Origin of the sequence: Luedemannella flava, assembly GCF_039528515.1 — a bacterium.
GTDB lineage: Bacteria > Actinomycetota > Actinomycetes > Mycobacteriales > Micromonosporaceae > Luedemannella > Luedemannella flava.
In genome coordinates, this window is record NZ_BAAALT010000086.1 from 1 (window position 1) to 42,506 (window position 42,506).

Below are 42,506 nucleotides of genomic sequence, written 5' to 3' on the forward strand. Positions count from 1 at the left end.
ACGAGGCGCAGGTTGGCCTCCAGCAGGTGGTTCTTGGCGGCCCGGCCCTCGCGCACGATGGTGCGCAGGTCGGCCGCGAGGCGCGGGTCGAGCTCGGTGCCGTCGTTCAGGCGCTCCTCGGCGAACAGCCCGGCCTCGATGCGCTTGGCGAGGTCCACCTCCTGCTCGGCGGTGAGCAGCTTGGTGCGACCGATGCCGTTGAGGTAGGCCCGCACGAGGTCCGCCGAAACGCCACGGTCGTCGTCGAGGTCGAGCACCGCCTCACCGCCATCCGTGAAGTCGGCGTCCTGCGGCAGGGTCGCCTGCTCGGCAGGCTCGGTGAGCGTGGTGTTCACGGCGGGTCGCCTCCCCGAATCGATGCGCGCGGTGATGGTCACGGATGAGACTCTGCACGATCGGGCGTGAAGTCGCGGTGAGGTAGCGACACCTCCAGGGACCAATGGGGGACAACCCCGAGAAGAAAAGACCGCATTTGTACGGGCTTGTGGCGGCCCTTCCTCAGCACTCCAGCAGAACTGTCCGCGGCCCGACATTCACACTCTCGACGAGCATGTGGGCCCGGAAGCGCCCTGTTGCGACCTGCGCACCACGCGCGCGCAGCTCGTCGACCAGCGCCGAGACCAGCGGCTCGGCGATCTCGGGTGGCGCGGCCGCGCTCCACGACGGCCGCCGGCCCTTGCGCGTGTCCGCGTACAGCGTGAACTGGCTTACGACCAGCACCTCGGCGCCCGTCGTGGCCACCGACTGCTCGTCGTCCAGAATGCGCAGTTCGTGGACCTTGCGCGCGAGCGTCGCGGCCGTCGACGCGGTGTCGGTGTGCGTCACCCCGACGAGGACCAGCAGGCCCTCGCCGATCTTCCCGACGACCTCGTCGTCGACTGTCACCGAAGCCCGGCTCACCGTCTGCACCAGCGCGCGCACGTGTGCCAGCCTACGACCGCCCCGCCAGTCGTCCCCTCACATGACCACGAGCCCCGCCATCAAGGTGGCCGGCGTCCGCCCGGCGGAGCGCGTCGCGATCTTCGGCGTGGCGGGCCTGGGCCCACCTCGCCCTGCGGTACGTGGCCCTGGCCGCCTGGTCATAGTTCTGTCGGCGTGTGGGTGGTTCCGCGTCCGGACCGGACGCGGAACCACCCACTACCGGGTTACCGGTACTGGATCCACGTGCTGATGGAGACGGTGCCCAAGGGGCAGTCACTCCAGCTGTAGTGGTTCGGGTACTCCCACGTGCCGTAGGCGAAGTACGAGGCGATCGGGAATACCCGCTGGCAGTAGGTCACTGCGCGGAACTGTCCCGTGCCACCCGTGCAGTGCGCCCAGCCGCCCCAGGCGTCGGTGTTCCAGTTGCAGCCTGTGGGGGTCGCCGAGGCGGGCGAGGCCGCGACTCCGATGGCGGCGACCGCGAGAACAACAGGTGTGACGATGCGCATGGTTACGCGCCCGAGCCTGCTCCGCATGCGTGTTCCCTCCCGTGAGATATGCCATCGACTGACGTCTATGTAAATCCGGCGGACTCCCTCGATGTCGAGGGCCGGCAACACGCTATAGCGGAATGAGGGCGGCGTTGTTGATGATGCGTGCCAGGTAAGCGGCATTCCGCGCCAGGTATGGCGTGAGTGCCTCGGGCCTGCGCGCGCTGGCGAAGGATTAGCCGTGAGAAGAACTCACGCTGAACATACGGTGTAAACGTCGGTCGTAGGTCCATCCGGGCATGCGGGGATGGCCGGGCCTCAGTCACCATCGGTGCGTGACTCGTGGTCCACTTGCGACGGTCGAGGTTCCCGCCGACGAGAGGGACGGACGGCCCGAACCGACAGCCGTTGACGACACGGCGCGGTCCCCGGCCGCGCCGCGTCGTACCTCGCGGCGCTGGTGGGATGTGCGGCCCGCTCTGTGGTCGCCCTGGAGAACCCGTTGTTCAGCCATGCCGTCAACGCGCCCGACGGCGTCAACATGATGGCCAACACGACGGTGCTCGGACTGGGCATTCCGCTCACGCCGGTCACCCTCCTTCTCGGGCCGCTCGTCACGTACCGGGTGCTGGCCGTGCTCGCGCTGGCCGGCACCGCCTGGGCGTGGTACTTCGGGTTGTTGGCCCGCACCTTCCTGGCGGGATCCGCCATCGCCGTGGGCGTTTCGGTGGCTTTGCTCGCCTATCCCCTGTGGTTCCATTTCCTCGGCCCGCAGCACTACCGGGGACTGCCCTTCAGTCCCGATCCGTACTACACGGACCTCGCCGCCGTTGCGGCGTACGCACGGGAGTCGTGGTTCGGCAACCCGGTGGACGCCGCCGCGCTCGCCCACAACGCCGCCGAGGAGAACACCTTCTACGGCTGGCCGGTCCAGGACGTACTGGTCTGGTTGCCGACCGGCGGTATCTCCTAGCCGGTTCCGTTCTCTGTTCCCTGTCCGGTCCCGTTCATGGACAAGGAAACGAGAGGAATCATGACTGAACCCAACAACCCGGTCGTGGAGAGGGCCCTCACGGCCTTCAACCTCCTCCGGGAAAGCCAGAGCAAGCCGGCTCTCACCGCGCCACAGATGTTGGCCCGGCTAGGCGGAGACAGCGGTGTGGTCATCGAGGAGTTCGAAGAACTCTATGGACAGGAGGCGGAAGACATCAACGAGGGGTACGGCCCGTTCACCTGGCGGTTCCTGAACGTAGAAACCAGCCGGTATGGCTGGATCTATGTCATCAGCCTCACCGGCAAGCTCAGGCTCGCGCTCGACTACCACCCGCAGAACCGCCCGGCTGGCGCCGGTCACAAGGACCTCGCGGGGAACGGGAAGGTGCTGGCGGCCGGTGAAATCCTTCTCAATGACCAGGGCGACATCGTCTGGATAGACAACCAGTCGGGTCACTTCGAGCCCAGGGGTGAGTCCCCGATGCAGGTGGTGCGGGCGACCTTCGAGCGTAAGGGCTGGCTCGGCATCCAGGCGGTCTATCACGAGATCACTCCCGGAGCGATGTGCCCGACCTGCAACGAGATCCATGCGGCTGGCAGAGACAGTCTTCCGGACCGCGCAGCGAAGAGCCGACTCGCGAGGCAGCTCGGCCGCTCCGTGCCCAAACCGGCAGGAGCCACGTCCTATCCGGCAGCTGACAACGAAGACAGCGAATAACCGGCGTGGGGGCGAGAGAAGGCAACCCTTCTCTCGCCCCCACCGGACCGGGAAGGGACGGGATGTCGCCATCCGCGGGCGACTAACGCCCCGCGGGGACCAACAGGCCGCGCTCGACGAGGTGGGCGACGATGGGCACGGCCATCGCCGCGAGCACCGGCTCCGGCGTCTCGTACGCGGCTGCGAGGACGGCGAGCTGGTCGCGCAGCGGCACCCGCCCGTCGGCGCCGGAGACCAGCGCGAGCACCAGCGGGTCCACCTCCTCCGCCCAGCGCAGGCCGGTCGACATCGTCAGCACCTGCCGTTCGACGTCCCAGTCGGCGCCGTCGAACCCGGCCTCCTGGGTCAGCCGCAGGCCGTCGGCCCGGCGCAGGGGGGCGTCCAGGAGCGCCGGGCCGGGGTGCGCGGCGAGCCAGTCCTGCCGGTCGAACCATTCCGCGACGTGCGGGCCGAACGGCGGCGGGACGCTATGCCGCAGGTCCTCCAGGCGTACCACCGGGGTGGGATGAGGCGAGCGGCGGAGGGTGACCAGGCCGAAGCCGACCGCCTCCACCTTCTCGGCCGCGAACCAGTCCAGCCACGCCTCGGCCCGGCGCGGGTCGAATGCCTCGGCCGCGTCGCGCAGCCACAGGTTCACGTACTCCACGGGGTCGGAGACCTCGCGCTGGATCACCCACGCGTCGCAGCCGGTGCCCGCGAACCAGCCCGCGACCCGGTCGTGCCAGTCCTCGCCGGTGACGTGCAGCCAGTTCGCCAGGAACTGCAGCGTGCCGCCCTCGGTGAGCAGGTCGCCGGCGGCGCCGGCCAGCTCGGCGCAGACACGGTCGCCGGCGCGTCCCGAGTCCCGGTACGTGTACCGGGTGGAGCCCGGGCCGACCACGAACGGCGGGTTGCTCACCACCAGGTCGAACCGGCGCCCCGCGACCGGCGCCAGCATGTCCCCGGCGAGCAGCTCCCACTCGACGCCGTTGAGCGCGGCCGTCGTGGCGGCGAAGCGCAGCGCCCGGTCGGACAGGTCGGTCGCGGTGACGCGGGCCGCGTGCCGGGACAGGTGCAGCGCCTGTACGCCGCAGCCGGTGCCGAGGTCGAGCGCGGTGCCCACGGGCCGGCGGACCGTGGCGCCCGCGAGGGTGGTGGCGGCGTTGCCGATGCCGAGCACGTGGTCGGTGCGCAGCGGGCCGGGTCGCGCGTCCGCGTCGAGGTCGGACAGCACCCACCACTCGGCGTCGCCGCTGCCCGTCGCGGCCTCGCCGTAGATGTCGAGATCGACGCCCGCGTGGATGCCGTCGCCGTAGCGCTCGACGAGACCGGCCTCCAGGGCGGCGTCCAGCGGCAGCGGGCCCAGCGCGGCGGCCACGGCCGCCTCCGGCTCGGTCTGTCCGGCGATGAACACGCGCACGAGCGTGGCCAGGGGGTCGCCGTCGGTGGTGGCGCGCAGCAGCGCCCGGAAGTCGTTGCGCCGCACCGCCTCCACGGCCGGCGCGCCGATCCGCTCGGCGATGCCGGTGCTGGTGTAGCGGGCCCGGACGAGCGCCTCGCGCAGTCGCGCCAGGTCGTCGGGCGCGAGCAGCGGCGCCGGATGCGTGTCGGTCACACCCCTCATCCTGCCTGCCCACCGGTGGAAAGCTCCGGCGGACCCGCCATCAGGCGGTCAGTCGCCGCCAGAGGAAGGCGAAGACCAGGGCGTTCAGGAAGGCGTGCTGGCTGTTGTCGGCCGCGCCGCCGTGCCCGCCCTCGATGTTCTCGTAGTACGTGACGTCCGCGCCGACCTCGCGCAGCCGGGCGACCAGCTTGCGGGCGTGCGCGGGGTGCACCCGGTCGTCGCGCGTCGAGGTCGTGACGAGCACGGGCGGATAGTCCACCCCGGACCGTACCTGGTGGTACGGCGAGTACTCGCGCAGGTAGGCCCAGTCGGCGGGGTCGTCAGGGTCGCCGTACTCGGCCATCCAGGACGCCCCGGCGAGCAGGAGGTGGTAGCGGCGCATGTCGGTGAGCGGCACCTGGATGACGACCGCGCCGAACAGGTCCGGGTGGCGGGTCAGCATCACCGACGTGAGCAGGCCGCCGTTGCTGCCGCCCTCGATGCCGAGCGTGGCCGGCGTCGCCAGGTCGCGCGCGACCAGGTCGCGCGCGACGGCCGCGAAGTCCTCGAACGCGCGCGGGCGGTTGGCCTTCAGCGCGGCCTGGTGCCACGCCGGGCCGTACTCGCCGCCGCCCCTGATGTTGGCGACCACGTAGCGGCCGCCGTCGGCCAGCCAGCCACGGCCCGTCACACCGCTGTAGTGGGGCGTCAGTGAGATCTCGAAGCCGCCGTACGCGGTGAGCAGCGTCGGCGCCGGCCCGGGACCGGAGTCCACCACGAAGTACGGCACACGGGTGCCGTCGGCGGAGGTCGCGAAGTGCTGCGCGACGGTCATCCCGGACGCGTCGAAGAACGCCGGCTCCTGCTTGAGCCGCTCGGCCGGTCCGGCACCGACGACGCCGTGCCACAGCGTCGTGGGTTGCGTGAAGCCGGTGGTGACCAGCAGGTACCCGTTGTCGACGTCGGGGTCGGTGGCGAACACCTCGACGTGGTTGACCCCCTCGGTCGCGACCGGCTCGGCGCGCCAGCCGGCCTCGGTTGCGGTGTGCGCCTCGAGGCGCGTGCGCACGTCCGTCATCAGCGTGAGCAGCACGTTGTCGCGGGTGCGCGCCATGCCGTGCAGGAACGTGCGCCCGTCCGGGACGACCAGCGCGGTGACCTCCGGCCGGCCGGCGAGCACGCCGGCGAACGGCGCGGCCAGCAGGCTGCCCGCCGGCCAGGTCGCGTCGCCGACCGTCCACGGGGTGCGCGGCCGGATCAGCAGCCACGCGCCGTGCACCTCGAGCCACGCGTCGTCGGGCACGTCGACGTGCCGCGTCGTCCCGTCGTCGCTGAGCACGTACAACCGGCCGTTGTGGATGTCCGTGCGGCGGAGCACGAAGTCCCGCTCGTGGCCGGGCGTGTGGTCGCGCCACGCGCAGACGAGGACGTCCCCGGGGTCGCCCGCGAAGACCTCCGGCGCCCCGGCCAGCGGTGTGCCCCGCCGCCACAACCGGACCGTGCGCGGGTAGCCGGACGTGGTCATCGAGCCGGGGCCGGTGTCCGTCGCGACGTACACCGTGTCGGGGTCGCGCCACGACACGATGCTCTTCGCCTCGGGCAGGACGAAGCCGTCGGTCACGAACGCGCGCTCGACCAGGTCGTACTCCCGGACGACCGCGGCGTCGGCACCGCCGCGGGACAGCGACAGCAGCGCCCGCCGGCAGCCCGGCCGCAGCACCCGGGCGCTCTGCCAGACCCAGTTCTCGTCCTCGTCGGCCGCCAGCCGGTCGAGGTCGAGCAGGACGTCCCAGGCGGGCTCGGCGGTGCGGTAGCTCTCGAGCGTCGTGCGCCGCCACAGCCCGCGCGGGTGCGCCCCGTCCCGCCACAGGTTGTAGAGGTGGCCCTCATACAGCCTGGGCCACGGTATGCGGTCGTCGGCGTCGAGCACGTCGAGCAGGTCGGCCCGCCGCCGGGCAGAGTCCTGCCCGGCGGCGAACGAGGTGAGCGTCTCGGCGTTGCGGTCCCGCACCCACGTCAGGGCGCGGTCGCTGTCGATCTCTTCCAGCCAGTTGTGCGGATCGCCCGTCACTTACTGGGCCCGCAGGGCGATGGCCTGCAGGAAGATGTCGCCGATCTGAGCCGGGTCCTTGGCGATGAAGACGCCGCCACCCGTAACCTTCGTGATCTTTTCCAGTTCCGCCTTGCTCGCGTCCTCGCTGATGCCGATCGCGATGACCTGGATCGGCTTGTTCGGGTCGGCCTCCTTGCGCAGCGTGGTCAGCAGCGTGTCGAGGGAGATGCCGTCCGAGTCCTGGTTCTCGCCGTCGGTCAGGATCACCATGGAGTTGATCCGGCCGGGCGCCCAGCCCTTCTTCACCTCGCGGTAGCCCGCCAGCACCGTGTCGTAGAGGCCGGTGGCGCCGCCCTCCTTCGGCCGGATGCCGCTGAGCGCGGCCAGCAGCTTGTTGCGCTGCGAGGCGATCGGCGCGATGGGCGCGAGCTGCTTGTAGTCCTTGTTGCCGTCGAGGAACGTGGAGAACGTCCACAGGCCCACGGACCAGTCGTCGTCGAACAGCGCCAGGCCGCCCTTGGCCGCCTCGACGGTGACCTGCTCGCGGGTCGCGCCGCCCGCCGTGGGGACCAGCTGGCCCATCGAGCCGGAGACGTCGATGATGGCCAGCATCCGCGACGGTGCGGTCACGGCCGACCAGGTGGTCAGCGACTTGATGATCGAGACCACGTCGGCGGGCTTGTCGGCGGCGATGGAGGCCGGCGCGCCCGTGGGGGCCGAGAAGCCGGCGCCGGTCTTGCCGTCGGAGGCCCGGAGGCCGGCCTTGGCGAGCGCGTTGGCGTACTCGTCGCCGTGCAGGGCGGCGAGCAGGCCGTTCGCGGTGCTCGACTTCTCCGGCGCCATGGTCGGCAGGATCGTGTACGGGTAGTCCAGGCCCAGCGGCGACGGCTCCATGTAGATCGCGGCCAGTCGCACGGGCGGCTCGTTGGCGTTGTAGGACACCACGGCGAACTCGGGCAGCGGGGCGGCGCCGAGCTTGGTGGCCAGCGTGGCCGGGTCGGTGTCCTTCGGGTACTCGGCGAGGAGGTCGGCGGTCAGCGCCGACTTGCCCTTCACCAGCGCCCGCAGCGCCGCCACGGTGTTCTCCTGCGCCTTGGCGCCGGACGCCTGGGCGGCGCCGGCCATGGCGAGCAGGCCGGACAGGCCGGCGGCGTTGCGCGTCGGCTCCACGATGCCCACCCGCATCGGGGTGCCCTGGTTCATCGTCTGGAGCAGCTTCGGCCAGGTGACCTGCTTCTTCGGCCAGCCGAGCGTCGCCGCGAGCGGCTCCGGGACGGCGAGCACGACCGGGCTGCGCCCGACCGAGGTGCCCTTCTCGGGCACGAGCGGCTTGTTGGCCAGCGCGGCGGCCTGGGGGTTGGCCGACGCCGTGGCCTGGCCCGGGGCCGGCGTGACCGTCTCGCCCTTGCCGGCCTTGGCCTTGGCGGCGGCCGCCTGCAGGCGCTGGATCCAGGTCGAGGAGTCGGGGATCCACACGTCGGGAAGCTTCGTCTTGCCGTCGGCCTGGCCGATCTCGCGCATCGGCACACCGTGTGCGGTGGCGATGGCGGCGGCGACGTCCACGGGTTCCGCCGAGACGACGTCGACGGAGACGCACTGGTTGTTCGGGCCGGTGGCGGTCTTCGCCCAGGCCTGCGCGGCCGGCTCGACCGCGGCGGCGATCTCGGGGGCGGCGGCCACGTTCAGTCGCAGCTCGCCCTCGCAGGAGGAGCCTCGGCGCTGAAGGACCACGAGCGTGAGGAAGCCTCCTACGACCGCGATGGTGGTCACGATGCCGAGAACTACCCGGCTGGCGGTGCCGGTGGAATGGGGCCTGCGATGGCGTGCTGTCACGGGAGACATCTTGGGGTAGCCATCCGGCTTACCACCACGGGCCGTTCGGCCGATGTTACGGACATGACACATCCATCCGAATCAAGATAACGCCTGGTCACGGTGTTTGATCGACTAAGTGCTTCCGGATGATCGCGGAGGGTGACGGCCTCTGCCCTCAAGTTTTCCTCAGTTTTCCCCGAGCCCCTTGTGACCTCGCGACGAGGCTGCTCGGGAGGAATCCGTGTTTATTGCCCAGTTGGTCGTGAGCTGCGCAAACGGCGTCGTCAAGCCTTGGTCGTGACCTTCGGGGTTGGGTTGGAGGGTCGCCCTACTATTTTGGAATACCATCCTTTTTGTGGCGCAAAAGGTGGTATAAGGCGACGTACTCGCCTTGCTCTATGCGCTACTCCGTGCCTCATCCGGAACGGCCTGCCAAGATCACCATCGGTGGGCCGGCGGCCCCGGCCCGTGGCCGCCAGCGCCCGCCAGATGCGCCCATGTGGCGGGGCGGAACGACGGGACCTCTCGGGTTGTGCACATCTGGCGGGCGGCGGGCGCTCCGGCCTCGCCACAGGTGGACGGTTGGTGAGGGCGTGCCGGCGGGGTTGCGGCAGTTGGCGCGGGAGGTCGGCGGATTCGCGCCTTCGCGGGCGAGCGGCGGCCGGTGGGGTGAATGCGTCAGGGGGCGGGGGTGACCGTGACCAGGGCGGTCAGGCGGCCGGCCGTCAGGTCGACCTCGATGTCGGTGACCTCGTCGCCGAGGTCGCGGTTGAGCGCCTCGCGCGTGTAGATCACTCGCGCACCTTCGGGGACGTCGGCGGCCGGGAGGATCTCGACCGCGTCGTCGATCAGGGCCAGCACCGGGTGGTCGAGGCCGGACACGGCGAGGGCGCGGACGTCGTTTGAGGTCACGGTGGTCATCGGTGCCTCCTCGGGCGTGCTGCGGTGCGCGGGCGGGACCGCCCGATTTCAGTGTGCGGCGCCGCGAGCGGCCATGACGCCGATATCGGACTCCGATAACAGTGTCGAGAACCGCGCGCCGGCTCCGACCAAGGTGTGTAATCGCTGCGGAGCGAGGAGGGCCCGATGAAGTACATGATCATGATGTTCGGCGATGCCGGGACCATGATGGAGGAGAAGTCGAAGGAGTGGATCACCGAGATGATCCAGTTCATGACCGACCTCGACAAGGAACTCGCCGCCAACGGCGAGTTCGTCTTCGGCGAAGGTCTCGCCGACTCCGTCCAGGCGAAGACCATGACGATGGTCGACGGGACGCCGGTCGTGACGGACGGCCCGTTCGCCGAGTCGAAGGAGTCACTGATCGGCTTCTGGGTTGTCGACGTCGCCGACGAGCAGCGCGTTCTGGAGATCGCGGGACGCATCGTGGCGTACTCCGGAAAGCTTGAGATACGGCCGATCCCCGGCGGACCGCCGGAGCTGTGAGACGTGGAGACCCTCCTGCGCGACCTCGCACCGCAGGTGCTCGGCGCGCTGGTGCGCCGGTACGGCGTCTTCGACGCGTGCGAGGACGCCGTGCAGGAGGCCCTGCTGGCGGCCGCGACGCAGTGGCCCACCGAGGGCGTGCCGGACAACCCGCGCGGCTGGCTGGTGACGGTGGCGGGCCGGCGGCTCGTCGACACGGTGCGCGCGGAGACCGCGCGGGCGCGTCGCGAGGAGACCGCGGCCGCGCTCGACGTGCGCCCACCCGACCCGGTCGCCGACCACGACGACACGCTCACGCTGCTGTTCCTGTGCTGCCACCCGGCGCTCAACCGGCCCGCCCAACTGGCCCTGACCCTGCGTGCCGTCGGCGGCCTGCGCACCGGCGAGATCGCCAGCGCGTTCCTCGTGCCCGAGGCGACGATGGCGCAGCGCATCAGCCGCGCCAAGCAGCGCATCCGGGAGGCGGGCGCGCGCTTCGAGACGCCGCCGCCCGCGGAGCGGGCGGACCGGCTCGCGGTGGTGCGGCAGGTGCTCTACCTCATCTTCAATGAGGGGTACGCCACGACGTCCGGCCCTGAGATCAGCCGCGCCGACCTGACGGCGGAGGCGATCCGGCTCGCCCGGCGCCTGCACCGGATCCTGCCCGACGACGGCGAGGTGACCGGCCTGCTGGCACTCATGCTGCTCACCGACGCGCGCCGGGCCGCCCGCGTCGACGCCGACGGCTGGCTGGTGCCGCTCGCCGAGCAGGACCGCTCGCGATGGGACACCGACCAGATAGCCGAGGGGGTGCGCCTGCTCACCGGCGTACTCGGAAGGGTTTCCGGAGGTCCCTATCAGATCCAGGCGGCCATCGCGGCCGTGCACGACGAGGCGCCCACGGCCGGGGCGACCGACTGGCCGCAGATCCTCGCCCTGTATGAGGTGCTGGAGCGCCTGGCGCCCGGCCCGGTCGTGACGTTGAACCGGGCCGTGGCGCTGGCGATGGTGCGCGGGCCGCGCGTCGGCCTGGCCCTACTCGGCACATTGGACGATGACGAGCGGATGGCGCACACCCACCGGCTGTCGGCGGTACGCGGGCACCTGTTGGAGATGGCTGGGGATCCGGCGGCTGCGCGGCAGTGCTACCGACAGGCGGCGGCGATGACTCAGAACCTGCAGGAGAGCCGCTATCTCGCGGTCAAGGCGGCCGCACTGTCGTCGATGCCCGCCCCGGGCGGCGAGGCGGCGTGACGGCCGGCTGACATACTCGGCGCTGTGTGGACGCGCTATGGGCCGGCCCGGGTGGGGACGCTGGTCGCAACGGTGATGCTGACTCTGCTCGCGGTCGGGTGTGACGGGGATAACCCGCCGTCGTCGACGGCCCGGCAGCCGGGCGGCCCCGGGTACCCCGTCCACATCACGCACGCGCTCGGCACAACCGTCATCCCCGCGCCGCCGCAGCGGATCGTCGCCCTCTCCGACGGCGACCTGGACGCGCTGCTCCTGCTGGGCCTGCAACCCATCGCGGTGGCCGAGTCCTCCGGCCTGACCGGCATCAGCGCCTGGGCGACGCCGCTGCTGACGAGCAACCCCGTGGTGCTGCGCGCCGGCGACAACGGCGTCAGCGCCGAGGACGTCCTGGAACTGCGGCCGGACCTCATCCTGGCCGGCGCGGACGGCACGATCCGCAACCTGTACCCGCGACTCGCCGGCGTCGTGCCCACCACCGCGTACGAGACGGACGAGGCCGAGGACCCGTGGCAGGCGACCGTACGCCAGGTCGCCAAGGCGGTGAACCTCGTCGACAAGGGCGAGGCCGTCATCCGCGACACGCAGGCCAAGATCGACGCCGCGAAGGCCGCGCACCCCGCGTTGGCGCGCAAGCGGTTCGTCCTCGGCCAGATGTGGGACGCCGGCTCCCTCGGCGTGCTCCGCACGCCCGCCGACCAGGGCGTACGACTGCTCACCGAGCTGGGTATGACCCTGGCGCCGGCCGTCGTGAGCCCGAGCGGCGCCAAGACCCCGAGGATCGTCCCGCTGTCGAACCTGAGCCCGCTGACCGAGATCGACGTACTGGCCGTGTACTTCCCGGACGAGACGCTGCGCGCCGTCCTGCAGGGCCGGCGGACGTTCACCAGCCTGGCTGTCGTACAGCGGGGCGGCTACCTGGCGCTGAGCCGCGACCAGTTCCTGACGCTGCGCAGCGTCACCCCGCTGAGCATCGGGTACGCGATCGAGCACCTCGTGCCCGACCTGGCCCGCGCCGCGGCCGGCCGCAATGGCTGACGGCGTCGCCGGCCCGCTGATCCGCTGCCTGGTGGCGGGCGTTGTGGTGGTGGGCGTCGCCGCGTGCACGCCCGGGTCGCGATCGGCTGCCCCGGCCCCGAGCGTCGGCGCGTCGCCCGTACCCGAGGATTGTGCGCGGGTGATCGACGCGGTGGCCGCGCCGCCGGACGATTATCTGGTTATCGGTGGGGACGTCGCCCTGCCGGAGGAGCAGCTGCGGGAGGCGTCCGACCAGGGCGGAGACGACCCGTCGGCGCGGTGGTTCACCAAGTTCGGGCTGTTGGTGCGGGCCGGCGCGGCCGTCGAGGTCGCCGTCGCGCCCCAGTGGGCGGGACGCGCGGCGGTCGACTGGGGACCGGCCGACGGGCCGGTCGCGCGGATCCGGGTGCCGGCCTGCCCGGCGCGCGACCCGGGCCGGCCGTGGCTGGTGTACGCGGGCGGCGTGTGGAGCGGCCGGCCCGCCTGCGTGCCCGTGGTTGTCACGACCGCGAGCACGGAGGCGACCGTGCGGTACGGGCTCAGTCAGCCGTGCTGACCCACGGCGGCGGCCCGGACGGGATCAGCTCGTGCACGTCGAAGAGCACCGCCTGCTCGACGCCCAGGGCGTAGCCGCTGCCCTCGGCGATCCAGGTCAGGAACGGCGCCGGGTCGAACCCGCCGCCGCCCAGGCCGGCCGTGTACTCGGCGTGGGCCGCCAGCGACGCGATGCCCCGCTGCAGCGGCTCGCCGGTCACGTCGACGCCGTGCGTGGGCGTCTCCGCCCCGGCGACGGCGACCAGCCGCACGCCGCCCCACGGCTCGAGCCCTTCCTCCTCCAGCAGCTCCGGGAAGATCCAGCGGTTGCCGGCGTCGCGGGCCGCGTCCAGGGCGGCGAGCCCGACCACCCGGTGGTCGGCCTGGTTGGTCAGGCCGCCGACCATCCGGACCGAGAACGCGCCCGTCACCATGATCTCCGGCCGGTGCCGACGGATCACGCGGGCGATGTCGCGGCGCAACGCCAGCCCGCCCTCGACCATCCCGTCCCGGTGGTCGAGGAACTCGACCACGTCGACGCCGACCTCGGCGGCGCCCGCGCGCTCCTCCGCCTCGCGCACGACGGCGGCCTGCTCGGGGTGCATCCCGTCGATGCCCGCCTCGCCGCGCGTGGCCAGCAGGTACGTGACGGTCCTGCCCTGCGCCGTCCAGCGCGCGACGGCCGAGGCCGCGCCATACTCGATGTCGTCGGGGTGGGCGGCGACCACCAGGCACCGCTCCCAGTTCTCCGGCAGCGCCGGCAGCAGCTCCCTCACCGTTGCGACGCTAGCTCATCGGGGGAGTACGGGTAGGGTCTGATGATGGTCAGTAACTCTGCTGCTCCGTCGGTTGTCACGCGTGCCGCCCAGCCCTATGTGGGGATCCGGTGCGAGGTCACGATGGACACCATCGCCGCGGCCGGCGACCGCCTGCCTGAGGTCTTCGGGTGGCTGGGGGAGCGCGGCATCGCGCCGGCCGACGCGCCCTTCTTCAAGTACGACGTCATCGACATGGCCGCCACGCTGGTCATCGAGGTCGGCGTGCCCGTCGCCGAGCCGGTCGAGGGGGAGGGCGACATCGTCGCGGGGATCCTGCCGGCGGGCCGCTACGCCACCGTCACGCACGTGGGCCACCCCGACGAACTGGCGGGCGTGACCGGCGAGCTGCTCAGCTGGGCGGAGGGTCAGGGCCTGCAGTTCGACTACCGACTCGCGGAGGAGGGCGAGGTGTGGGCCTGCCGGCTCGAGGTCTATCACACCGACCCGACCGTCGAACCCGACATGAACAAGTGGGAGACGACCCTTCTGTTCCGCCTCGCCGACTGACCGGCCCCACGCGCGCGATCTTCGCTCCCGTGCGAGTGCGGACCCCTCCGCGTCACCGGAGCAGGCCGACGTCTGGACCGTAAGGCACTAATTCCGCGCTGGGTTCCAGGCGTAACGGTCCAAACGCCGGCGGGCACGCCGCGCATCGACAGTGGTGGCTGGCCGCCGGCGAACATGACACAGTGGACCGGTGCCGCTAGCTCATGCCCAGTACGGGCAGGCACTCCTCGACGCCGGTCAGCTCGATGTCGTCGCGGCGGATCCGTTCCCACGCGTCGCGGGTGAGCCGCCACTGCTGGATCCGCGCCGGCTCGCCGCGGCGGGTGTCCCAGTCCGTGCCGTTCGGCTCGTAGCCCAGGCCACGGGAGATGCCGTTGGACGCCGCGTTGTCGGCGAAGGCGTCGCTGCCGGCCTCGCGCGCGCCCAGCCCGGCGAAGGCCAGGTGCAGGATCGCCGCCCGCATCTCCTTGCCGAGCCCTTGTCCGCGGCTGCCGGGAGCCAGCCACGAGAAGCTGGACACGGTGCCGAACCGGGTGAAGTTCCGGCCGATGAGGTCCTGCATGCCGACCGGTTCGGCGTCGACGAGCACGGCGAAGTACAGCCGCCACGCGTCCGGGCTCATCCGGCCCCGGCCGGCCCAGATTCCGCGCAGCCACTGCCATTCGCGGTCAGGGCTGTCGGCGTAGAACGAGATCGGGTCGTCGAACGGCCACGGCTCGGCGTCGGCGACCCCGGCCCGCACGAGCGGCACAAGGCGTTCCAGCAGTTCGTCGGACGCACCGGCCAGGGTCAGGCGCGGCGTGCGGACCTCGACGTTCAGCGGGGGATAGGTGTGGGCCACGCCCGGACGGTAGCCAGCCCGCCCGGCCGCCGCATCCGGTTTCCCGGGTGGCCGCCTGTTAGCGTGCGCGGATGGAGGAACTGGGATCCGTGGCGTGGCCGCCCGAGCCGATCAGGACCGAAAGGCTCGTACTGCGTGCGTCCGAGACCCGGGACCGTGCGGCGTTCATCGAACTGCTCGCCTCGCCGCAGGTGCACACGTACCTCGGCGGCCCCCGGCCGCGTGACGAGCTTGAGCGCGAGTTGCCCGAGGCACCGGAGCGGTGGCCCGGCAGCTTCGTCGTCGAACTCGACGGGTCGATGATCGGCCAGGTCCTGCTCCGGAGAGCGACGGGGCACCGTCGCCCGGCTGCCACGGGCAAGGCCGATCTCGGTTACCTGTTCCTGCCGCGGGCGTGGGGATCCGGGTACGCCGCTGAGGCGTGCGCGGCGGCACTCGACTGGCTCGCCGGCGCGCTTCCCGGCGAGCCGGTGGTGCTCACCACCCAGAGCGCCAACGTCGCCTCGATGCGCCTGGCCGCGAAGCTGGGGTTCACGGAGGTGGAGCGGTTCGAGGCCTGGGGCGCCGAACAGTGGCTCGGCATGCGGGCTTCGTCCTGATCGTCGCTTGGTTCGCGGGTTCTGCGGCCACGGTCCGTGCCGGAAGCCGCAGGACCTGCGGGCTACGCGCCGTCAACGGCGGGGGTTTGTCCGGCGGGTCGGGGTCGCCGTTGTCGGGTCCTCCGGCCAGGGGTGGCGTGGGTAGCGGCCGCGCAGCTCCGCGCGCACCCGCGGGTATCCGGTGCGCCAGAAGGACGCCAGGTCGCGGGTGATCGCGACGGGTCGGCCGGCGGGGGACAGCAGGTGCAGCAGGACCGCCACCCGGCCGTCACCGATGCGGGGCGTCTCGAGCCAGCCGAACGCCTCCTGGACCTTTACCGCCAGGACGGGCGCCTGCGGGTCGCTGTAGTCCAACCGGGCCAGCGAGCCGGTCGGCACCGGCAGGCGCTCGGGCGCCAGGTGCTCCAGCCGTTCGGCCGCCGGCCACGGCAGCATGCTCCGCAGCGTCCGCTCCGGGTCCACGTTGGACAGACGGGAGGTGGCGGCCAGGTCGACGTGGGCGATGACGTTCGCGTCGCTCACGTCCGGCCAGGGCGGGCCGAGCGTCCGGTGGCAGAAGTCCATCCGTTGCCGCAGCCGCGTGGCCTCTGCCGTCCAGCGCAGCCCCTGCTTCTCCAGCGCCGACCGCAGCGCCTGCTCGACGAGCTCACGGGGCGGGTCCTTGAGCTCCCGCCGCTTCAGGATGATCGCGCCGAGCTGGTCCCGCCGCTCCGCGCCCTCCGCCGTCACCTCGTCGACGGTGGCCAGCAACGCGGTGCCGGCCTCACGCGCCGTGTCCTCGTCGATCGCGGCGGCGAGCCGGATCCGGGCCGAGACCTCGCCGGGCTGCCGGTCGGCGACCGCGATCGCGAGCCACGGATGCCCGGTCAGCGGCGAACCCTGCGCGAGGGCCGCTTCCGTGCCGCCGGCCATGAGGTAACGGTCGCCGCGGAGCCTGGCCAGCCGCTCCGGGTACGCCAGGCCGACGAGGAGCCCGGCCGCCAGGTCGTCGGGCAGGTTCGTCGGCGCGGTCGCCGAACCCTGCTGGAGCCGCTCGGCCTCCGCGCGCCAGCGGGCGTCGCGGGTGTCGCGCAGGCGCCGCCACGCCGCGGCCAGGTCGTCGCCTGCGGCGAGCGAGTCGTCGGCGAGGATCGCCACTACCTCGGCGGCCGGCCGTCCGCCGACCGACGGCGCGCCGTCGAGCAGCGCCCGGGCGAGCCTGGGGTGCGCGCCCACCCGCGACATGCGGTGCCCGTGGGGTGTCGCCCGGCCCTCGCCGTCGACGGCACCGAGCGCGTGCAGCGTCGTGCGCGCCACCCGCATCGCCGCGTCCGGCGGCTGGTCGGGCAGGGCCAGCCCGGCCCCGTCCGGATGCCCCCAGCAGGCCAGGGCCAGGGCGAAGCCGGTCAGTTCGGCGACGGCGACCGCCGGCTCGGGCTGTGCGGGCAGTCGCTCGTCGTCGTACGCCGACCAGCACCGGTACACCACCCCGGGTGCCTCCCGCCCGGCCCGGCCGGCCCGCTGGACGGTGCTGGCCCTGGCAGCCCGTACGGTGGCCAGCGAGCCCAGGCCGCGGGCGTGGTCGACGCGCGGCACCCGGGCCAGCCCCGAGTCCACCACGACCCGCACCCCCGGCACGGTGAGGCTGCTCTCGGCGACGGCGGAGGCGAGCACGACCCGACGCCCGGGTCGCGGGCGCAGTGCCGCGTCCTGCTCCGCCGCCGGCAGCCGGCCGTGCAGGACGTCGATCGGTTGGTCGGCCAGGCGCCGCTGGACGGACGCGATCTCACCCGCGCCGGGCAGGAACACCAGCACGTCCCCCTCGGTCTCCCGCCACGCCCGGCGCACCACCGCCGCGACGTGGTCGAGGAACGCGGGGTCGACCTTCAGCCCGTGCGGCGGCCGGACCGGTCGCTCCGGCGGGCACCAGAGCACGCGTACGTCGTGCGACGCCCCCGGCGCGGTGACGATCCGCGCGTCGAGCAGTTCCGCGACCCGGCCAGCGTCGGCGGTTGCCGAGGTCGCCAGGAGGCGCAGGTCAGGCCGCAGCGTCTGCCGGCATTCCACCAGGAACGCGAGCGCGAGGTCCGTGTCGAGATGCCGTTCGTGGCACTCATCGATCATGACGGTGCCGACGCCGGCCAGCTCGGGGTCGGCGAGGAGCCGCTGCACGAGCAGTCCCGTGGTGACGACCTCGACCCGCGTGCCGGGTCCCACCCGCCGGTCGCCGCGGACGCTGTACCCGACGGCGCCGCCGACCCGTTCGCCGCGCAGCTCCGCCATCCGCCGGGCCGCCGCCCGCGCCGCGATCCGCCTCGGCTCGGCGACGAGAACCGTGCCGGGTAGACCATCCGCCAGCGCGAGGGGTACGAGCGTCGTCTTCCCCGTCCCCGGCGGCGCCACGAGAACCGCGCTCCCGCCCCGCACGGCCTCGACGACCTCGCCGAGCACCTCCTGTACGGGCAGCCTCTCCACGTGCACAGATGCTACGAGGCGCCGGCGGATGCCGCGTAGCGTGGCTTGCAGGTTCTGCGGCTACCCGTCGCCCGCGAAGCGCAAAACCTGCAAGCCACGCGACCCCGAGGCGTGCGATCATCCGCGTATGCAGCTGCTTGGGGATCGCATCGTGGCGCCGAAGATGCTCATGATCCGGGAGATCATGGTCAACAACAGTTGCCACTTCATCACCCTCGATCAGGCGTTGTTCGTGCGCAAGGGCGAGACGCTGCGGCTGGACGGGCTCCAGCCGGTCGTCGAGCGCCTGGACGGCACCGTCGCCCGGCCCGGTGCCAGCTATTGCACCGTCAAGTGGGCATTCAAGCTGCTGTGACCCCTCAGTCCCACCAGAAGGTCCAGATGGGGGCGCCCAGGAGGGCCTCGGCGTAGTCGGGGAGCGAGCCCGGGCCCTGCTGCCAGATGTTGTCCGGGCAGAACGCCAGGTGCTCGTTGGTGACCTCGCGGGCGTGGGACATGTCGATCGGCGGTGCCGCGATGCTCAGCGTCAGGGTGGCGAACCCGACCGCGATGACCCGGGCGCCGAAGCGGTCCTCCCAGTCGCGGATCACGGCCGAGATCTCGGCGGTGTCCTGCGCGTGGTTGATCGGGCCGGACCAGCCGGCGACGGTGAGCGCGTCGGCGCCCCGTCCGGCGGCGACGAGGCCGAGCCGGTGGGCGGGGCCGGTAAGCGCGGCGGCGATCTCGGCAGCGCGGCCGTCGGGGGGCGTCTCCAGGATGCCGGCGGGGGCGAGGCCCGGCCAGGGCAGGCCGAACGGGTCGGCGCCGTCCGGCCCGCCGGCCAGCTCGGCCGGGTACGCGTCGTCGGAATCATCGTCGTCGGGGGTGTTCATGTCGGTCCACCAGGCCGACAGGACGGCGTCGGCGTCGTGGTCGTCGGGCGAGGTCAGCGGCACGATGTGGACCTCGCCGACGCCCCACGGGCGCTCCGCGTCGCCGTCGAGGCCCGACAGGAGCAGCGGCCACAGGCCCGACCGCTCGTGCGCCTCGTGCAGCCGCTCCCACAGACCCTCGGGCGCGGGGCCGTCGCTCAACCAGTAGGCCGGGTCACCGGGACCGCCCGAAGGCGTCACGAGGCGGCCGGGCGGCAGCACGATGCCGTCCCGAAGGAGCTGATCAAGGCCCTGGGGCAAGGTCATGACGCCGCCCCGCTCCGCGAGGCGTCGCCATGACCACCACTGAGCCGGATGATGCCCTCGCTTCGCTCGGTCATGCGCGACACCCTAGCGGTCACGATCATCGTCGATGGCGGGCCGGTCCAGGGTCTCGCGGACACGCCGCGCGAGGCCCTGGTGAACCGCCTTCGCCGTGCGGAACCCGTACCCGAACAAGGGTTTCGGGGCCGTGAAGGTGATGTCGGCGCCAATGTGGACGGTGCCGTCGCCGGCGTCCGTGACGGTGGTGTGGTTGCGCAGGGTCGTGCGGGGCCACTGGGTGGCCAGGGTGATCACCTCGCGGTCGGTGAGGGAGAGGATGTCCGCGCGGTACGTGGTGCGGAAGGCGAACGGGCCCCAACGCAGGCGGTCGCTGATGGCGAGGCTGCGCACGGCGCCGGGGCCCGGCGGCAGCTCGCGGACGGCCACCAGGTAGGGGTTCAGGCCGCGGTGGCGGTGGAAGTCGGACATGAGGGCCATCGCCTCGGCGGGGGTGCACCGCACGTCGATGCCGTAGCTGAAGCTGCCCGAGCGCACGATCGGGTCCCTTTTTGTCGGGGGGTCCTGGCAGGGTACGAAGTATGAACGAGATCCCCGAGGAGAACTACTCCCCGCTGTGGTCCGACGGCGGCGAGCGCGGCCCGCTCCCGCTGGTCGGCGACGAGCGCGAGATCCTCACGGCCTACCTCGACTGGCACCGGGAGACCGTGGCGCTCAAGTGCGCGGGTCTGCCGGCCGACGCGCTCAACGAGCGGTCGGTGTCGCCGTCGACGTTGTCGTTGCACGGGCTCATCCGCCACCTGACCGGCGTCGAGCAGTGGTGGTTCGAGATCCAGTTCGCTGGTCGCGACGTGCCTATGATCAATTATTCGGACGAGTGGCCCGAGCAGGACTTCGAGGACCTGAGCGGCAGCTTCGAGGACGCGTTGAAGCTCTGGCGCGCCCAGGTCGAGACGTCGCGGCGGATCACCGCGGCGGCGTCGCTGGACGACACCGGCATCAGCAAGCGCACCGGCGAGCCGGTGTCGCTGCGCCGCATCCTGGTCCACACCCTCGCGGAGTACGCGCGCCACGCCGGCCACGCCGACCTGCTGCGCGAGCGCATCGACGGCCGCACCGGCCAGTGACCGCCTAGGCTTGAGGTCGTGACCGTCGCGGCCACGCTGGCGGGGCAGGGGTGGACCCAGCTCGGGGAGCTGGGCCTGGCCCTGCTGCTGTCCGCCGCGATCGGTCTGGAGCGCGAGATGCGCCAGAAGAGCGCCGGCCTGCGCACCACGACCCTCGTCGGGCTCGGCGCCGCGTTGATCATGCTGATCTCGAAGTACGGCTTCGCCGACGTCGTCGGCGAGAACGTCGAGCTCGACCCGTCCCGGATGGCGTCGCTCGTGGTGTCGGGCATCGGGTTCATCGGCGGTGGCCTCATCTTCGTGCGTCGCGACGCCGTGCACGGGCTCACCACCGCAGCGGTCATCTGGGTCACCGCCGCCGTGGGGCTGGCCGCCGGGGCCGGGCTCTGGCTGCTCGCGATCGCCGGCACGGCCGCGCACTTCCTCGTCATCTACGGCCTCACCGGGGTGGCCAACCGGCTGCCCCGGTCGCGGTTCGTGCCGTCGCGGATCCGGCTGACCTACCTCGACGGCCACGGTGTGCTCCGTCGGGCGCTCGCCGAATGCACCCGCCGGGACTTCGTGGTCAGCGAGCTCACGGTCGACCACCACGACCACGAGCGCGAGGCGAGCACGGTCGCGGTCTGGTTCACGGTGCAGGGCACCGGCGACGTCGGCGACCTGAGCGCCGCGCTCGTCGAGGTCGACGGCGTGCTCGGGGTGTCCGCCGACGACGGGAACACGCCGACCGTCTGAGTTCTCAAATCCACTGTCCAACCTTGGGTCGCTGGACATAGAGCCTGTTCTATCGTCTCGGGTGCTCGCGGTTTCGTCCCGTCTCCACCCGTGAGGTCACCATGTCCATCCGTCCCGGACGCGCGCTGTGCGCCGTCATCCTGACCCTTCTCCTCACCGCGGCACTCGGCACCGCCCCGGCGGCGGCCGCTGATGGCGGCGCGATCTCCGGGCAGCTGCTCGACGGCACCGCCCCGGTCGCGGGCGCCACCGTCGCGCTGCTGCACTCCTCGGGCGTCGCCCTGAAGACCGCGCCCACCGACGCCGACGGCCGGTTCCGGCTGGCCGGCATCCTGCCCGGCTCCTACAAGCTCCGCTTCGACCTGCCCTACGGGTTCCTGCAGTTCCATCCCGGCCAGGAGACCGCCGCCACCGCCACGGTCATCACGGTCACGGGCTCCGAGGAACAGACCATCACCGAGTACGCCCGCCCGCACGGCTCGCTGGGCGGCCGGATCACCACGGCGGCCGGCGCCCCGGTCGCGAACGCGTACGTCCAGTTGTTGAGCGCGACCGGGACCCCGGTCGGCACCGTGTACACCGACGCGGCCGGCACCTACCTGTTCCCCTACGTGAAGGCGGGCGACTACAAGCTCGCGGCGGCCGCCGCCCGGTACGGCGCGCCCGTCCAGTACGCCCCCGACAAGGCCACCAGCGGCGCCGCCCCGACGTACGCCGTCACGACCGGCGCGCGCACGACGCTCGACGAGAGCCTGCTGCCGCTCGGGCAGGTGACCGGCAGCTACACCATGGGCGGCCGGAAGCTGGCCAACGTCCGCGTCGAGGCGTTCCCCACCGCCGGCGGCGTGAGCATGATCAACCGAACCGAAGCGGACGGCTCCTTCCGGCTGTGGCTGCGCCCCGGCACGTACCAGCTGCACTTCGACCCCGCCGACGGCGAGGTGGACCAGTGGTGGCGCGGCCGGGACGTCCAGTCCGACGCCGACGTCATCACGGTCGCCGAGGACGCCACGGTCGTGGCCGACGAGACGGCGCTGCCGGAGGGCCGCGCGGTCGGCCGCGTCGTCGCCGCCGACGGCGGGGACCCCGGGTTCCTCACCGTCGAGATGACCGACGTGACGACCGGCCGGACGTACCGGACGAGCACGCCCAGCGGCGGCGAGTGGTCGCTGCGCCTGCACCCCGGCAGGTACCTCGTCAGGTACGAGACGACCGACCAGATCCAGTGGGCGAACGGTAAGACCTCAGCCGAGGGGGCCGAGGTGGTCGTCGTGACCGCCGACACCGACACCACGCTCACGGAGACCCTGCTGCCCTTGAGCACCGTCACCGTGACCGCGACGGACGCCACCAGCGGCGCGCGGGTGACCACGTTCTGCGCCACGCTGCAGGGCAGCGGCCGGTACGAGAACACCTGCACGACCGACGGCGCGGTCGCCTTCCGCACCGGCGAGGGCACCTACACGGTCACCGTGGACGACCAGGTCCACCTGATCAACTCTGTCGCCGACGTGCGCGTCGCGGGTGGGGAGAGCCGGACCGTCAACGTGCCGCTGCGGCGCGCGGGGACGATCGACGTCACGGTCGTCGACGCCCGCACGGGCGCGGCGGTCAGCGGCGTCTGCCTCAACACCGTGCCGGTGGGGCGGCCGCCGTACTTCGCCGAGGGCAACAGCGCCTGCACCGGGTCCGACGGCCGGCTCACGCTGCCCCGGGTGCTACCGGACCGGTACAACCTCTTTGCCGGGGCGTACGACGGGGAGCACGGCTCGCAGTGGGTCGGCGCCGCCGGCGGCGTGGGCAGCCAGGCGGCCGCCCGCGTACTCACCGTGCGCGGCGGGATCACCAGCCGGGTGACCGTGCGGCTCGACGGCGCCGGCACCATCTCCGGCGTGGTCACCGACCGGGCGACCGGCCGGCCGGTGGCCGACGTCACGGTGGAGGCGGGCGGCAAGGGCACCGGCACCGACGCCGACGGGCGGTACACGATCGACGGCCTCGGCCCGTACTCCTGGCCCCTGCTGTTCACCCACGCCGACTACGCGGGCCAGTGGTCGGGCGGCGGCACCAACCGCCTGACCGCGACCGGGATCAGGGTCAAAGTCAACACCATCTCCTCGTACGACGTGAGGCTGCGTACCGGCACGCTCATCGCCGGCACGGCCACCGGGCCGGGCGGCAGGGCGCTGGACTGGGGCTTCATCAAGGCGGTCAACGCCGAGACCTACGACGTGATGGCCTACGTGCAGGTCGGCACCGACGGCCGGTACCGCCTGCGGGCGGCCGGTCCACAACGGATCAAGCTGCTGTTCGACGGCAGCGTCGCGGGGTCGTGGGTGCAGCGCTGGTATCCCACCGCCACCGACTTCCCCAGCGGCCGCACCATCTCCGTACCCACCTCCGGCAGCCTCACCGCCGACTTCACCATCACCCCTTAGTCCACCTGGGGAGGAAGGGGGGACGTCCGGCCCGGGTCACGGGTCGGACGTCGNCGCGTTCCCAGAAAGGTCACCATGTCGATCAGATCGATGCTGGCGGGGGTCATGACTGCGGTGGCAGCCGTCGGTCTCCTCGCCCTGCCGGCCCTGGCCGCCCCGGCCAACGCCGGCGCGGTCGCCGCCGCGGCCGCGACCGCGACGACGGAGCCGTCGGGCCCGGCCGTCACCACGGACGCGCCCACGACGTCCGCGCCCGCCACCCCGCCGCCGAGCACCACCAGGCCGCCGACCGTGACGCGGTCGTCCGCCATGCCGCCCCCGCCGCCACCGTCGTCGTGCCCGCCGACCACGGCGGCGCCGACCACGGCGGCCGCGTCGGGCCCGGTCGTCAACGTCACCTCCCCACCGCTCGCGGGGTGCCCGGGCGGCATCGCCACCGGCCGGATCATGGACAACGGGGTCGGGGTGCAGTACGCCTACCTGACCGTCTACTCCGCGTCCAACCCCAACGTCTCGGTGCGGTCGGGGAGCACCGACGCCGACGGCCGGTTCCGGATCGTCAACATCCCGCTGGGCACCTACAAGCTCCGGATCATGCTGCCCGGCTACCAGGTCGTCCAGTGGTGGCCGGGCAAGGCCGACCACGCGTCCGCCGGCACGTTCACGTTCACCGCGATCGGTGAGGAGAAGGTCCTCGACGATCAGGCGCTCCCGCACGGCGGGATCACCGGCCACATCACCACCGCGACCGGAGGCCCGTCCACGGACACCCAGGTCGTCCTCTACAGCACCGACGGGGCCCGGCTGACCAGTGTGGCCGTGGACGCGGACGGTGGGTACACGTTCGGCTTCCTGGCCCCGGGGACCTACAAGCTGTCGGTGGAAAGGTGGCCGGGGTTCAACCCGACGCAGTACGTGCACGGCAGGACGAGCCTGGCCGACGCCGACCCGATCACCGTCGCGCTGGGCGCGCCGACGGTCGTTGACGAGCAACTGCTGGCCACGGGCGAGATCACCGGCGTGGTCACCGACCAGGGCCAGCCGGTCGCCAACGTGCTGGTGGAGGCCCGCCTCGTCAACGGCACCGGGGTGATGGCCGTGTACACCGACGCCGACGGCCGGTACCGGCTGAACCTCCTCCCCGGGCAGTACAAGCTGCGCCTCCAGGTCTACTGGGACCAGCTGGAGCAGTGGTGGCCCGACAGCGATGACGAGGCCGGTGCCCAGACGATCACCGTGACGGCGGGCGGGTCCGTCGTCGCGGACGCGCAGGCGCGCCCGTCCGTCACGGTCTGGGGCAACCTCTTCCAGGACAACAGCGAGGCGGCGTACGGCGCGACGGTCGAGCTCACCGAGGTGACCACCGGCCGGACCTACCGGACGACCGCGTACGGCCAGTGGCAGCTGCCCGTCCGGCCCGGCACCTACACGGCCAGGTTCGAGTGGAACGGCCAGGTCCAGTGGTACCACCGCGCCACGACCGCCGGGGACGCGCGGCAGTTCGTGGTGGGTACCGGGGATCCCGTCTTCCTGGAGGAGACGTTCCTCGGCGCGGCCAGCATCCTCGTCTCCGCGACCGACGCGAGGACCGGCGCGAAGGTGGACAGCTTCTGCGCCATCCTCAACGGCACGAGCAACGGCCAGCGGTGCACCAACACCGGGGTCGCCGAGTTCGAGGTCGGCGCGGGGGTGTACTCGGTGACCGTCGACGACGGCGTCCACGTGATCGGCACGATCGACAACATCAGGGTCGCCGCCGGGGACCGGGTCACCAGGTCGGTGGCGCTCACGGCGGGCGGCTCGATCGAGTTCACGGCCGTGGACGCCGGCACCGGCGCTCCGATCGCCAACGCCTGCCTGGCGTCGAAGCTGGTGGACCGGGCGCCGGAGCCGGGGCCGAGCTACGGCGGCTTCGCCTGCACCGACGACGAGGGCAGGTACACGTTCGAGCGGATCACCCCGGACCGTTACCAGTTCTTCGCGCCCGTCTACGACGACGTGCACGGTGCCCAGTGGGTCGGCCCGCGCGGCGGTGTGGGCAGCCAGGACGAGGCGAAGGTGTTCACCGTCCGCGAGGGCGTGGTCACGAAGGTGACCGTCCGGTTCGACAAGCGGGGGAGCATCTCGGGCAAGGTCACGGACCGGGCGACCGGCCAGCCGATCTTCGGCGCGTACGCCAACATCGCGGGCATGCAGGCCGGTGGCATCGTCGGGTCCACCGACACCGACGGGGCGTACACGCTCGACGGTCTCGGGCCGTACGCGTGGAAGCTGTCGTTCTGGCACCCGGATTACGCCGGGCAGTGGTCCGGCGCGGTGGCCGAGCGTTCGGCGGCGACCACGGTGAAGGTGCGGGTCGGCGCGACCACGACGTACAACCTGCCGATGCGCAAGGGCACCCTGGTCACCGGCGTGGTGACGTCAGCGCCGGGAACCCAGCAGAACTGGTTGTTGGTCACGGTCCTCAACGCGAGGACGCACGACTTCCGCAGCTACATCGAGGTCAACGCCGACGGTACGTACCGCGGGTGGGTCCTTGGGCCGCAGAAGGTGCACCTGAGCCTCGAGGGCTCCGTCGACGGGGTGCGCGGGCACGTCTGGTGGCGCGACGGGAAGACCTTCGCGGGCGCCGACACGCTCGCCGTGCCCCGGACGGGCACGGTGACCGCGAACTTCACCTTCAACCCGTAGCCGGTGGTCCGCCGGTCGCCGTCCTCCGGGTCGGCGGCCGGCGGGCCCATCCGCTACAAAGGCACGGTGACGAGCTTCCGCTATGACGACCTGTTGGACCGGCTGCGCACCGCGTACGACGGCGGTGCCGCGATGCGCGACGCCGAGATCAAGGCCGAGTGGAAGCTGGTCGAGCGGTCGGCGTTCCTGACCCGGCTCCGCGACGCGAAGGCGGTCCGGCTGCTGGAGATCGGCGCCGGCACCGGCCACGACAGCGTGTTCTTCCGCGACAACGGCCTGACCGTCGTCGCGACCGACCTGTCGCCGCAGATGGTGGCGCGCTGCCGGGCCAAGGGCCTCGACGCCCACGTGCGTGACTTCCTCAACCTGGGCTTCCCGCCGGCCTCGTTCGACGCGGTGTACGCGGTGAACTGCCTGCTGCACGTGCCCACGGCCGACCTGCCGGCCGTGCTCGCCGCCATCCGTGACGTGCTCGTCCCGGGTGGGCTGTTCTTCCTGGGCGCCTACGGGGGCGTGGGCGAGGAGGGCATCGTCGAGTGGGACCGCCACGAGCCGCACCGCTTCTTCGCCTGGCGCGGCGAGGAGCAGATGATCGACGCGGCCCGGGAGTACTTCGACGTGGTCGACAGCCACCGGGTGGCGATGACCGACCATGACCACCACTTCCACTCGCTCACGCTGCGCCGCCCGGCCGGCTGACCGGATCGGTCCGCTCCCGGGCATGATGGTGCCTGCCGCGCAGGGGGTCGCGGGGGACAGGATCGGGGGCATGAAGCGAGCACTCGTCGTCATCGACGTACAGGAGTCCTTCCGGCAACTGCCGATCTGGGCCGCGATCTCGAACCCGGACGTCGCCAAGCAGGTGCACCGGTTGGCTGAATCGTTCCGGGCCAGCGGTGACCTCGTGGTCTGGCTGCTGCACACCGACCTGGGCACGGGCACCCCGTTCGACCCGGCGAGCGGGTATGTGCGGCTCATGGCCGGCCTCGAGACGCTCCCGGGCGAGCCGGTGCTCACCAAGACGGCCCACAACGCCTTCACGACCACGGGCCTGCAGCGGTTGCTGACGGCCGCCGGCGTGGGCGAGCTGGTCGTCTGCGGGTTGCGCACCGAGCAGTGCGTGGAGACCACCGCCCGCGTCGCGTACGACCTCGGCTACACGGTCACGTTCGTCACGGACGCCACCGCGACCAACCCGATCGAGCACCGCGACGCGCCCGCCGGCCGCCCCGTCGCGGAGATTCTCGCCGACCCGCGCACGCTGCACGTCGACGACATCATCGCCCGCACCGAGTACGCGCTGGCCGGCCGGTTCGCCACCATCGCGACCGTGGACGAGATCGTCGCGTGACGAAGGTCGTCTTCCTGCTCGCCCCCGGGGTGCACCTGCTCGACCTCGCCGGCCCGGCGCAGGTCTTCCACACGGCCGCCGCCCTCGGCGCGGCGTACGGACTGCACTACGTGGGCGAGCGGGAGGACGTGCCGACCGCGCAGGGCGTGCCGCTGGGCGCGAGCCTGGCCTGGCCGGAGCTGACCGCCGACGATCTGGTGTTCGTGCCTGGTTGGCGGACGGGGGGTGTCGCGGCCTGGGACGACAGGTTCACGGCCGCGACGCTGGACCGCCTCGTCGCGCACCACCGGGCCGGCGGCACCGTCGCGAGCGTCTGCGCGGGCGCGTTCGCGCTCGCCCGCGCCGGGCTGCTCGACGGCCGGCGCGCCACCACCCACCACGAGCTGCAGGACCTGCTGGCCGCCCGGCATCGGCGGGTCAGCGTCGTGCGGGACGTGCTGTTCGTGACCGACGGCCGGGTGGTGACCTCGGCCGGCATCGCGAGCGGCATCGACCTGGCGCTGCATCTGGTGGCGGCGCGGCACGGGCCGGCGCTCGCGGCCCGTGCCGCGCGCGGCATGGTGGTGTACGCCCGCCGCAACGGCGACGAGCCGCAGGCCAGCGCCATGTTGCGGCACCGCGCCCACGTCAACGACGCGGTGCACCGGGTGCAGGACGTCATCGACGCCCGGTTCGCCGACCCGCTGCCGCTGGCCGAGCTGGCGGCGGCGGGCGGGGTGAGCGAGCGGACCCTGACCCGGCTGTTCGACCGGGCCACGGGGCTCACCCCGCTGCGCTACCAGCAGGTCCTGCGCGTGGAGCGGGCCGAGCACCTCATCGGGCACGGCGCCACGGTCGACGCCGCCGCGCACGCGGTGGGCTTCACCGACGCCCGGATGTTGCGCCGGCTGCGCGCCCGAGCCGCTTCGCCGCCGTCTTCTTCACCGGCGGCACCGCCGCCGGTTCCGGCTTCCGGGCGAGGCCGCTCATCTTGACGCCGGTGTAGACGGCCGCCGCGAGTGCGATGTCGGACAGCAGCATGAGGCCGATCGCGTAGGAGCCCTCCGAGCCGTACACCCAGCCCATGATGAGCGGGGGGACGAAGCCGCCGAGGCCACCGGCCGCGCCGACCACGACCAGCGCGAACACCGCGCCGCTGGCCGCGCCGAGCAGCGCCGCCATGCTGAGGAAGGCGATCGTGTCGACGGGCACCAGCGTCGGCTGGAACGCCTGGATCACCGCGAACCCGGCCACCCCGGAGAAGCACCACACGAGTACGGGCACCGGGTGGAACCGGTCGGACAGCCAGCCGCCCGTGGGGCGGGCGATGACGGCGAGGACGACGAACCCGGCCGTGCGCAGGGCCGCGTCGCGTGCTCGTCCCGGGCGGGCTGTTCTTCCTGGGCGCCTACGGGGGCGTGGGCAAGGAGGGCATCGTCGAGTGGGACCGCCATGAGCCGCACCGCTTCTTCGCCTGGCGCAGCGAGGACCAGACGATCGCCGCGGCCCGGGAGCTCTTCGAGGTGGTCGACAGCCACCGGGTGCCGATGGTCGACCACGACCACCCGTTCCACTCGCTCACGCTGCGCCGCCCGGCCGGGTGACCGGACCGGTCCGGTCACCCGGCCACGCCGGAGCCGCGGGGGACAGAGCGTTGCGCCTGATCTTCGCGGGTTCCCGTTCAGCTCGGTCGCGGCGCGCCCTTGCGGGCGTACCGGATCCAGGTGATGGCTACGCACATCGCCGCCCAGGCGATCCCCACGGCGTAGAAGGCCGTGGCGCCGATGGTGGTGATGCCGACGCCGAAGAAGAACGGTCCGAATGCGGCGACGGCGGCGGTCCAGCCGATCACTCCGCCGGCCTGCCGGCGTTCGAAGATCATCGGCATCTGTTTGAAGGTCGAGGCGTTGCCGATCCCGGCGAAGAGGAAAATCGCGAGCATGCCCCAGAGGAACTGGTTGAAGTCCGATTCCAGGGCGGCGGCGGAACTGAGGTCCGGGGTAAGGCTAGGGAGGGTCCAGGCAATGGAGACGATCAGTCCGAGCCCCGAGATCAGCGTCCAGATGGCGCCGCCCATTCGGTCGGTGAGGGGGGCGAAAACGACGCGGGCGCCGGCGCCGATGAGTGGGCCGAGGAAGACGTATTTGACCGGGTCGGGCAGCGCGTAGCCGTTGATGAGGATATGGGCGCTGGCGCCGGTGCCCTGCACGATGTCTGGGTTGCCGGAGCCGTACAGGTTCGACATGAGCAGCCCGAACTGGGCGGCCAGCCCGGAGAAGGTCCCGAAGGTCATGATGTAGAGGACGGTCATCAGCCAGGTGTCGACGTTGTTGAAAATGTCGAACTGCTGCCGGATGTTGGCTTTGACCGGCACCGACTTCAGCATGGTCCAGGCGAGCACGGCGCCGATCAGCATCAGTGGGATCCACACGAAGGCGGCGTTCTGGAACCAGACCTCCTTGGCCGGCTTGCCGGGAACCGCCATGTCCTGGCTGTCCCCGAGGAAGGCGAAGAAGGAGACGGCGATCAGGTAGGGCGTCAGCAGTTGGACCAGTGAGACGCCGAAGTTGCCCAGACCGGCCTGGATGCCCAGCGCGGTGCCCTGCTTGGCGCGGGGGAAGAAATAGGAGGTGCTGGGCATGAAGCCGGAGAAGGCGCCGCCACCGATGCCGGCGAGGAAGGCGAGGGTCAGTAGTTCCCAGTAGGGAGCCGTGGGAGATTGGACCCGCACTCCCCAGCCCAGGGTGGAGGCGATGAGCAGCAGCGTGGTCAGCGACACCATCTTCCGGGTCCCGAGAATCGGGGGAAGGGTCATCCAGACGAGCCGGAACAGTCCGGCGGACAGGCCTGGTATCGCCGCCATCCAGTAGAGCTGGGTTTTGCTGAAGCTGTAGCCCAGCGCGTTCAGCTTGGGGATGATGGCGCTCGGTAGGAACCAGGCGACGAAGGCCAGCGTCAGGCAGAAGGTCGTGATCCACAGGGTTCTCCAGGCCAGCCGGGAGTCCCACTTGGTCTCGTCTTCGGGATCCCAGGACTGCAGCCATTCACCGGATCGTGTTGGTGCTGGGGTGTTCATGCCGTTCCCTCCGGATAGGCTGTCGTGGGGCGTTCGATGTGACGCGCCAGGTCGGGTGACTCGGTGTGCAGCATGTGGACGACGGTGCGGTGCATCCAGACCAGGCACACGGCTGACAGGACGAACAGGACGAAAAACGTGCTGGATGGAAAACCGGACCAGGCCTTGGTGTAGGCGAACAGCGGGGGAAGAAAGAATCCGCCCAGGCCTCCGAGCATGCCGACGAGGCCGCCGACGGCTCCGACGCTGTCGGGGAAGTACTCCGGGATGTGTTTGTAGACGGCGGCCTTGCCGATCCCCATGGTGCATCCCAGCAGGAAGACCAGGAGGGCGAACGGAACCAGACCCATCGTGTAACCGAGGTGCTCGGTCTGGCTGCCGTCGGCGTGGTCGATGACCAGGTGGCCGTTCGGCATCATCAGCACGGCGGTACTCACGAGCATGGTGGCGAGCGACCAGTACATGACCCGGCGTGCGCCGAACTTGTCCGAGAGCCAGCCGCCGGCGGGGCGCAGGAGCGACGCCGGAAAGATGTAGAAGGCGGTGAGGTAGGCGGCTGCCTGCAGCGAGACGCCGAAGTTGTCCATGTAGTACATCGGTAGCCAGGCGGCCAGCGCGACATAGGCGCCGAAGAAGGCGACGTAGTACAGGCTGAAGCGCCAGACCCGTACCTGCTTGAGCGGAGCGAGTTGCCGGCTCAACGGCTGTGACGCGCCGGGCGCCTGATCGTGGTGGGGCGCGAGGAACCAGGTGGCCGCGGCCATCATCACCAGCAGCACGGCGTACAGCACCGGGATGAACCGCCAGCCGCCCGGGAAGATGCCCAGATAGGTAGCGCCGACGGTGGTGCCCGCGATCAACGGGGGACCGACGAACTTGGTGACCGAGGCGCCGACGTTACCGGCGCCGAACACGCCGAGGGCGAACCCTTGGCGCTCGCGCGGCTGCCAGGCGGAGTTCCACGCGATGCCGGCGCTGAACGAGTTGCCGGCGAATCCGACGAAGAACGCCAGGACGAGCAGCATCGCGTAGGAATCAGCTTTGGACACCAGGTAGGCGGGCACTGCCGAGGCGAGCAGCAGGAAGGTCATCACCTTCCGCCCGCCGATGCGGTCGGTGATCATCCCGGCGGGGAGGCGCCACAGAGACCCGTTCAGGACGGCGGCGGCGACGATCCAGGACAGCTGGACCTCGGACAGCCCGAACTCGGTGCTGATGGGCTTGCCGAGGATGCCGAACATGAGCCAGGCGGCGAACAACAGGGTGAAACCGACGGTCGACAGTGCCAGCACGCGGGTGGCCCCGGCCCGCTCACGGGGCGCGGCGCCGGAGGCGGGTGCATCGATCCGCGGGGCGCTGGTCGGTTCGGTGATCGACGACGACATCGGGCTCCTTTTAGCGGACTTCAATCATCTATTTCTTCGAGATGACCATCCTTGAACAGGGATGATGCAGTCTAAGCAGGCTGGACGTGAGGTCACCTATAGGACTAGGGTCCTTTAAATAGGGTCTTTTGAACTATGGGCAGTCCTGGAGGTGCTCGAGATCGTGAGGCAGGTGCGGGCGCAACGAACGAAGTCGGAGGAGACCGCTGCGGCCCTACTCACGTCGCCGGTGCGGCGTGCGATCGTCGATGCCCTGGAGCGGGTCGCTGCACGCGGGGGCGAACCTGGGGAGAAGGTTGTAGAGGCGGGAGGAGCGACCGCAGTCCAGCTCGCTCAGGAACTCGGTATGCACGTCACGACCATGCGCTTCCATCTTGATCAGCTTGAACACGCAGGGCTCGTGCTGTCGCACTTCACGACGGCGTTCGGTGTCGGGCGACCCCGCAAGGTCTACGTCCTCGCGCCGGAGGCAGACCGGCCCGACCGGTCTGCGACCCATCTGAAGTTGCTGGCGGGACTTCTCTCAGAGGCGTTCGACTCGAACGTTACCCCCGAACAGACGGGCGCACGCTGGATTCAGGAGCACGTCGAGCTGGAACGGACCGGTCCGGCGGCCACCCCCGGCGCCTGGCTGACGAAGATCGGCCGGCTCATGGACATACTGCGGCGTTGGGGCTACAGCGCCGACGTGAGTACGACCGGCGGCGGGCGATCGTGCCGAATCGACCTGGTCGACTGCCCGTTCCTGGACCTGGCCCGTGTCTACCCTGAAGTGGTGTGCGGTATCCACCGGGGTCTGCTGGTCGGGGCGTTGGCCCAGATGGGCGAGGACGATGTCGAGATCTCGCTGAAGCCTTTCGTCGGTCCCAACCTGTGTCACGCTCACGTTCACGCGAACCAATTGTTCGACATCGCGCCGAGGGGCCCCGATGAGCCTTGAGAGTCCATCCAGCAGGCCCTGATCTCGGGGCGCCGGGGCCGAGTGGCCCGAGCAACGCCCACGCCCCAAGTTGACCAGGAACCCGACAGTGGCGAGGACGAGGTTGAGCATCGCGCCCTTCCGGGCGGATCTTCGCGGTGTGGATCAGCTCGGTCGGGCTGGTGTCGGCGGGCTGGCTGGATCGCCAGTAGGTGACGGGTTCGGGCTCGGTGTCGGGCGATTCGGCGATCAGCCACCGTTCGGGCAGGCTGCCGTTGAGGTCGCGCGGGATGCGATGCCCGGCCGGCCGGACGCGCAGCAGCACGAACTGGGAGGTGAGCAGGCCTTTGCTGCCCTCACGCCAGGAGACGGTGAGGGCCGTGTCGCGGCCGGCGGCGGCGACGTGCTCGGCCAAGTTGAGTGCGTCGTCAGTTGTCACCATAGCCGGCGTCCGCGGCCAGCAACGGCGGGCGCAGCCCGTGCGCGGCAAGCGCGTCGAGCATCTCCACGGCCAAGGCCCACTTCGGGCGGTGGTTCTCCTCGTCCGGGATCGCGCACCGCTCTCGACGCAGTCGCGCCGCCTTCGTCACCGCCTCGACATCCACCTCGGCGGGGGCGTCGCGACCAGCTGGCGCGGGCGCGGTCACGCGCGGCGCGTTCTTCAACGTCTTGCGCTGTCGGGCCTTCGCAGCACGGACCGCGGCCGGTCCCGCTGCCGCCCATCCAGCAACAGCCCTCGCAGATACGTCACACCCTTGGCCCGCTGATCCGACCGGGCCAAAGGCACAAAGACATCCGCCGCGAACGCCTCAAGACGTTGCCGCACAACCGAAAGCTCGTCAGGGGTCACTGGAGGTTGAAACTACGCACATCACCCAGCGACCCCAACGACACGCCAACCTAACAAAGCACTACTAGCGGCGTGATCGGGTGGGGCTGCCGCCGGCGGTGGGGGCGCGCGGCGGACCCTCCCAACCGGGCCGGGACGGGCGCAGGCCGGGACGGGTGTCGCGGCTGCGGTATACGACGTACGGGCGGGTGAGGTAGCCGATCGGGGCGCTGAAGGCGTGCACGAGGCGGGTGAACGGCCAGAACGCGAACAGCGCGAACGCGGCGAGGATGTGGAACTGGAAGCTCACCGGGACGCCGGCCATGATGTCCGGGTCCGGGCGCAGGTAGAACAGCGACCGGAACCAGGGCGAGATCGTCTCGCGGTAGTCGTAGCCGTCGCCGGCCACGTTCGCCTTCAACGTGGCGAGCAGGCCGAGCACGATGACGCCGAGCAGGACGAGGTACATCGCCTTGTCGTTCTTGGTGGTCGCGGCGAACACCGGGCCGGTGAGGCGGCGGCGCAGGACGAGGATCGACAGGCCGATCAACGTGCACAGGCCGGCCACGGTGCCGATGAACACCGCCGACAGGTGGTAGATGTGCTCGGTGATGCCGACCGCCTCGGTCCACGCCTTGGGGACGAGCAGGCCGCCGATGTGTCCGAAGAGGACCATGATGACGCCGACGTGGAACAGCGGGCTGCCCCAGCGCAGGATCCGGTTCTCGTACAGCTGCGACGAGCGGGTGGTCCAGCCGAACTTGTCGTACTTGTAGCGCCAGATGACGCCGCCGACGAGGATCGTCAGGCACAGGTAGGGGAAGACGACCCAGAGCAGGACCTTCATCGACGACCTCCGGTCGTGTCCACGAGTCCGAACGGTTCAAGCCCGACCTCCTCGACCGGCGGACCGGTGCGGGCCAGGGTCGCCATGGCGGCCAGGTCGGCCGCGCTGGCGAGGGGGAGCATGAGGAGCACGGCCTCGACGGCGTGGCGGTAGACCGAGTTCTCCTTGGCGAGGGCCTTGGCGAGCAGGTCGAGGCCGACGCGGTGGTCGCGCAGCAGCCGCCAGCCACCGTCGTGGGCGGCCGCCAGGTCGAGCACGGCCGGCAGGTAGTCGGGCAGTTCACCGTCGACGACCTCCAGGCCCGCCGCCTTGTACGCGGCGGCGAACCCCACGAGGGCCTCGCCGCGCCGACGCGTGTCGCCGGACGTGTAGTAGGTCAGGTGCAGGCAGCACCGGCGCCGGAAGTCGAACAGCTCCACATACTCGGTGGCGAGCGTCCGCGGGTCGGCGCCGGCCCGGTGGTCGGCGACCGCCCGCAGCGGGTCCGCCAACGACGCCGGCAGTTCGGCCAGCGCGTCGCGGACCAGCGGCAGCGCGGCGAGCACCGCCTCGTCGGGATAGCGCAGCAGGAGCGAGGCCGCCCGCGCGGCCACGGCGTTCACTTGTCCTCCTTGGGCGGGAACAGACCGTCGGGCGTGCCCTTGCCGTCCCAGTTGAGCAGGTTGACGCGGGCGTGCTTGTCCTCCGGGGCGGCCATCGTGTCGGCGGTCTGCCGGTTGCGCAGCATGTGGAAGTTCTCGTCGAAGATCGGCTGCGGGGTGCCGGACGACTCGCCGAACGGGCCCTGCCCGTACGGGCCGCCGCCGCCCATGCCGGGGCCGCCCTCGTACTCCAGGCTGCACTCGGTGCCGAGCTGTTCGAGGCGGTGCGCGTCCTCGGCGTGCGCGGCGGGGATGACGTAACGGTCCTCGTACTTGGCGACGGCGAGCAGCCGGTACATGTCGTCGATCTGCTGGCCGGTCATGCCGACGGCGGCGGCGATGTCCTCGTCGCGCTCCTCGCCGAGGTTGACCCGGCGCTGGTAGGCCCGCATCGCGCCCAGCCGGCGCAGCACGTTGCGCACGGGCAGCGGGTCGCCCGCGGTGAACAGGCCGGCCAGGTAGTCGATCGGGATGCGCAGCGCGTCGACGGCACCGAAGATGTTGTCGACGTTCTCGCCGTCGTGGCCCGTCTCGCGCAGCACGTCCACGACCGGCGACAGCGGCGGGATGTACCAGACCATCGGCATGGTCCGGTACTCCGGGTGCAGCGGCAGCGCCACCTCGTACTTCATGATCAGTTGCCAGATCGGCGAGCGCTGGGCGGCCTCGATCCAGTCCTCGGGGATGCCGTCGCGGCGCGCGGCCTCGATGACGCGCGGGTCGGTCGGGTCCAGGAACACGGAGCGCTGCGCGTCGTAGAGGTCGTGCTCGTTCTCGACGGCGGCGGCCTTCTCCACGGCGTCGGCGTCGTAGAGCATGAGGCCGATGTAGCGCAGCCGCCCCACGCACGTCTCCGAGCAGATCGTCGGCTGGCCGAGCTCGATGCGCGGGAAGCAGAACGTGCACTTCTCCGCCTTGCCGGTGCGGTGGTTGAAGTACACCTTCTTGTACGGGCACCCGGTCACGCACATCCGCCAGCCCCGGCAGCGGTCCTGGTCGACCAGGACGATGCCGTCCTCGGCCCGCTTGTAGATCGCGCCCGACGGGCACGACGCGGCGCACGACGGGTTGAGGCAGTGCTCGCAGATGCGGGGCAGGAAGAACAGGAAGGCGTTCTCGTACTCCTGCTTCACCTTGCCCGAGACCTGGGCGAGGATCGGGTCGCCGGACGCGACCTCGTTGCCGCCCGCGAGCGAGTCGTCCCAGTTCGCCGACCAGGTGATCTTCGTGTCCTCGCCGGTGAGCAGCGACTTCGGCCGGGCCACCGGCGTGTCCTCGCCGGCCGGGGCGGTCAGCAGGTGCTCGTAGTCGTACGTCCACGGCTCGTAGTAGTCCTGCATGGACGGCAGCTTCGGGTTGGCGAAGATGGAGAACAGCTTGCGGATCCGGCCGCCGGCGCGCGGCTTGAGCCGCCCGGTCTTCGTCCGGACCCAGCCGCCCTGCCACCGGTCCTGGTTCTCGTACGTGCGCGGGTACCCCTGGCCGGGCCGCGACTCGACGTTGTTGAACCAGACGTACTCCACGCCGGAGCGGTTGGTCCACGCCTGCTTGCACGTCACCGAGCACGTGTGGCAGCCGATGCACTTGTCGAGGTTCATCACCATCGACATCTGCGCCATGACGCGCATCAGTAGGTCACCTCCTGCGAGCGACGGCGGATCACGGTGACCTCGTCGCGCTGGTTACCGGTGGGGCCGAGGTAGTTGAAGGCGAACGCGAGCTGCGCGTACCCGCCGATGATGTGGCTCGGCTTGATGAGCAGGCGGGTCAGCGAGTTGTGGATGCCGCCCCGGCGCCCGTTGATCTCCGCCTTCGGCACGTCGATGACGCGCTCCTGGGCGTGGTACATGTAGACCGTGCCCTCGGGCATCTTGTGCGTGACCACGGCCCGGCAGACGACGACGCCGTTGCGGTTGACCGCCTCGATCCAGTCGTTGTCCCTGATGCCGACCTTCTGGGCGTCCACCTCGGACATCCACATCGTCGGGCCGCCGCGCGAGAGCGTCAGCATGATCAGGTTGTCCTGGTACTCGGAGTGGATGGACCACTTGGAGTGCGGCGTCAGGTAGCGCACCGTCAGCTCCAGCTCCCCGTTGCGGCCCAGGCGCGGCTCGCCGAACAGCTTGTGCATGTCCAGCGGCGGCCGGAACACGGGCAGCTCCTCGCCCAGCTCGCTCATCCAGTCGTGGTCGAGGTAGAAGTGCTGCCGGCCGGTGAGCGTGTGCCACGGCTTGAGCCGCTCGGTGTTGATGGTGAACGGCGAGTACCGGCGCCCGCCGTGCTCGCTGCCCGACCACTCCGGGCTGGTGATGACCGGCACGGGCCGCGACTGCGTGTCCGCGAAGCGGATCTTCTTGCCCTCGTGCTCGGCGGCGAGGTCCGCCAGCCGCTGGCCGGTGCGCCGCTCGAGGAACTCGAAGCCCTCGGTGGCGACCCGGCCGTTGGTGGTGCCGGACAGGGCGAGGATCGTCTCGCACGCCCGGATGTCGGTGTCCAGCCGGGGCCGACCGTCCGCGACGCCGCCGTTCACCCGGCCGTTGATCTCGCCGAGCAGCTTGATCTCGGGGTTCACGTCGACGGTCACGGCCTTGGTGGTGGTGCCCAGCCGGTCGAGCAGCGGGCCGAGCGCGGCCATCTTGTCGGCGATGGCCCCGTAGTCCCGCTCGACCACGATGAACTTCGGCATGGTCACGCCGGGGGTCGCCGGGGTCGTGCCGTCGCGCCAGTCGCGCACGATCCCGTGCGGGGTGGCCAGGGCATCGGGCGTGTCGTGTAGCAGCGGCGCCGCGACCAGATCCTTGCGTACGCCCAGGTGCGTCGCCGCCAGCGCGGAGAACGCCTTGGCGATGCCGTGGAAGATGGTGAAGTCCGTCCGGGTCTGCCACGGCGGGTTGATCGCCGGGGTGAACGCGTGGATGAACGGGTGCATGTCGGTGGTGCTCAGGTCGTGCTTCTCGTACCAGGTCGCGGCCGGGAGCACGACGTCGGAGAACAGCGTCGTCGACGTCATCCGGAAGTCCAGCGACAGCAGCAGGTCGAGCTTGCCCTCGGGGGCCTCGTCCCGCCACGTCACGTCCCTCGGCCGTTTCTCGGGTGGGGCCTCGGTCGCGCGCAGGTTCGCGGACGTGCCGAGCAGGTGCCGCAGGAAGTACTCGTTGCCCTTCGCCGACGAGCCGAGCAGGTTGGCGCGCCACACGGTGAGCACCCGTGGCCAGTTCTGCGGCGCGTCCGGGTCCTCGATGGCGAACCCGAGGTCGCCGGACACCAGGGCGTCCGCCACGTGGCCGGCAGGGTTGTCGGGGCTCGCCGCCAGGGCCTCGTCGGCCACGTCGAGCGGGTTGCGGTTGAACGTCGGCATCGACGGCATCCAGCCCAGCCGCGCCGACTGGGCCAGCAGGTCGGCGGTGTGCCGGCCCGCGAAGGCGCCCTTGGCGAGCGGCGAGGCGATGGCGCCGGCGTCGTACTGGTCGTAGCGCCACTGGTCGGTGTGCAGGTACCAGAACGCGGTCCCGATCATCTGTCGGGGCGGCCGCGACCAGTCCAGCCCGAACGCCAGTTGGGCCCAGCCGGTTACCGGGCGACACTTCTCCTGACCGACGTAGTGGGCCCAGCCGCCCCCGTTGACGCCCTGGCACCCGGTCAACGTGGTCAGGGCGAGCATCGCCCGGTAGATCGTGTCGGAGTGGAACCAGTGGTTCGTCCCCGCGCCCATGAGGATCATCGACCGGCCGCCGGAGCGCTCGGCGTTGTCGGCGAACTCGCGGGCGATGCGGGTCACCGCGCCGGCCGGCACGCCGGTGATCGGCTCCTGCCAGGCCGGCGTGTAGGGCTGGTCGGGGTCGTCGAAGTCGGCCGGCCACTGGCCGGGCAGGCCGGGGCGGGCCACCCCGTACTGCGCGAGCATCAGGTCGTACACGGTGGTGACGAGCTTGCCCGCCGCGGTGGCCGTCGGCACGCCGCGGCGCATGACCGTCGCGGACTCCGTGTCGAAACGGGGCAGCGACACCTCCACCGCCTCGCCGCCGGCGCAGCTCAGCCGCGGTTCGATGGCGCCGAGGTCGAGGTTCCACTTCCCGACGCCCGCCTCGCTGTACCGGTCGCCGAGCGATCCGTTGGGCGCGACGGGCGCGTCGGTGACGGCGTCCCAGAGCAACGGGCGGAAGGCGGCCTCGTTGTCGAGGTGGCCCAGGTCGGCGGCCGTGAGGAACTTGCCGGGCCGGTAGCCGCCGTCCTCGGCGGGCTCCAGCGCGACCAGGTAGGGCAGGTCGGTGTAGCGGCTGACGTAGTCGGCGAAGCGGGGCGTGGTCCGGTCGACGAAGAACTCCTTGAGGATCACGTGGCCCATGGCCATCGCGAGCGCCCCGTCGGTGCCGGGCTGGGCGGGCAGCCAGTCGTCGGCGAACTTGACGTTGTCGGCGTAGTCGGGGGAGACCACGACGACCTTCTGGCCCCGGTAGCGGGCCTCGGCCATCCAGTGGGCGTCGGGCGTGCGGGTCACCGGCACGTTCGAGCCCCACATGATCAGGTAGGACGCGTCCCACCAGTCGCCGGACTCGGGCACGTCGGTCTGGTCGCCGAACATCTGCGGCGAGGCCACCGGCAGGTCGGCGTACCAGTCGTAGAACGACAGCATGGTCGCGCCGATGAGGCTCATGAACCGGGCGCCGGTCGCGTGCGACACCATCGACATGGCCGGGATGGGGGAGAAGCCCGCCACCCGGTCCGGGCCGTAGGTCTTGATCGCGTACACGTGGGCGGCGGCGACGATCTCCTGCGCCTCGTCCCAGGTGACGCGGACCAGGCCGCCCTTGCCGCGCGCCTGCTGGTACTGCCGGCGGCGCACCGGGTCGGTCTGGATGTCCGCCCACGCCGCGACCGCGTCGCCGAGACGCGACTTCGCCTCGCGGAACATCTCCACGAGAACCCCCCGGGCGTACGGGTAGCGCACCCGGGTGGGGGAGTACGTGTACCAGGAGAAGGCCGCGCCCCGGGGGCAGCCGCGCGGCTCGTACTCCGGCCGGTCGGGCCCCACGCTGGGGTAGTCGGTCTGTTGCTGCTCCCAGGTGATGATCCCGTCCTTGACGTAGACCTTCCACGAGCAGGAGCCCGTGCAGTTCACGCCGTGGGTCGAGCGGACCACCTTGTCGTAGGACCACCGGTCGCGGTAGAAGGTGTCGGCCTCCCGGCCGCCGATCTGGTACAGCGCCCGGCCGTCGGGCGACACCTCGGCGCGGCGGACCAGGCCGCCCACCGCCAACAACGCCCGTCCCGCGTCCGCCATCTCGAACGTGTCCTTCCTCGTGGCTGTTAAGCCTGATTTATGGTTATCATCGACGTTCTCGGTGCCCTGGCGCCGGCGTTTCGGCTGGTCAGGGCGACGCGGCCGCCGGCGTGATCCGGTCCCACGCGGAGATCGGCAGCGCGATCACCGCCGCCGGGAACAGCCCGTGCTCCTCGTTGTCGATGTGCCGGTGCAGCCGGTCGAGCGCGGCCAGGACGGGCGCCCAGTCGGGCGCCGCCCGGTCCAGCGCGCCGAGCACGCCGTGGATGTCGTCGTGCTCGGCACACAGGTCGTCGACCGCCGAGGTCAGGGATCCCTCGGCGCGCAGCTCGGTGAACAGGCCCACCTCCTCGGTCGCGGTGTGGGGCAGGAGGAGCTCCAGGAGGGCGTCGAACGCCGGGAGCCGGTCGGCGTCCGCGGCCAGGATCGCCCGGCGCAGCCGGCCGGCGGCGTTGCTGATCGCCTCGTGCTCGTCGCTGAGACGGCCGATGAGTGGGAACTCGCGGCAGCCGCAGTAATTGCACATGGCGGAACTCCTTCCCCCGTGGTCGGTGGCGTAAGCCTCTGTGTAAATGGGTCCTCCGGGCAGGGCCGAAGGTCACGATCCGACCGTCGACCGGTCCCGGGACCGCGGGTCCTGCGCGGCGCCGCAGCCGCAGCCGCCGCACTCGCCGCCGCCGGCCGACGGCGCGCCGATCAGGTCGTGCATGCCGTCGAGCAGGCCGGCCAGCGAAACGTCGGACGCTTCGACGAGCAGCGGCACCACGAGCTCGTTCTCCTTGATCAGGTGGACCGCGAAGACGGCCGCGAGGGCCCGCGCCGCGGCCGCCAGGGCCACGGCGGTCGCCGCGTTCTCCACCTCGTGGACCAGGCCGCCGATCGCGGCGTGCTCGGCCTGCATCCCCTCCACCAGCAGCCGGCCGGCGGGTCGGGCGGCGGCGACGGGGTAGAGGGCGGCCTCCTCGGCGTACGCGTGCGGCAGCAACTCGCCGTGCAGCCAGGTCACCAGGGCCTCGCGGTGCTGCCACAGCCGCGGGGCGTCGTCGCGTTCCGCGGCCTGCAGCAGCGCCCGGGCGTACCCGTCGAGGGTGTCGGCGAGCTCGGCGTGGTGCGCCACGACCGCCTCGGCGGCGGTCCGGTCGGCGGTGTCGGTGTGTGCCATGGCACCCCTCCTGGTTTTGACGTCGTTTGACGTTATAACGTTAAGCACTGTGGAAACCAACAGGAAAGGGCCCGCGGGGGAGACGATCGACACTCCGCGCCACCGGGCCCTCGCCTCGACCAGCCGGGTGGAGATCCTGGGGCTGGTCCGGGCCGAGAACGGGCTGAGCGCCGCGGACGTCGCGGAGCGGACCGGCCTGCACCTCAACACCGTGCGGGCCCACCTCGACCGGCTTGTCGACGCCGGCATCCTGGTCAAGGCCCGGGCCAGCGCCGGGCAGTCCGGCCGGCCCGCCTGGCGCTACCGGGCCGTGGCGGACGACCCGGCCCCCGCGCCGTACCGGGCGCTGGCGTCCGCGCTGCTCGAACACCTCGCCGCAGCCGGCGAGGACGCCCGGGAGACCGCCGCGCGCGCCGGCCAGGAGAGCGGGCGCAGCGTGGCCGCCGCCGTGCCGCCCGCGCCGCCCGTCGACACCGTCCTCGCGGTCCTCGACGGGCTCGGCTTCGACCCGGGCGAGCAGCCGTCCGACACGGGCGACACGGTCGTCCACCTGCACCGCTGCCCGTTCCTCGACCTCGTCGGCAAGCAGCCCGACGCCATGTGCGGCCTGCACGCGGGCGTGGTGCGCGGCGCACTGCGCGAGGCGGGTGCCCCCGACGCCACGGTCGTCCTGGAACCGTTCGGCGCCCCGACCGCCTGCGTGGTCCGGATGCTCCTTCCCGGCGCGCGGCCATGATCGTCCCGTCAGCACCCCTGCCGTCGGCACCCGCGCCCGCGGCGGCACCCGCGCCCGCGGCGCCGCATGCGCCCGTGGCACCGGCGGCGGCCGTGGC

The 42,506-nt window shown here is 71.6% G+C and carries 41 protein-coding genes; 19 read left to right on the forward strand and 22 right to left on the reverse strand.

Features of this window, described 5'->3' with window-relative positions:
* The 3 genes from ABD211_RS15960 to ABD211_RS15970 form a co-directional block, all read right to left on the reverse strand.
* Positions 1 to 296: sigma-70 factor domain-containing protein (locus ABD211_RS15960; RefSeq protein WP_344131813.1), on the reverse strand; the 296-nt coding region annotated here is incomplete at its 3' end.
* Between the two features lie 202 nt (positions 297 to 498).
* Entirely contained in the window at positions 499 to 921 is a 423-nt protein-coding gene (dtd, locus tag ABD211_RS15965) for a D-aminoacyl-tRNA deacylase (protein WP_344131702.1), read from the reverse strand.
* Between the two features lie 224 nt (positions 922 to 1,145).
* The gene (locus ABD211_RS15970) at positions 1,146 to 1,457 is read right to left on the reverse strand and encodes a hypothetical protein (RefSeq protein ID WP_344131705.1); all 312 of its coding nucleotides are present in this window, start codon (positions 1,455 to 1,457) and stop codon (positions 1,146 to 1,148) included.
* 436 nt (positions 1,458 to 1,893) lie between these two features.
* On the opposite strand from ABD211_RS15970, the gene ABD211_RS15975 reads away from it, so the two are divergent.
* Both ABD211_RS15975 and ABD211_RS15980 read left to right on the forward strand, forming a co-directional pair.
* Positions 1,894 to 2,385 carry a hypothetical protein gene (locus ABD211_RS15975; protein ID WP_344131708.1) on the forward strand — a complete coding sequence of 164 codons (492 nt, stop codon included), beginning with the start codon at positions 1,894 to 1,896 and terminating at the stop codon, positions 2,383 to 2,385.
* A 60-nt stretch (positions 2,386 to 2,445) separates the two neighbouring features.
* The gene (locus ABD211_RS15980) at positions 2,446 to 3,123 is read left to right on the forward strand and encodes a hypothetical protein (RefSeq protein ID WP_344131711.1); all 678 of its coding nucleotides are present in this window, start codon (positions 2,446 to 2,448) and stop codon (positions 3,121 to 3,123) included.
* Positions 3,124 to 3,205: 82 nt separating this feature from the next.
* Here the strand turns inward: ABD211_RS15980 and ABD211_RS15985 are convergent, their stop codons facing one another.
* From ABD211_RS15985 to ABD211_RS16000, 4 genes are all read right to left on the reverse strand, one after another.
* On the reverse strand, positions 3,206 to 4,717 hold the full coding sequence (locus ABD211_RS15985) for a DUF7782 domain-containing protein (RefSeq protein WP_344131714.1): 1,512 nt from the start codon (positions 4,715 to 4,717) through the stop codon (positions 3,206 to 3,208).
* A gap of 49 nt (positions 4,718 to 4,766) precedes the next feature.
* A complete protein-coding gene (locus tag ABD211_RS15990; RefSeq protein ID WP_344131717.1) occupies positions 4,767 to 6,776 on the reverse strand; it encodes a prolyl oligopeptidase family serine peptidase in 2,010 nt (669 codons plus the stop codon).
* Complete coding sequence (locus tag ABD211_RS15995; RefSeq protein ID WP_344131719.1) at positions 6,777 to 8,591, reverse strand: substrate-binding domain-containing protein; 1,815 nt, start codon at positions 8,589 to 8,591, stop codon at positions 6,777 to 6,779. It lies immediately after the preceding gene.
* A gap of 660 nt (positions 8,592 to 9,251) precedes the next feature.
* Positions 9,252 to 9,494 (reverse strand): hypothetical protein, encoded by a 243-nt coding sequence (locus ABD211_RS16000; RefSeq protein ID WP_344131722.1) that lies wholly within the window; start codon positions 9,492 to 9,494, stop codon positions 9,252 to 9,254.
* 165 nt (positions 9,495 to 9,659) lie between these two features.
* On the opposite strand from ABD211_RS16000, the gene ABD211_RS16005 reads away from it, so the two are divergent.
* From ABD211_RS16005 to ABD211_RS16020, 4 genes are read left to right on the forward strand one after another with little or no spacing between them, the layout of a single operon-like run.
* Positions 9,660 to 10,019 (forward strand): YciI family protein, encoded by a 360-nt coding sequence (locus ABD211_RS16005; protein WP_344131725.1) that lies wholly within the window; start codon positions 9,660 to 9,662, stop codon positions 10,017 to 10,019.
* 3 nt (positions 10,020 to 10,022) lie between these two features.
* Positions 10,023 to 11,252, forward strand: coding sequence for an RNA polymerase sigma factor (locus tag ABD211_RS16010; RefSeq protein ID WP_344131728.1), 1,230 nt, complete (start codon positions 10,023 to 10,025; stop codon positions 11,250 to 11,252).
* 24 nt (positions 11,253 to 11,276) lie between these two features.
* The gene (locus tag ABD211_RS16015) at positions 11,277 to 12,287 is read left to right on the forward strand and encodes an ABC transporter substrate-binding protein (protein WP_344131731.1); all 1,011 of its coding nucleotides are present in this window, start codon (positions 11,277 to 11,279) and stop codon (positions 12,285 to 12,287) included.
* Positions 12,280 to 12,822 (forward strand): hypothetical protein, encoded by a 543-nt coding sequence (locus tag ABD211_RS16020; RefSeq protein ID WP_344131734.1) that lies wholly within the window; start codon positions 12,280 to 12,282, stop codon positions 12,820 to 12,822. The genes ABD211_RS16015 and ABD211_RS16020 overlap by 8 nt, the downstream gene beginning before the upstream one ends.
* Here the strand turns inward: ABD211_RS16020 and ABD211_RS16025 are convergent.
* Positions 12,806 to 13,576 carry a PIG-L deacetylase family protein gene (locus tag ABD211_RS16025; protein ID WP_344131736.1) on the reverse strand — a complete coding sequence of 257 codons (771 nt, stop codon included), beginning with the start codon at positions 13,574 to 13,576 and terminating at the stop codon, positions 12,806 to 12,808. The two genes, ABD211_RS16020 and ABD211_RS16025, sit on opposite strands and share 17 nt — an antisense overlap.
* Before the next feature lie 45 nt (positions 13,577 to 13,621).
* Here ABD211_RS16025 and ABD211_RS16030 point away from each other — a divergent pair, with 45 nt between their 5' ends.
* Entirely contained in the window at positions 13,622 to 14,125 is a 504-nt protein-coding gene (locus ABD211_RS16030; RefSeq protein WP_344131739.1) for a GyrI-like domain-containing protein, read from the forward strand.
* A 196-nt stretch (positions 14,126 to 14,321) separates the two neighbouring features.
* Here the strand turns inward: ABD211_RS16030 and ABD211_RS16035 are convergent, their stop codons facing one another.
* Entirely contained in the window at positions 14,322 to 14,966 is a 645-nt protein-coding gene (locus tag ABD211_RS16035) for a GNAT family N-acetyltransferase (RefSeq protein WP_344131742.1), read from the reverse strand.
* Between the two features lie 71 nt (positions 14,967 to 15,037).
* Between ABD211_RS16035 and ABD211_RS16040 the strand changes: the two genes are divergently transcribed.
* Positions 15,038 to 15,565 (forward strand): GNAT family N-acetyltransferase, encoded by a 528-nt coding sequence (locus ABD211_RS16040; RefSeq protein WP_344131745.1) that lies wholly within the window; start codon positions 15,038 to 15,040, stop codon positions 15,563 to 15,565.
* 72 nt (positions 15,566 to 15,637) lie between these two features.
* Here the strand turns inward: ABD211_RS16040 and hrpB are convergent, their stop codons facing one another.
* Positions 15,638 to 18,025 carry an ATP-dependent helicase HrpB gene (hrpB, locus tag ABD211_RS16045; RefSeq protein WP_344131748.1) on the reverse strand — a complete coding sequence of 796 codons (2,388 nt, stop codon included), beginning with the start codon at positions 18,023 to 18,025 and terminating at the stop codon, positions 15,638 to 15,640.
* Positions 18,026 to 18,146: 121 nt separating this feature from the next.
* Between hrpB and ABD211_RS16050 the strand changes: the two genes are divergently transcribed.
* Entirely contained in the window at positions 18,147 to 18,374 is a 228-nt protein-coding gene (locus ABD211_RS16050; protein ID WP_344131751.1) for a hypothetical protein, read from the forward strand.
* A gap of 4 nt (positions 18,375 to 18,378) precedes the next feature.
* Here the strand turns inward: ABD211_RS16050 and ABD211_RS16055 are convergent, their stop codons facing one another.
* Together ABD211_RS16055 and ABD211_RS16060 are read right to left on the reverse strand one after the other, a co-directional pair.
* Positions 18,379 to 19,197, reverse strand: a complete 819-nt coding sequence (locus ABD211_RS16055) for a DUF4253 domain-containing protein (protein ID WP_344131754.1) — start codon at positions 19,195 to 19,197, stop codon at positions 18,379 to 18,381.
* Between the two features lie 84 nt (positions 19,198 to 19,281).
* A complete protein-coding gene (locus ABD211_RS16060; protein ID WP_344131757.1) occupies positions 19,282 to 19,749 on the reverse strand; it encodes an SRPBCC family protein in 468 nt (155 codons plus the stop codon).
* 44 nt (positions 19,750 to 19,793) lie between these two features.
* Between ABD211_RS16060 and ABD211_RS16065 the strand changes: the two genes are divergently transcribed.
* From ABD211_RS16065 to ABD211_RS16095, 7 genes are all read left to right on the forward strand, one after another.
* On the forward strand, positions 19,794 to 20,339 hold the full coding sequence (locus tag ABD211_RS16065) for a DinB family protein (RefSeq protein ID WP_344131760.1): 546 nt from the start codon (positions 19,794 to 19,796) through the stop codon (positions 20,337 to 20,339).
* An 18-nt stretch (positions 20,340 to 20,357) separates the two neighbouring features.
* Positions 20,358 to 21,074, forward strand: coding sequence for an MgtC/SapB family protein (locus tag ABD211_RS16070; protein WP_344131763.1), 717 nt, complete (start codon positions 20,358 to 20,360; stop codon positions 21,072 to 21,074).
* Between the two features lie 101 nt (positions 21,075 to 21,175).
* Positions 21,176 to 23,512: a carboxypeptidase regulatory-like domain-containing protein gene (locus ABD211_RS16075; RefSeq protein WP_344131766.1), complete on the forward strand. Its 2,337-nt coding sequence runs from the start codon at positions 21,176 to 21,178 to the stop codon at positions 23,510 to 23,512.
* Between the two features lie 105 nt (positions 23,513 to 23,617).
* Positions 23,618 to 26,203, forward strand: a complete 2,586-nt coding sequence (locus ABD211_RS16080) for a carboxypeptidase regulatory-like domain-containing protein (RefSeq protein WP_344131769.1) — start codon at positions 23,618 to 23,620, stop codon at positions 26,201 to 26,203.
* Between the two features lie 132 nt (positions 26,204 to 26,335).
* Positions 26,336 to 26,902 carry a class I SAM-dependent methyltransferase gene (locus tag ABD211_RS16085; RefSeq protein ID WP_344131816.1) on the forward strand — a complete coding sequence of 189 codons (567 nt, stop codon included), beginning with the start codon at positions 26,336 to 26,338 and terminating at the stop codon, positions 26,900 to 26,902.
* A 70-nt stretch (positions 26,903 to 26,972) separates the two neighbouring features.
* Positions 26,973 to 27,554 carry a cysteine hydrolase family protein gene (locus ABD211_RS16090; protein ID WP_344131772.1) on the forward strand — a complete coding sequence of 194 codons (582 nt, stop codon included), beginning with the start codon at positions 26,973 to 26,975 and terminating at the stop codon, positions 27,552 to 27,554.
* Positions 27,551 to 28,528 carry a GlxA family transcriptional regulator gene (locus ABD211_RS16095; protein WP_344131775.1) on the forward strand — a complete coding sequence of 326 codons (978 nt, stop codon included), beginning with the start codon at positions 27,551 to 27,553 and terminating at the stop codon, positions 28,526 to 28,528. Before ABD211_RS16090 ends, ABD211_RS16095 begins: the two co-directional genes overlap by 4 nt.
* Here the strand turns inward: ABD211_RS16095 and ABD211_RS16100 are convergent.
* The gene (locus ABD211_RS16100) at positions 28,416 to 28,817 is read right to left on the reverse strand and encodes a hypothetical protein (protein WP_425560423.1); all 402 of its coding nucleotides are present in this window, start codon (positions 28,815 to 28,817) and stop codon (positions 28,416 to 28,418) included. The genes ABD211_RS16095 and ABD211_RS16100 overlap by 113 nt on opposite strands.
* An 89-nt stretch (positions 28,818 to 28,906) precedes the next feature.
* Between ABD211_RS16100 and ABD211_RS16105 the strand changes: the two genes are divergently transcribed.
* Positions 28,907 to 29,137, forward strand: a complete 231-nt coding sequence (locus ABD211_RS16105) for a hypothetical protein (RefSeq protein ID WP_344131777.1) — start codon at positions 28,907 to 28,909, stop codon at positions 29,135 to 29,137.
* A 77-nt stretch (positions 29,138 to 29,214) separates the two neighbouring features.
* Here the strand turns inward: ABD211_RS16105 and ABD211_RS16110 are convergent, their stop codons facing one another.
* Both ABD211_RS16110 and ABD211_RS16115 read right to left on the reverse strand, forming a co-directional pair.
* Positions 29,215 to 30,609, reverse strand: coding sequence for an MFS transporter (locus ABD211_RS16110; protein WP_344131780.1), 1,395 nt, complete (start codon positions 30,607 to 30,609; stop codon positions 29,215 to 29,217).
* A complete protein-coding gene (locus ABD211_RS16115) occupies positions 30,606 to 31,994 on the reverse strand; it encodes an MFS transporter (protein WP_344131783.1) in 1,389 nt (462 codons plus the stop codon). Before ABD211_RS16115 ends, ABD211_RS16110 begins: the two co-directional genes overlap by 4 nt.
* A 151-nt stretch (positions 31,995 to 32,145) precedes the next feature.
* Here ABD211_RS16115 and ABD211_RS16120 point away from each other — a divergent pair, with 151 nt between their 5' ends.
* Entirely contained in the window at positions 32,146 to 32,934 is a 789-nt protein-coding gene (locus ABD211_RS16120) for a helix-turn-helix transcriptional regulator (RefSeq protein ID WP_344131786.1), read from the forward strand.
* Positions 32,935 to 33,341: 407 nt separating this feature from the next.
* Here the strand turns inward: ABD211_RS16120 and ABD211_RS16130 are convergent, their stop codons facing one another.
* The 7 genes from ABD211_RS16130 to ABD211_RS16165 all read right to left on the reverse strand — a co-directional run bounded on the left by ABD211_RS16130 (position 33,342) and on the right by ABD211_RS16165 (position 41,673).
* Positions 33,342 to 33,560: a transposase gene (locus ABD211_RS16130; protein WP_344131789.1), complete on the reverse strand. Its 219-nt coding sequence runs from the start codon at positions 33,558 to 33,560 to the stop codon at positions 33,342 to 33,344.
* A gap of 267 nt (positions 33,561 to 33,827) precedes the next feature.
* On the reverse strand, positions 33,828 to 34,589 hold the full coding sequence (gene narI / locus ABD211_RS16140; protein WP_344131792.1) for a respiratory nitrate reductase subunit gamma: 762 nt from the start codon (positions 34,587 to 34,589) through the stop codon (positions 33,828 to 33,830).
* On the reverse strand, positions 34,586 to 35,191 hold the full coding sequence (gene narJ, locus ABD211_RS16145) for a nitrate reductase molybdenum cofactor assembly chaperone (protein WP_344131795.1): 606 nt from the start codon (positions 35,189 to 35,191) through the stop codon (positions 34,586 to 34,588). Before narJ ends, narI begins: the two co-directional genes overlap by 4 nt.
* A complete protein-coding gene (gene narH, locus ABD211_RS16150) occupies positions 35,188 to 36,858 on the reverse strand; it encodes a nitrate reductase subunit beta (RefSeq protein WP_344131798.1) in 1,671 nt (556 codons plus the stop codon). The genes narJ and narH overlap by 4 nt, the downstream gene beginning before the upstream one ends.
* Positions 36,858 to 40,511, reverse strand: coding sequence for a nitrate reductase subunit alpha (locus tag ABD211_RS16155; RefSeq protein ID WP_344131801.1), 3,654 nt, complete (start codon positions 40,509 to 40,511; stop codon positions 36,858 to 36,860). Before ABD211_RS16155 ends, narH begins: the two co-directional genes overlap by 1 nt.
* Positions 40,512 to 40,599: 88 nt before the next feature.
* Positions 40,600 to 41,037, reverse strand: coding sequence for a hemerythrin domain-containing protein (locus tag ABD211_RS16160; protein WP_344131804.1), 438 nt, complete (start codon positions 41,035 to 41,037; stop codon positions 40,600 to 40,602).
* A gap of 72 nt (positions 41,038 to 41,109) precedes the next feature.
* Positions 41,110 to 41,673: a hemerythrin domain-containing protein gene (locus ABD211_RS16165; protein ID WP_344131807.1), complete on the reverse strand. Its 564-nt coding sequence runs from the start codon at positions 41,671 to 41,673 to the stop codon at positions 41,110 to 41,112.
* 49 nt (positions 41,674 to 41,722) lie between these two features.
* On the opposite strand from ABD211_RS16165, the gene ABD211_RS16170 reads away from it, so the two are divergent.
* Positions 41,723 to 42,409, forward strand: a complete 687-nt coding sequence (locus ABD211_RS16170; RefSeq protein ID WP_344131810.1) for a helix-turn-helix transcriptional regulator — start codon at positions 41,723 to 41,725, stop codon at positions 42,407 to 42,409.
* Positions 42,410 to 42,506: the final 97 nt, after the last annotated feature.

Excerpts from the sequence above, each read along its gene's own strand:
- ABD211_RS15970 (WP_344131705.1), bottom strand. The coding sequence starts at position 1,457 with ATGCGGAGCAGGCTCGGGCGCGTAACCATGCGCATCGTCACACCTGTT.
- ABD211_RS15980 (WP_344131711.1), top strand. The coding sequence starts at position 2,446 with ATGACTGAACCCAACAACCCGGTCGTGGAGAGGGCCCTCACGGCCTTC.
- ABD211_RS16000 (WP_344131722.1), bottom strand. The coding sequence starts at position 9,494 with ATGACCACCGTGACCTCAAACGACGTCCGCGCCCTCGCCGTGTCCGGC.
- ABD211_RS16005 (WP_344131725.1), top strand. The coding sequence starts at position 9,660 with ATGAAGTACATGATCATGATGTTCGGCGATGCCGGGACCATGATGGAG.
- ABD211_RS16020 (WP_344131734.1), top strand. The coding sequence starts at position 12,280 with ATGGCTGACGGCGTCGCCGGCCCGCTGATCCGCTGCCTGGTGGCGGGC.
- ABD211_RS16030 (WP_344131739.1), top strand. The coding sequence starts at position 13,622 with ATGGTCAGTAACTCTGCTGCTCCGTCGGTTGTCACGCGTGCCGCCCAG.
- ABD211_RS16040 (WP_344131745.1), top strand. The coding sequence starts at position 15,038 with ATGGAGGAACTGGGATCCGTGGCGTGGCCGCCCGAGCCGATCAGGACC.
- ABD211_RS16050 (WP_344131751.1), top strand. The coding sequence starts at position 18,147 with ATGCAGCTGCTTGGGGATCGCATCGTGGCGCCGAAGATGCTCATGATC.
- ABD211_RS16055 (WP_344131754.1), bottom strand. The coding sequence starts at position 19,197 with ATGACCTTGCCCCAGGGCCTTGATCAGCTCCTTCGGGACGGCATCGTG.
- ABD211_RS16065 (WP_344131760.1), top strand. The coding sequence starts at position 19,794 with ATGAACGAGATCCCCGAGGAGAACTACTCCCCGCTGTGGTCCGACGGC.
- ABD211_RS16075 (WP_344131766.1), top strand. The coding sequence starts at position 21,176 with ATGTCCATCCGTCCCGGACGCGCGCTGTGCGCCGTCATCCTGACCCTT.
- ABD211_RS16080 (WP_344131769.1), top strand. The coding sequence starts at position 23,618 with ATGACTGCGGTGGCAGCCGTCGGTCTCCTCGCCCTGCCGGCCCTGGCC.
- ABD211_RS16085 (WP_344131816.1), top strand. The coding sequence starts at position 26,336 with ATGCGCGACGCCGAGATCAAGGCCGAGTGGAAGCTGGTCGAGCGGTCG.
- ABD211_RS16090 (WP_344131772.1), top strand. The coding sequence starts at position 26,973 with ATGAAGCGAGCACTCGTCGTCATCGACGTACAGGAGTCCTTCCGGCAA.
- ABD211_RS16110 (WP_344131780.1), bottom strand. The coding sequence starts at position 30,609 with ATGAACACCCCAGCACCAACACGATCCGGTGAATGGCTGCAGTCCTGG.
- ABD211_RS16115 (WP_344131783.1), bottom strand. The coding sequence starts at position 31,994 with ATGTCGTCGTCGATCACCGAACCGACCAGCGCCCCGCGGATCGATGCA.
- narI (WP_344131792.1), bottom strand. The coding sequence starts at position 34,589 with ATGAAGGTCCTGCTCTGGGTCGTCTTCCCCTACCTGTGCCTGACGATC.
- narH (WP_344131798.1), bottom strand. The coding sequence starts at position 36,858 with ATGCGCGTCATGGCGCAGATGTCGATGGTGATGAACCTCGACAAGTGC.
- ABD211_RS16155 (WP_344131801.1), bottom strand. The coding sequence starts at position 40,511 with ATGGCGGACGCGGGACGGGCGTTGTTGGCGGTGGGCGGCCTGGTCCGC.
- ABD211_RS16160 (WP_344131804.1), bottom strand. The coding sequence starts at position 41,037 with ATGTGCAATTACTGCGGCTGCCGCGAGTTCCCACTCATCGGCCGTCTC.
- ABD211_RS16165 (WP_344131807.1), bottom strand. The coding sequence starts at position 41,673 with ATGGCACACACCGACACCGCCGACCGGACCGCCGCCGAGGCGGTCGTG.